We start from the raw sequence: 56,852 nt of genomic DNA, 5'->3' as shown, positions 1-56,852 counted from the left end.
GTCTTGCCTTCGAGTTCGGCGCGGTGGGCCTGTACCGCTGCGGGAAACTGCGTGAAGCGGTCGATGCGCCAATCGATGGCATTGGTGAATGTGCCTTCGTCCACTTCAAACGCATTGCGCGTGTCCAGCATGACCACGGGCCGCCCAGCGTCATCGACACCCTGCTCGAGCCAGCGCGCCAGCGTATGCGCGTCCACGCCCGGTGCGCGGCCAGCCTCGGGGCGGATGGTTGGATGATCCATGCGGATGATCTCGCGCTTGATCTTGACCAGCAGCTTGCGAAACGGCACACCGCCGCTGTGGCTGAATTTCACTTCCAGATCGGCGAAGCGCGGATCGGCACGCAAAGCGTCCAAAAAGGCGTCGATACCCGCGGCCGTACCCGCCAGGAACAGGTTGATGCCTTCTTCGGCCAGCAGGATGGTGCCCTTGAGGGCGGCGTCTGTGGCCAGGGCCAGCACGTGCGTGCGTAGCTCGGGCAGTGAATCCAGCGAAACGAATTTGTAGGCGGCGATATTGACGACAGAAGTCATGGCAAAGCAAAAGAAAACGGACGGCGAAGCCCGTAATAGTAATCGCTGGGCGGGGTGGGCCGCCCGCCGCCGTCTTTGATCCCGCTCAACGATTGACGATTTCCTGCTCGATAACGGCGTCCAGCACCCAGCGCACAGCCGGGGCGTCTGCGGGTGGATTGGGGTCAGTGACCTCGACCACACGCAGGCGATAGCGGATGCCGGGCTGGAAATTAAAGCCGGTGATGTCGCCGTACCAGAACTGCCAGGGTTGGGTAGCGCTATCGCGCACCTGGTAGCACATGGCGCGGCCGGCGCCGGCATTGCACGGCACGCGTTCGGAATTGACATAAACAAGCTTGCTCGCCCCTGCCGTGCCGCCCACGATAGGATCGGTACGGCGGCCGAAATCCAGGGTATCGCCAGAACTGAGCACCCAGGTCATGCGTTGCGGATTGCTGCTGTTGTCGAACGAGGTAGCGGTAATGCGCGTCAGGCCCGCCAGATAGTCTCGTTCCAGCGCCATGCTTTGCGGCGCGCAGGCCATCATCGTCGCCACTGGCTGCGCTTGCACGATCAGCTGACCATTGGCAACGGTGTAGGGCGCGTTGTACTGGTTGCAGCCTGCAAACCCCGCCATGCGCGTTGCGCCCTGGTCGTGAATGAAACTGGCTGTCAATGGACGCGAGTTGGTAGACGGGTGCGGAATGGTGCGCAAACCGCCTCCCGGCTGGGCCCAGCGCGCCAGGTCCCAACTGGTTTGAGCCAGGATGTCCGAGGCTGCGGCGGGGCGGTAGCGGGTGTCCTGCCCATTTGCGGCAAGCGGTGGCGCAGACGAGCAGGCGGCAAGGCCGCCAGCCAACGCGCAGAGCGCCAGCCAGCGCGGGTAAGCGGAATAGGACATGCGGGTCTCCAGGAATCGTGTTCCGCGTTACGGGGTCGGAGGATCTTGGCGGCGTTCGAATTCCAGCACATCGCCGTCACGCAGATTGAACGTCAGGTGCCGGGGGGCGCCACCGCTATCCAGCGTAAAGGTGTCGATCGCGGTCAGGCCGCGCAGGTAGTCAGTTTCAAGACGGGCGCGTTCGGGCGGCACGCAGGCCATGCGAGTCATTGCAGGCGCGTTGATGAAAAGCTTGCCGCCTTCCAGCTTGTACGTACCCATGTAGCGATTGCAGCCCGCAAATCCGTTGACTCGGTATTCCTTGCCTTGCGCCAGGAACGTCAGACGGACGGGTTCGCCGTTGTCGCCGTGGGGGATGTCGCGCAGCGCGCCCCCGTTTTGCGTCCAGCGCACCAACTCCCAGCTTGTCTGGGCCAGGGAATCGGCGCTGGTGACGGCATTGGCGGCCGCGGCGCCTTGCGGACGCGCCCCGCCGGTAGATCCGGCGCAACCAGCCAATGCCACGGTCAGAAGGCTCAGGCAGAGCAGCCGGCAACGCGGCGACAGTAGGGTAAGCATAGAGGGGCTCCTAAAGATTTCACTCCTCAACTGTAACCGCATGGCGCGCGCGCGTCCCCAGGTCTCCGCCCTACAGCCGTATCCAAAAGCTGCACATTCGCGTTGGCCTCTAACGCCGATGGCGCGGGTTCTGCATCGAATGCCGCATGGCGACGCAGGCGGGCGACGCGCAGAATCAGTGCAGACCACGCATCCGGCCATGGGCAGCACAGGCGAAAAGAAGCCGGTCGAAGACGTAACGCAGCCGCAGGTGTCCGGCCGATCGGGCCAAAAATAAGACTATCCGGGAGACACGGCGATGGGCTTTTTAAGAACCTTACTAGCGTTGTCGGTGGTGCTGGACCACCTGGGAGGCAGTTATGCCGATCAGTTGGTCGGCGGCCGCCTGGCGGTACAGCTGTTTTATGTCATTTCCGGCTTCTTGATTTCTTATGTATTGACGGCCACGGACAGCTACCAAGGGGCCACCGGCAAGTTCTACGCCAACCGCTTCCTGCGCCTGTTCCCGATTTATCTGGCCGTGGCCGCGTTGACGCTGGTCGCGCATGTTGTGAGTGGCGGCGAATTCTTCCGTTTCTACGCTGCATTGCCCTTCAGCGCCGAGGTGTTCCTGGTGCTGTCGAACTTGTTCATCCTGGGTCAGGACTGGCTGATGTTCTTTGGCATCGAACACTCCGCCCTGGCCTTCACGGGTAGCTTCGCGCACAGCGAGGTGCCGTTGTATCAGGGGCTGCTCGTGCCGCAAGCGTGGACGCTAGGCGTCGAGATGAGCTTTTATCTGGTGGCGCCCTTCGTGCTGAATTCCCCGCGCCGCCTGCTCACCCTGCTGGCCGCGTCATTGGGCTTGCGCGTGATATTGATCGTGACCGGCGTGGGGTTGACCGACCCCTGGACCTATCGATTCTTTCCGACCGAATTAGCGCTATTTTTGATCGGGTCGTTGTCGCATCAGGTGCTGCTGCCGCGATTCAAAGCCTGGACCCAGCGCGTCAAGCGCCTGCCGGAGCTGGGCACAGGCGTCCTGGTGATCTACAGCTTCTTCCACTTTTCGATCGGCTTTAACCCCACGGCGCGCGACGGATTGGCGGTGCTGCTGTTCGCAATACTGCTGCCGCTGGCCTTTCTGTTCCAGTCACGGCATCGGCTGGACAAGGCAATCGGCGAACTGAGCTATCCGATCTACATCTGCCACTCTCTAGTCATCATGTTCTTCAGCTGGCTGATCAACGAGGTCGAGGTGCATCAGCCCATGCTGTTCGCGGCATTGGTGATCACGGGCTGTATCGGATTCTCTGCCCTGCTCAATGGGCTGATTGCAGACCCGGTAGAGCGCCTGCGTGGCCGCCTGCGCGCCACTGCCAAGGACGATGGCCGGCCGCAAGCTGCGGACGTGCGGCGCCGCCCTGCGGCGGCGTCTGCACAACCGATGGGATCTATTCGCCGCGTGCCTTGATATAAGCGGCCAGCACCAGTTCGATCTGCCGCTTTTCCTGGGAACTCAATCGGGAATAGGTGGCATAGGACACCGATTCGAACGGCCATGCGGGCTGGGCCGGGCATCCGGCGGCGCTGGCCGGGGGCTCGCCGTATCCGGAACTCAGCATCGGCCCTTCGCCGGTGCTGAGCCACATCGGGCTCACACGCAACGCGCGGGTCAGTTTGATGAGCGCATCGCTGGAAGGCTGAAGGCGTTGCCCGCTTTCGTAATTGCCAATGGCGCTTTGCGACAGGTTGCTTGCGACCGCCAAGTCCTTTTGAGTCCATCCCTGAAGCATTCTTGCGTTGCGCAGACGATGGCTAAACGTGTCCAATCGATCAACCTGAGACATTAATATGAATTTATTTATTTGATTAAAACATCTCAATACTGCTGCCAAATAAACGGATTACACCCCAATTTCCAGGCTAATCCGTAAATCGCAGCATTCGTCTGCTGACCCGCCGCTCCCCACGGCCTGGCGTCGCTGAATTGCGCTGACACCATCGCAAAAAAAACCAACGCTGTCATTGACTTACATCCAACGTGCGCTCGATTTTGCCCGAAGCGCCCCATTGCGCCGCACGCGCTCAGGCCGCGAAAAGCCCGCATGAGTTTATGGCCATACGTGCGTCGAAAATAGAAAATAATGTATCGGTAATACTTAATAATCTATTGTCGTAAACGCCGAAACGAACAGTGTTTCAGGTCCTTCCGGCGGTTTTCCCCCTGCTGGACTGTTACCAGCAGAAACTACAGAAACGTATCTTCACAAAAAAACACGCCCGTGTTTAAATGAAACACGGGCGTGACTTCCATGCAGGATCGGGTCATCGGCGGCCAGCGGCAACAACGCTTGGCCACGCGCCGGTCCAACTCCAAACCCGGCTGCTGGCCGGGCGCGAAAACCATGGATACTGGCCATTGATCCAGACCTCTCGCCCATATTCCAACAATATCGCCAGACGGTCTCGTCATGGCGCGCAGCTTAGGAGGTGGGCATGCACGGACTGCTAGCGCCAAGACATTCCCCCTTTAAGCACCGCACCCATGCCGCGCCACCTCATTGGAAGCATCAATGAACAACACGCTGGATGTGATCTTTCTCGGCAACGACGACGCCAGACACGCCCGACTCGTGGAGGCTCTGTCACACCTGGGCTTTAGCGTCCGCCGCTGCCTGGATCTGGTTGATGTCTACGATCGTTATTCCCGCCGTCCCAGCCCATTGATCGTGCTGGAGGCTCCCTTACCTGACATACACAACGCCGCGGTGCGCTTGCGGGCGGTAGACCGGGGCTTGGGCATCGTCGCGATTGCCGCGTTCGCCGACACTGAAAGCCGTATCCGCACCCTGCTCTGCGGCGCAGACGCCTGCCTGCCGCCAGACGTAAGCGGACTGGAACTAGCCGCCGTCCTGCAATCACTGGTGCGGCGCGCAGTAGGCCTCGATGGCATGGACAGCAGCACATCGGATGTGCATGCAGAAGAACCCATCCAGGAAACCTGGCGGCTCGCCAACAAAGGATGGACCCTGATCAGTCCGTCGGGGCGCACGTTGGGTCTGACCACCGGCGAGCGCGACTTCCTGTCGCGTCTGGTCAGTGCACCTGACCGCAAAGTCAGCCGCGATGCGTTCTACGCAGACGGAGCGGACGACGCCGACAGCGGCATCACGCGGCGCCGCTTCGTGGATGTGATGATCAGCCGGTTACGGCGCAAGGCGGCCGCCAATCTGATGACGCTGCCCATCCGCGCGGTGCATGGCTGGGGCTATATGTTCGCCTCGGACATTACGCTGGATCTGGACTTCAGGGATTCGGGAGACGAGAGCCGCTACGAGGCGCTGGATGAATGGCGCCGAGAAACGGCGGACGCTGGCGCGTCAACTCGACGAGCGGTCCAGGTGGCCTGACTGGCCTGGCACAGCGCGATGCTGGCGCTGCGGCGGGACGAAAAAAACGCGGCGCTGCCCCGAGAGGTAAGACGCCGCGCTAAAACAACACGTGTTCCCGGAGTCATCAGCCGGCACTGATGCCTTCTACCTGGATCACGCGATTCCAACATTCGTGCCTCATACTACTCACGCACGGTCCGACCGTGAACCTGTGCAGGGTCTCTAGTCCCCGCGCAAGCTGCAACGTGATCAACGCTTTGCACTCGGCCTGCCCTGGCTGCTGGCAGGCTTACCGCCTGTATCAGCGGCGTTCCTCTTGGATAGCCGCGTGATGAACGAAGTTTAGGACTTCGAACGCGATTCCAGTAATTCTTTGTTGATAGCCTTCTATACATATTAGGCATAGGAGCACGTATGCGCTTCGTCCTAAAATGCCGGCAAAGGATCTAAGACCGTATGCCCCAAACACGCATCCCGCTAAGACACCGTTTCAGGAAAGTGCTGGCGTTCTTCCCGCCCAACTGGTGCCTGGCCATCCTGGTCGCCCTGGATGGATATGCCTTCATGCACCCGGTGCTGCGCGAGGTCCGCGCACGCGAGTATTCATTCTGGCTGGCGCTGGACAATTGGCACGAGGTCATGCGCGTGGTCGGCCTGCTGGAAATTCCGCGGCTGGTGTTGGGCGTTGGCCTTCAGGTCATTGCGATAGGTCTGATCCTGAAAGCCCGCATCGCGTGGGCCTTTTCACTGGTGCTGCTGATAGGCATCGGCACCTTCGCCATTCTGGGCGATGGCGGACGCGCCGGTCTGGGCATCTATACATTGGTGCTGCTGATCGCGCTGATCGCCTACTGGCGCCGCTTTGACCGCGCCAGCGTCACGGCGGGGTCGCTGTTCGCCTTGGTCAGCATTCTGTCGCTGTTGATCTATGCGGTCTTCGGCACGCTGTATCTGGGCAATGAATTCAACCCCCCCATTCTGGACGCGGCCACGGCGCTCTACTTTTCCATCGTGTCGATGTCCACGGTGGGGTATGGCGATATCACGCCGCACAGCACCACGGCGCGGCTGTTCACTGCGTCGATTATCATTCTTGGCATTACCGTATTTGCTACGTCCATCAGCGCGATCGCCGGACCGGTGATCGGCGGCAACTTGAAGCGGCTTGTCAAAGGCAGGTTTTCCACCGCCATGCGTAAAAATCACATCATCATTGCGGGCGCCACACCTCTTGCGCTAAGCGTCTATGACGGCCTGCGCCGCCGCGGCGACGAAGTCACCGTTATCGTGCCCACTGGCATGCCGCAGGAATATCCCGCAGCCACGGATTTGATCGAAGGCGATCCCTCCAGCGTGGAAGTCTTGCGCAATGCCGGGGTGCTGCACGCGCGCTATGTGTTGGCGCTACGCGATGACGACGCCGAAAATGCGTTCATCGTCTTGGCGGCCAAAGAGGCCACGGGCGACCAGGGCGCCAAAACGGTGGCGCTGGTCAACACCAGCAAGCACCTGGAGAAAATCCGGCGCGTACAGCCAGACCTGGTGTTCTCGGTGCAATTGCTGGGCGCTGAATTGCTGGCGCGTGCCATCAACGGCGAACCCATGGACAGCCAGGCCATCACCGATCTGTTCTTTGCCAAGTCTGCCGCACAGGCAAAAACGACGGAAAGCTAGCTGGCCGAGCCCGGCGGCGAGTGCCTGACGTACCACGGCACGAATTCGGCCGAAGGCATCGGCCGCGCAAACAGATACCCCTGGATGAACGCCACGCCGCGCGACGTCAGATAGTCGAACTGGGGCTGCGTCTCGACGCCTTCAGCCACGACTGCCAGATTCAAGCGTTGCGCCAGTGTGATGATCACATCCAGCACCGGCGTCTCGTCGCCCGAGTCTTGAATGGCCTGCACAAATCCCTTGTCGATCTTCAGATAATCCACAGGAAATTTTTGCAGGTACGACAACGAACAATGTCCCGTGCCGAAGTCATCAATGGCCACACGCACACCCTGCGCGCGCAACACGTCGATGTTTTGGCGCGCCTGCCCGCTGTCGGCGATCAGGCTGCGCTCCGTGATTTCAAGCACGATCAGCGGATGGCGCGCGGCGACATTCGCCATGAAGGTCTGGATGTCGGAAACCAGACCGGCGCTGGACAAGTGCTCTGGCGCAATGTTCACGCCAATATGAAAATCGGGTGGCGTAGACCAGGTCTGTAAGTCGCGCTCGATAAGCCTCAGCAAATGCTGAGTCAGAGGAATGATCATTTCCTCGGCCTCGGCCGCAGCGATGAAGATATCCGGACGTACGAAACCCACGCCCGGCCGGTTCCAGCGCATCAGCGCTTCGACCCCTTCGCATTGGCCTGACAGGTGCCCATACACCGGCTGGTAATAGACTTGAAATTCATTAGCGCGCATGGCGCTGCGCAATTGCTCTTTGAACGACAGCCGGTTGACCTGCAAACGGTAGGCGCCGTAGGCCAGCCCGGCGCCAAGCAACAAAGCAACCGGTAGATAACTCAACAACAGTTTCTGCCACGCGCGCACCAGGCTCTCAGGCGGGGCCATGACATTGATGGCCAGCGCCACCCGGCCGTTGACGCGAGTCACTTCTTCGTACACCCGTTGCGCCTGCTGCCCCGACTGCCCCCAGGAATCGCTGCGGATGGGCGCACCCTTGCCCACGGTCAACTCAAGTTTGTAGTCGCCCAATGACGCCACGGCATTCAGCAAATCCAGCACGTACCGGCCATCCACCGCAACGGCGCCGCTATAACCGTCTTTGCCCGGTTCGCCCAGCAAGATCGCGGGCCGATCCGGCGCCAATGGCGTACCGGCCACGGAAAACATCCATTCTGCAGGCGGAGTATCCAGGGGCCAGTGGGTGAAGTCCCCGACGGCGACATCCACCGGGCCCACCACCGACGAACAATAAATGTGATCCTGGTTCGCAAGAATCAGGGCGCGGAAGTAGGGATTCAGCGTGCCCCAGCGCTGCAAGGTGGGCAACACCTCGGCGCAAGGCTTGGGCGTCAATTCCGTCACGCGGCCCAGCACGGACCACGCCTGCGTAAAGATGTGCCCAACCTGAACGCGGACAATACGCGCGGCGGATTCGGCCTCAGCGCGCTGTTCTCGCTGGGCATGCAGCCACGACCACCCCACGCAGACCAGAATGGGCACTATCAGCGCCAGGGCAACCGGCAGGTACCGCCAAGACGGTACGCGAACCGTCATTCCCGATGTCGGCAAAGGCCCCCCGCTTGAGATGTCGTTAATGTGTGCAATGCCGTCTGACTGGATAGAACACCAAGGGCGGCGCAGCGTCAAGATGCTTGAGCCGCGCTAAGTGCGGCAAGGTCCGGCCGGGCAGAACGGCTGTCGGGCGCAAGCAAGTTCAGAATGAGCGCCACGTGAGCCCGCTTGCGTGCGGGCAGACTGATACGCTCTTCGGGCCCCAATAGTGCCGACATGACGATGGTATGCACGATGGGAGCCAGCAGCAGCCAGGGGTGCTCCAGCGCCAGACATTCGCCGCACAGACCGCGCGTGCGCGCACGCTCAAGCAGACGGCCGATATCCGCCTGATGCGCCTCTGCTGTGTCGCGCCGCCAGCGTGCCGCCAGATGCGGCACGCGGCCGCTTTCCGCCAGTAGCAGACGCATGGTGCTGACCATGGCCGGGTTGGCCAGACTGACGTACAGATGATTCACGATGCGATCTGCCAAATGGCGCGGCGATGCTGCGCCATCCACCACGGCTTCCACGTCAAGCCGAGACGGACTCAGATGACGGGCCAACAACGCTTCGAAGACGTCTTCCTTGCTGGCGAAATGGGCGTATAGCCCTCCTTTGGACAGGCCTGCCCGCACCGCAATGTCATCCATCCTGGCGCCCGCATAGCCCGCATGTGAAAACTCCTGCAATGCGGCGTCAAGAATCTGACCGACCCGCACGGCCGGAGGAAGACGGCGGCGTTGCCCACTCATTACTGCTCCCTCTGCAAGTGGATTTATTAGAAACCGACTAGTCAGTCGCTAATTTGATCGCGATCAAGGATTTGAAGGGGACAGGTGGGCACAATATTTACATGACCCGGGGTTCGGGTCCGTCCGGGCGCCGGGCCACAAGCCTGTCCGCAACCGGACGCACCCGACACCCCTCGCGCAGGAGAACGTTGCATGACTTGCCGTCCGAATCGAGCCAAGATTGCTGCGCGCTTTGCGCCTGCAGCCCTGAGCCTGCTGCTAGCGGCAGGCTGCGTGTCCATGGCGCCAACCTACCAGCGCCCCGACCTGCCCGTGCCAGCGGCCTTTCCCGGAGCTACCTCAGCGGATGCGCCGGCAGCAGCCCAGATCAGCTGGCAAACCTATTTTCCGGATGCCACGCTGCAAGGGCTGATCGCCACGGCACTGGACAACAACCGCGATCTTCGTACCGCGCTGCTGCGTGTGGAAGAAGCCCGCGCCCTGTACGGTATTCAGCGCGCGGACCAGTTTCCGACGATTGGCGTGCAGGCTGATGGCTCACGGGCCCGCGTGCCGGGCGACTTGAATTTGACGGGGCAGCCGCAGGTCAGCAGCCAGTATCAGGTCGGCATTGGCATGGCTTCCTGGGAGCTGGACTTCTGGGGCCGCGTTCGCAGCCTGAAGGACGCCGCCTTGCAAAACTATCTGGCGTCCGATGCCGCCGCGCAAGCCGCCACCTTGAGCCTTATTGCACAGGTCGCCGATAGCTATCTATCGCTGCGCGAACTGGACGAGCGGCTGGAGCTGACGCGCCAGACCATCGCGTCGCGTGCGGAATCGCTACGCATATTCCGCCGCCGCTACGAGGTGGGCGCAATTTCCAAGCTGGACCTGACTCAGGTGGAAACCTTGTGGCAGCAGGCCCGGGCGCTTGGCGCGGATCTGGAACAAAGCCGTGCCGCGCAGGCGCATGCGCTGGAGCTGCTGATCGGCGCCCCGCTCGTCCTGCCCGAAAAACAAGAACGGCTGGATGACAACGCGATCATGCGTGAACTGCCGGCAGGGCTGCCATCGGACCTGCTGCTCAACCGTCCCGACATCGTGGCGGCCGAACATCAGCTGCAAGCGTCCAACGCCAATATCGGCGCGGCCCGCGCAGCCTTCCTGCCCAGCATCACCCTGACCGGCGCTTTCGGCACCGCCAGCGCCGAGCTCGATGGCCTGTTCGCAGGCGGCAGCCGGGCCTGGAACTTTGCGCCCAGCATCAGTCTGCCGATCTTTGACGCGGGCCGGCGCCAATCCACGCTGGATCTGGCTGAAGTGCGGCGCGACCAAGCCGTCTCGGCCTACGAAAAAACGATTCAGACCGCATTCAAGGATGTGTCTGACGCCCTCTCTGCCCGCCGCTGGCTGGCGGAGCAGGTCGAGGTGTTGCGGGCCACGGTAGATGCGCAAAGCGAGCGTGCCCGCCTGGCTCAACTGCGCTACGACCATGGTGCATCGCCCTACCTGGAAGTGTTGGATGCGCAGCGCGATCTGCTGACCGCGCAACAGAAACTGGTGCAAACGCGCCGTGCCCTGCTGTCCAGCCGCGTTGGCCTGTACGCAGCGTTGGGCGGAGGCACGCAAGCGTCCGCGCCCGCTTCTGCCAGCGCCAAACCGGCAGCCAGCCCCCAATAAATCAAGGATTCGCCATCATGCGTCTGCCCACTCGAAAACTGATTCCCCTGCTGCTCGTTCTGGCCGTCGCCGCCGCTGGCTACGCCGGTTGGCGCCTGCTGGCCGACACCGGGCCCGGCGATGGATTCATTAGCGGAAACGGCCGTATCGAAGCCACCGAGATCGATGTGGCGACCAAGCTGGCCGGCCGCGTGCAAGACGTATTGGTCACCGAAGGCGACTTCGTTGCCGCAGGACAGCCGCTGGCGCGCATGCAGATCGACACCTTGAACGCACAGCGGGAAGAAGCTCGCGCCCAGCACCAGCAGGCGATCAACAGCGCGGCCAGCGCCGCAGCGCAGGTCGCGCAACGCCAAAGCGACAAACTCGCCGCCGAAGCCGTCGTCGTTCAGCGTGAAAGCGAACTGGATGCCGCGCGCAGGCGGCTGGCCCGTTCTGAAACGCTGTCCAAAGAGGGCGCGTCGTCCATTCAAGAACTGGACGACGACCGCGCCCGTGTGCGCAGTGCGCAAGCCGCCGTGAATGCCGCGCGTGCGCAAGTGACCGCGGCGGGCGCCGCCATCGATGCTGCCCGCGCCGCGCAGGTGGGTGCGCAGTCAGCCGTGACCGCCGCGCTGGCCACCATTGCCCGTATCGACGCCGACATTACCGACAGCGAACTGCGCGCACCGCGCGACGGCCGTGTGCAGTACCGCGTGGCGCAACCCGGCGAGGTGCTGGGCGCCGGCGGAAAAGTACTGAACATGGTAGATCTGGCCGATGTCTACATGACGTTCTTTCTGCCCGAGCAGGCCGCAGGAAAAGTCGCGCTGGGCCAGGACGTACGCATCATCCTGGACGCTGCGCCGCAGTACGTGATTCCGGCCAAGGTGTCGTTCGTAGCGAGTACGGCGCAATTCACGCCCAAGACGGTGGAAACCGCCAGCGAACGCCAAAAGCTCATGTTCCGCGTCAAGGCCCAGATCAGCCCGCAACTACTGCAACAGCATCTACAGCAGGTAAAGACTGGGTTGCCCGGCGTGGCCTGGCTGAAGCTGGATGCCGATGCGAAATGGCCCGCAAATCTTGAAGTCCGGGTGCCCTGATGGACACGCCCGCCGCTGTTGCCCCCGTCGTGAAGCTGGCCGGTGTCAGCCTGCGCTATGGCAAGACCGTGGCGCTGGACGACATTACGCTGGATATTCCCGCAGGCCGCATGGTGGGCTTGATTGGCCCGGACGGCGTAGGCAAGTCCAGCCTGCTCGCATTGATAGCGGGATCGCGCGCTGTGCAGGAAGGCGTGGTCGACGTATTGGATGGCGACATGACCAGCAGCCGGCACCGCGACGACGTGTGCCCGCGCATTGCCTACATGCCGCAAGGCCTGGGCAAGAATCTGTACCCGACCCTGTCGGTAGAAGAGAACCTGCAATTTTTCGGCCGCCTATTTGGCCATGATGAGGCCGAGCGCCGCCGCCGCATCGACAGCCTGACGCGCAGCACCGGCATGTCGGCGTTTCTTTCCCGGCCCGCCGGCAAGCTGTCGGGCGGCATGAAGCAGAAGCTGGGCTTGTGCTGCGCGCTGATTCACGACCCCGACTTGCTGATCCTGGACGAACCCACCACCGGCGTCGATCCGCTGGCGCGCGCTCAGTTCTGGGACTTGATCAACGACATCCGGCAAGAACGTGCTGGCATGAGCGTGATCGTAGCGACGGCCTATATGGACGAGGCCCAGCGTTTTGACTGGCTGATTGCCATGGACGAAGGCAGGGTGCTGGCCACCGGAACCCCAGCCGAGTTGCAACAACGCACCGGCGCGGACTCGCTTGAAGCCGCCTTCATTGCCCTATTGCCCGAAGAGAAACGCCGGGGCCACAAACCGGTAGAGATCGTGCCGCTTGCGGCAGACGACCAGGCCGAAATAGCCATTGAAGCGCGCGACCTGACCATGCGTTTCGGCGATTTTGTGGCCGTGGACCATGTCAATTTCCGTATCCGAAAAGGCGAAATCTTCGGTTTCCTGGGGTCCAACGGCTGCGGCAAATCCACCACCATGAAAATGCTGACGGGACTGCTGCCCGCCAGCGAAGGCAAAGCGTGGCTGTTCGGTCAGGAAGTCGACCCCAAGAACATCGAAACCCGCCGCCGCGTGGGTTATATGTCTCAAGCGTTCTCGCTCTATGGCGAACTGACGGTGCGGCAGAACCTGGTGCTGCACGCGCGCCTGTTCCATGTGCCCGAGGCCAGCATCCCAGCCCGCGTAGACGAAATGGTGACGCGCTTTGATCTGGGAGACGTGCTGGACTCGCTGCCCGACAGCCTGCCCATGGGGGTGCGGCAGCGTTTGTCGCTGGCAGTGGCAATGGTGCATAAACCCGAGCTGCTGATACTGGACGAACCGACGTCTGGCGTGGACCCGGTCGCGCGGGATAACTTCTGGCGGCTGCTGATCGAGTTGGCGCGGCAGGATCAGGTCACGATCTTTATCTCGACGCATTTCATGAACGAAGCCCAGCGCTGCGACCGCATCTCGCTGATGCATGCGGGCAAAGTGCTGGTCAGCGCGCCCCCCGACGAGATCACTCGTATGCGTGGCGCGAAGACGCTGGAAGACGCCTTTATCGCCTATCTGATCGATGCGGGCGCAGGCACGCAAGCCGAGGGCGGTGCAACGCCATCCGCCTCTGAGCCCGAATCCGAGCCTCTGCGGGCGCACCGCGGATTCAGCATCAAGCGCGCGTTGAGTTATATGTGGCGCGAATCGCTGGAACTGCGGCGCGATCCGGTGCGCGCCACGCTGGCCCTGGCGGGGTCGCTGCTGTTGATGTTTGTGATGGGCTACGGCATCAGCCTGGACGTTGAAGACCTGCGCTATGCCGTGATGGACCGCGACCAAACCAGCCTGAGCAATAACTACAGCCTGAACCTGTCGGGGTCGCGCTACTTTATCGAGCAGCCGCCCATCACGAGCTACCAGGACATGGATGCGCGGATGCGCAGTGGCGAACTGTCGTTGGCGATAGAGATTCCACAAGGATTCGCCCGCGATGTGCAGCGCGGCAAGAACGTGCAGATCGGTGTGTGGATCGACGGCGCCATGCCGCAACGCGCCGAAACCATCCGCGGTTATGTGATGGGCATGCATCAAGGCTGGCTGATGCAGCAAGCCCGCGAACGACTTGGCGCAAGCGGCGCGTCGGCCGTCAGCATTAAAACGCGCTTTCGCTACAACCCTGACGTGCGCAGCCTGCCCGCCATGGTCCCGGCCGTGATCCCGTTGCTCTTGCTGATGATGCCCGCCATGCTGACCGCGCTGGCGGTCGTGCGTGAGAAAGAACTGGGTTCGATCATCAATCTGTACGTCACGCCCGTGACACGGCTGGAGTTCCTGCTGGGCAAGCAAGCGCCCTATGTGGCGCTCGCCATGCTGAACTTCTTGTTGATGACGTTGCTTGCCGTGACGCTATTTGGCGTGCCCATTACCGGCAGTTTCCTCACACTGCTTGCCGCCGCGCTGATTTACAACGTGGTGGCCACTGCCATCGGTTTACTTGCATCCACGTTCACGCGCAGCCAGATCGCGGCGCTGTTCTTCACGATGATCGGCACGCTGGTGCCCGCCGTGCAATTCGCGGGGCTGCTGAATCCGGTGTCATCTCTGGAAGGTGCGGGACGCCTGATCGGCCAGATCTATCCCGCTACACACATGCTGACGATCAGCCGGGGCGTGTTCAGCAAGGCGCTGAACTTCTCTGACCTGCAAGGTTCATTCTGGCCGCTGCTGGCCGCGATTCCGATCATCTTGGGCGCCTCGGTGCTCCTGCTGAAGAAACAGGAGACCTGACATGAGACATCTGGCCAACATCTTCCGGCTGGGCGTGAAAGAGCTGTGGAGCCTGGCGCGTGATCCGATGATGCTGATTCTGATCCTGGTGTCGTTCACGCTGATGATTTATACGGCGGCCACCGCCGTGCCGGAGACGCTGCATAACGCGCCTATTGCGGTGGTGGACGAAGATTCCTCACCGCTATCAGCGCGCATTACTTCGGCGTTCTATCCGCCGCATTTCACGCCACCCGAAATGATTACGTCGGCAGAAGCGGACGCGGGCATGGACGCCGGACGCTACACCTTTTCCGTAAACATCCCGCCCAACTTCCAGCGCGACGTGCTGGCGGGAAAACCGGCAGAAATCCAGTTGAACGTGGATGCGACCCGGATGAGCCAGGCGTTCACCGGCAGCAGCTACATTCAGCAGATCATCACCGATGAGATCAACGAATTCGTCAACCGTTACCGGACGCCGGCCGCGCTGCCCGTCGATCTGGCGGTACGCATGCGCTTTAACCCCAACCTGACGCAGGCGTGGTTCGGCGCCATGATGGAGATCATCAATAACGTCACGATGCTGTCCATCATTCTGACCGGCGCCGCCCTGATCCGGGAACGCGAACACGGCACCATCGAACACCTTTTGGTCATGCCGGTGACGCCCACCGAGATCATGCTTGCCAAGGTCTGGTCTATGGGGCTGGTCGTACTGGCGTCAGCTGGGCTATCGTTGACGTTCATTGTGCGTGGCTTGTTGCATGTGCCGATCGAAGGGTCGGTGGCGCTATTTCTTGCGGGAGTAGCGCTGCACCTTTTCGCGACGACCTCAATGGGTATCTTCATGGCCACGCTTGCACGCAGCATGCCGCAGTTCGGGATGCTGCTGGTACTAGTGCTGCTGCCACTTCAAATGCTGTCAGGCGGCACAACGCCGCGAGAAAGCATGCCGGATTTCGTACAAAACATCATGCTGGCCGCTCCCACCACGCACTTCGTGGAACTAGGCCAGGCAATTCTCTATCGCGGCGCAGGCTTGAGCGTCGTGTGGCAGCCGTTTCTAGCTTTGACGCTGATCGGCAGTGTCCTATTCGCGTTCTCTCTGGCGCGTTTTCGCAAGACCTTAAGCCAAATGGCTTAGGAGCTGATTCGTTACCCCTTACCACTCTCTTAAAAGGACGGATGATGAAGAAGACTACTGCCCCTACGCCTCAAGGCATCGTCGGCGCCAATGCCGCCTACTACCAGCGCCTGGCTCAGCTTGCGCAAGAAAGCCAGCAACGCTGGGTCGAATTAGGCCGTCGCCTGGCCAGCGACAACGCGGCCCAATACCTGCCAACACTGGGTCCGCTTCAGCAGTCCGGCAATTGGCAAGACATTGCCCCCGCGCTCGGCGAGATCACGCGCAAACAATGGCAATGCCATCTGGAAGCCACCCAGGCGATCACCCACGCCGCGCTGGAAGAGCAGGCTGCGCTGACTGCGGGGCTGGGCGAAGCCATGAGCGGCTGGTTCAAACATGCGACCGGCGCAGGCATGGAAATCAGCGCATCCCCGATGACGCAAATGTGGTCGGCGATGTCGAACCAGATGGCGGCCGCTTGCGCAGCGATGCGTGACGCCAGTTCACCGGGAGCGAGCCATGAACGCTAAACGCACGGCGCTCGTGACCGGGGGCAACGGCGGCCTGGGACGCGCTATTGCGCTGGCGCTGCACGATGCCGGCCACGATGTCATCATCACTTATCACGCCAGCGAAAGCGCTACCCGGGCTTGGGTCGAAGAGCAGGCAGCAAAGGGATACCACTTTGCGATGTACAAGGTGGACGTGGCCGACTATGCCTCGTGCCAGGCGCTGATGACGCGGCTGGAACATGATGGGCGGCAGATCGACATCCTGATCAACAACGCGGGCATCACCCGGGATGCCCGCTTGCGCAAGATGAGCTTCGAAAACTGGGCCGAGGTCATGCACAGCAACCTGGATTCGATGTTCAACATGACGCAGCCTTTATGCGGCGCCATGGCGGACCGCGGATGGGGCCGCATCGTGAATATCTCGTCCGTCAATGGCAGCAAGGGCGCATTCGGACAAACCAACTACGCCGCGTCAAAGGCGGGCATACACGGCTTCACGAAATCATTGGCACTGGAACTGGCCAGCAAGGGCGTCACGGTCAACACCGTGTCGCCCGGCTATCTGGACACAAGCATGGTCCAGGCCGTACCGGAGGAGGTCATCAGAGAAAAGATATTGCCGCAGATACCGCTAGGCCGGCTGGGTCAACCCGAGGAAGTCGCCGCACTCGTCGCGTTTATCTGCAGCGAGCCGGCGGGCTTCATGACCGGCAGCAATGTGGCCATGAACGGCGGGCAGCACATGTATTGAACGGCTGGCGGGCGCACAGGGTCTAGTCCCGGGACGCCCCCAACTCCTCCACCAGGAAGTCAACAAACGCACGCACTTTTGCCACCATGTGCCGCCGCGACGGATACACCGCATAGACAAAAGTCTGCACAGGCGTCCAGTCTTGCAGCACGGCTTGCAGCGCACCGCCAGCCAGATCTTCCTGCACGTAGACGCGTGGCACCAGACTGACACCGAATCCTGCGCGCAAGGCGTCCCGCACCGCCAGGCTGGAGCTGACCTTGTAGCGGCCACGCACAGGAACCCGCTGCGTTTGCCCCCCGCGTTCGAACGTCCATTCATCCGCATGCCCTGACAACGTGAACTGCACACGCTCCATGCCGAGCAGGTCTTGGGGTGACACCGGCACGCCCTGACGCTTGAAATACGATGGCGCCCCGCAAAGCACGTGGTCCAGCGTCATCAGTTTGCGGGCAACCAGACTGGAATCCTCCAACCGGTCCGTGCCGCGGATGGCCAGATCGAACCCCTCTTTTACGATGTCGATGCGCCGGTCCTCCAGGTTCAGGTCCAGCGACACCTGCGGGTAGCGTTCAAGAAAGCGGGGAATGGCGGGGCAGATTCGAATCAAACTGAGCGACATGGGCGCGCTGACGCGCAAGGTTCCCGTCGGGGCCGATTGCATCGGCCCCAAAGATTGTTCGGCCTCTTGCAGATCGTCCAGAATGCGCGCCACTTGTTCGTAATAGCGTGTGCCGGCTTCAGTCAGGCTCATGCGGCGCGTGGTTCGATTCAGCAGCCGCGCAGCAACGTGCGCTTCCAGTTCAGCGATGTTTTTGCTGACAGCCGCGGCAGACAAGCCGATCTGCCGCGATGCCGCTGCAAACCCGCCCTGCTCTACCACCTGTCTGAAAACCTTTAATGCGGTCAGATGATCCATTGATTATTCACTACTGGTGAATGATATTGCTCTTGTAATGCCTATTATCGTATCTGAGCGATTCAATTAGTCTGCAGGCATGCATCCGGCAACACCTAAAACCGCCGGTCACTGTCTAAAACTGGATGAATCGACATGAACCACGCCCTGACGGACGCCATCGCCGCACGTAATTCCGCCAATTTCTTCAACGCCGAACACACCCTGGAAGACGCGAACATCTTCAGCTTGATCGCGTGGGCGACCCGCGCCCCCACCGCCTTCAATCTGCAGAACTGGCGCTTTATCGCTGTGCGAAGCGCAGACGGCAAACGCCGCCTGCGCGAGCTTGCCTGGAATCAGCCCAAGGTCACGGACGCCGCGGTGACCTTCATCATGGTGGGCGTGCTGCCGCAGGCCTCGTGGATGGCCGAACGCCTCCAGCCATCCGTCGCCACCGGCCTCATGCCGGCAGGCATGGTGCCAGCGTGGGAGTCCGCCGCCAGCCAGCTCTACTCCGGCTCGCCGCAGACACAGCGCGACGAGGCCATCCGCAGCGCCACCTTCGGCGCATCCACACTCATGCTGGCAGGACAGGCCCAGGGGCTGTCCGCCAGTCCCATGACCGGCTTTGATCCCGCTGGCGTTGCCCAGGCGTTTGGCTTACGGCAGGATGAAGTGCCCGTCATGCTGGTGGCAATGGGGCTCGCGCGAGCAGGCAATTGGCCGCAGAAGCCGCGCCGCCCGGTATCGGACGTGCTGGAACTGGCCTGAGCGCACACGGAGCGAACATCATGAGCCGCAGTTCAGATCTTTTGCTAACGGCGCTGGCGCCTGCTATTTGGGGTAGCACCTATGTGGTGACAACCTTGATGCTTCCGCCCGACTACCCGCTGACGGTGGCCATGCTGCGCGCCCTGCCCGCCGGTATTTTGTTGCTGATTGCCGTGCGCCAACTGCCGCATGGCATCTGGTGGGTACGGGCTTTCATTCTGGGCGCATTGAATTTTTCCGTGTTCTGGGCATTGCTGTTCGTGGCCGCCTACCGGCTACCTGGCGGTGTGGCTGCCACGCTGGGCGCCATCCAGCCGTTGATCGTGATTCTGCTTGCGCGGGCGTTGCTGGCCTCGCCGATACGCAGCCTGTCCGTTGTTGCCGCGGTGAGCGGTCTGGCCGGCGTGGCGATGTTGGTACTGACACCCAAGGCCGCGCTGGACCCGGTCGGTATCGCGGCCGGCCTGGCCAGCGCGGCATCCATGGCGCTGGGCACGGTATTGAGCCGGCGCTGGCAGCCCCCGGTGTCGGCGCTGACGTTTACGTCGTGGCAATTGACGGCGGGCGGCATCCTGCTGCTGCCCGCTGCCTTGCTGGCCGAGCCCGCGTTGCCGCCACTGACGCATCTGAATATCCTGGGCCTGGCTTATCTGGGTTTGATCGGCGCCGCCTTGACCTACGTATTGTGGTTCCGGGGCGTCGCGCGGCTGGAGCCCGCAGTTGTGTCGTCGTTGGGTTTTCTCAGTCCGATATCGGCCGTATTGCTGGGCTGGGGCGTGCTGGGCCAGAGCTTGAGCGCCGCGCAACTGGCGGGCATGGGAATCGTCGTGATCAGCGTGTGGCTGAGTCAGCGCGCACAGCGCATGCCGGTGGCGCCAATGGTTTCCGGCGCGGCGCGCTGAGGCGCCTTGGGTGCAGGCGCATGGCTCATGGCCTGAAGGCCCGCCTTGTACGGGGCTTCAGCCGTCTTGCCGCATGCGGTGCATGGCGACCAGGTTTTTCTTCTTTTCAAGAATGTGCGCTTCGACCAGCCGAGCGGCCAGGTCGCCGTCCTGCTGGCGGCAGGCTTCCAGGATTCGGGCGTGCTCGGCTTTCAGGCCCTCTTTGCCATCGGCCAGCGACATCACCTCGTGCGTGTAGCGATGCGTGTTCAAACCGTACTCTTCGATCAGCCGGCGCAAGCGCTGATTGTTTGCAGGCGCGCACAGCGCCAAGTGGAAACGGCGGTTCAGCTCGGCCCATTGCGGCCCGGTATCCGCATCGTCATAAGCGTTGAGCAGGGATTCCAGCGCGTCCAGATCCGCGCGCCCCATGTTCGGCACCGCAGCGCGCACCGCATACCCTTCCAAAGCAATGCGTATATCGAGCAATTCGCAAATCTGTTCGATATCCATGCCGATGACGACAGCGCCGCGATTCAGGCGATAGGCCACGAGGCCTTCGGTTTCCAGCTGGCGCAACGCCTCCCGCACGGGAATACGGCTGGCCTGAAAACGGGCAGCCAACGCATCCTGCTTCAACTGCGTGCCTGCGGGCAAGGCGCCCGTCAGGATTTCAAAGCGCAACTGATCTCGTATGCGGTGCGGCAGGGCCTGGCCTGGATTGGACGCGCCCTGGGATTCGGTAATGCTCATGACTATCAGGTATCTCTGCGACGAAGGACGGCGGCACGCGCCAGTACAGGTTGATCCGACGGGCCTCATCGTAGCCCAGCGGGCAATGACCGCACGCCGCGGTTGGCGCCTGCCTGCAAAGTCAGACCGGATCAGGGGACGCAATGCTTGCTCTGTGCTGCTTTTTTGTAACTTTCGTGGATTCGGAAAAACTGAAATATCGGCGGCTGCCCTATGGCAGGTCGCGTATTCACGAACAACCAGCCAAACTGATCCGCTTTTTTCCACGGTTTCTGAATCTGTACTAATCAACGCCGTCGTCCTACCGTTGTGTGGCAGGTTCAACACCGTCAGCGCCCACCGTCTTGTGACGATTTTCGCGCGCTGGCCACGAAGTCAGGAAGACCGCTATGGATAGCGACGCGCTATTGCTTGCCCGAATCCAGTTCGGATTCACCATCTCATTTCACATCATCTTTCCCGCCATCACCATCGGGCTGGCCAGTTACCTGGCCGTGCTGGAAGGCCTGTGGCTGCGCACCCAAAAAACGGTTTACCGGGATCTGTACCATTTCTGGACCAAGGTGTTTGCCGTCAACTTTGGCATGGGCGTAGTGTCTGGCCTGGTGATGGCTTATCAGTTCGGCACCAATTGGAGCTTCTTTTCCGACTTCGCGGGCAGCGTGACGGGTCCACTGCTGGCCTACGAAGTGCTGACCGCTTTCTTTCTGGAAGCCGGTTTTCTGGGCGTGATGTTGTTTGGCTGGTCACGCGTGGGCCCGGGCCTGCACTTTTTCTCCACCATCATGGTGGCGCTGGGCACACTGGTGTCGGCCACCTGGATTCTGGCGTCCAACAGCTGGATGCAAACGCCCGCCGGCTACGAGATCGTGGATGGCCGCGTTGTGCCCACCGACTGGCTGGCGGTGATCTTCAACCCGTCCTTCCCATACCGTCTGGCGCACATGGGCATTGCCGCTTTCCTGGCCACGGCGCTGTTGGTGGGCGCCTCTGGCGCGTGGCATTTGCTGCGCGGCGACCGCAGTCCTGCCGTCAAGAAGATGTTTGCGATGGCGATGGGCATGCTGCTGCTGGTGGCTCCGCTGCAAGCGGTGGTGGGTGACTTTCATGGTCTGAACACACTGAAGCATCAACCGGCCAAAATCGCTGCCATCGAAGGCCACTGGGAAAACGAACCCGGCGCGGGCGTGCCGCTGACCTTGTTCGGCCTGCCGGATATGGAGCGCGAGGAAACTCGGTTTTCGCTGAACATACCGCGTCTGGGCAGCCTGATCCTGACGCACAGCTGGGACGGCCAGTTCCCAGGCTTGAAGTCGTATCCGCCCGAGGACCGGCCAAATGCCGCCGTGGTGTTCTGGTCGTTCCGCATCATGGCGGGCCTGGGCATGCTGATGATCGCGCTGGCGGGTTGGGCGTTGTGGGTGCGCTGGCGCGGCCGGCTGTACGAGTCGCGCGCATTGCACCGCTTTGCGTTGTGGATGGGACCGTCGGGCGTCGTGGCGATGCTGGCTGGCTGGTACGTGACCGAAATCGGCCGCCAGCCCTGGGTGGTATATGGCGTCATGCGCACCGCAGACGCGGCCACGCCCCACGGGTTGGGTGAGTTGACGCTGACTCTGGCGCTCTTCGTTGTCGTGTATCTGTTGGTGTTTGGCGCCGGCGTGTCTTACATGCTGCGCCTGATCCGCATGGGCCCCAGCCCCGCGCCCGGCCACGCGCCCTTGTCTGGCGGCCCCGGCGAGCCGCGCCAACCGTCGCGCCCGCTTTCGGCCGCGTCCACTCTGGCGGGCGCAGAGCCCGCGCAACGCACGCATTCAGGAGCTTGACGCCATGGGCATCGACCTTGCATTGATTTGGGCCGTCATCATTCTGTTTGGCGTGATGATGTATGTGGTCATGGACGGCTTTGACCTGGGCATCGGCATCCTGTTTCCATTGATCAAGGACCGCGAAGAGCGCGATGTCATGGTCAATACCGTCGCCCCCGTGTGGGACGGCAACGAGACCTGGCTGGTGCTGGGCGGCGCTGGTCTGATGGCGGCGTTTCCGCTGGCCTACTCGGTCATTCTCAGCGCGCTGCACCTGCCCTTGGTGTTCATGTTGCTGGGGCTGATCTTTCGAGGCGTGGCGTTTGAATTCCGCTTCAAAGCGGACGAACATCATCGCGCCTGGTGGGACAAGGCATTCGTATTCGGTTCCGTGTGCGCCACCTTCTTTCAAGGCGTGACGCTGGGCGCGTACATCGAAGGCATCCCCGTCGTTGACCGCGCGTACCAGGGCGGCGCATGGGATTGGATCAGCCCTTTCTCGATGTTCACCGGCCTGGGACTGGTGGCCGGTTATGCGCTGCTGGGCTGCACCTGGCTGATCATGAAAACGGAAGGCCGCCTGCATCGCCACATGTGCAACCTTGCCAAGCCGCTGACGCTGGCACTGCTGGCTGTGATTGCCGTGCTGAGCGTCTGGACACCGCTGGCGCAACCGCAGATCGCGCAACGCTGGTTCACGCTGCCCAATATGTACTGGTTCTTTCCGGTGCCGCTATTGGTTGCCGCAGCCGGTTTTGAACTGATGCGCCGGGTGCGCGGAGTGCCATCGGCGGGTCCCTTCATGTTGTCGCTGGCGCTGGTGTTTTTGGCCTACAGCGGCCTGGGCATCAGCATCTGGCCCGCCATCATTCCGCCGGACATCTCTATCTGGTCCGCATCTGCGCCGCCGCAAAGCCAAGGATTCGCACTGGTGGGAGCCTTGGTCATCATTCCGATCATTCTCATGTACACCGCCTGGTCGTACTACGTATTCCGGGGCAAGGTGCGCCTGGGCGAGGAGTTTCACTGATGAATCACTCACCTTCCTCCGTGCCTTCGTGGCGCAGCCGGCTGCTGTGGCTGGCGTTGATCTGGGCAGGCAGCGTCGCGGCGCTGGGCGTCACGGCGTATGCCTTGCGCCTGATCATGCGAACCATCGGCATGTCGACCTGAATCCGGCAACTTTCAAAAAATCCTTATCGGACCTGCCATGAAACGATATGAACGGCTGACAGAAGAAATCACGGCGTCGATCCTGTCGGGCCTGCTGCAAGTGGGCGACCGCCTGCCCTCCGTACGGCAAACCAGCGCAAGCCGGGGCGTCAGCCCATCTACGGTGTTCAAAGCCTATTACCTGCTTGAGGCGCGCGGACTGATCCGCGCGCGCGACCGCTCCGGCTACTACGTGTTGCGCGCGCCACATGCCGCGCTGCCAGAGCTGGACGGGCTGTCCAGCGCCAGCGCTGGCCGCCATCCGGTGGACGTCAGCGACAACGTGCTGCAAGTGCTCAACGCCACGCTGCGCCGCGACATGGTGCCGTTTGGGTCCGCCTTTCCCAGCCCATCGCTATTGCCTTACGGCCGGCTGGCCAAATTCATGGCGTCCACCGTGCAGCGGCTGGACCCTTGGGGTTCTATCGATGACTTGAGTCCGGGAGACGCCGCATTGCGCCGTGCTATCGCCCTGCGTTATCTGGCCGATGGCCTGTCCGTGCCGGTGGAAGACATCATCATTACCAATGGCGCACTGGATGCGCTGAACCTGAGCCTGGCCGCCGTGACGAATCCGGGCGATGCGGTGATTGTGGAGTCCCCTACGTTTTACGCTGCGCTGCAATCGCTGGAACGCAATCAGCTGCACGCCATTGAAGTTGCGACGCATCCGCGCGAAGGGATTGATCTGCAAGCGCTGGAAGAGGCCATTCTGCGCCACCGCCCGCGCGCCTGCTGGCTGATGACCACCTTCCAGAACCCATTGGGCAGTTTGATGCCCGACGCAAAAAAGGAAGCGCTGGTCAAACTGCTGACCAAACACGACGTGCCGCTGATTGAAGACGATGTCTACGGCGAACTGTATTTTGGCGAGACCCGGCCACGCCCCGCCAAAGCGTTCGACACAGAGGGCATCGTGATGCATTGCTCGTCGTTTTCGAAAACGCTGGCGCCCGGATATCGCGTGGGCTGGGTGGCAGGCGGACGCTATACGCGCAAGATCATGCGCAACAAGCTCACGACCAGCCTGGCCACTGCCGCGCCCACACAAGCGGCCATTGCCGCGTACCTGGAAAAAGGCGGCTTTGACCGGCACCTGCGCCAGTTCCGGCAGGCGCTGGCGTTGCAGCAAGGCGAAATGCTGCAAGCCGTGGCGCGGTACTTTCCAAAAGGCACACGCGCCACGCGGCCGGCGGGAGGCTACTTTGTCTGGGTGGAGCTACCCGCCCATATCGACACGCTGAAAGTGCACCGCGCCGCATTGGGACACGGCATCAGCATCGCGCCCGGCCCTTTATTCTCGTCCTCTGGCGCCTTCGGGAATTTCCTGCGGCTCAATGCCGGGCATCCATGGGGGCCGGAGTTGGATCAAGGAATGGCAACGCTGGGCAAGCTGATGGCAGGCGGATAAGGCCGCGCCCGCTGTCCGCATGCTGCGGGACCCACTGAGCGCTGATGTGACCATCCCGATGGACATGGCCGCCCGGCTTGCGCGATGGAAACGCCGGCCTCGGGCGGACTCGCCCGAGGCACGGAATGCGCCCGCCTCAGTACCGCGCGTCTTTCGGCTTCTTCCCATTCGGGAAGTCTTTTTCCTTGCCGGCAAAATCCGGGCGCGGCATATGCGTGAAGTACTCCGCGACGTCCACCGCATCCTGGTCAGACAGCACGCCGCCCTCGCCCCAGCTGCCATGCGTGTTCACGCCCATGGGCATGCTGTTGCGAATGAACGCTGCCGCCTTGTAGGTACGCGCCAGCCCCGCCCCGATATTGAAGGACTCATCACCCCACAACGGCGGAAACACGATATCGCCAGCACGGTCTTTCTTGCCTTCGCCGTTGGCGCCGTGGCAGGACGCGCATTGCGCGGCGTACAGATTTTTGCCGCGCACGGGGTCGCCCACCAGCTTGGTATCAATAGGCCAGGCATTCTCGATTTGCACCTTGGCCCCATGCGGCACGTCTTGAGCCAGCCACTTCATGTAGGCGATCATCGCCTTCATTTCATCGGAGTCCTTGGCCAAGGGCTTGCCGTTCATCGACCGCATGAAACAGCCGTTGATACGGTCTTCCAGCGACACGACGCGATTGGCGCGCGGATTGAATTGCGGGAATGAGTTGACCGTGTTGATGTACGGCGCGCCCATGGGCTTCTTGCCTTCCTGCACATGACAGCTGTTGCAGTTCATGCTGGCGCCCGTGTTCTGCGGCAACAAACGGCGGGTCTCGTTCAATAGACGCTTGCCATAGTTGATCTGGTCCGCGTTGGGTTCCCGGGCGATCTGCGTGTCCGACGGAATGGTGTAGTCAGGCAGGCGCTTGCCGTCTTTGTCCACCACGGCAAAGGTCTTTTGCATACCGGATTGCGCGGGTTGTGCAGCCGCCGGGGCGTTCGTTTGGCTCGCGCTGTCGGGAGCCGCCGACGCAACCATCCAGCCGCCCGCCGCCAATGCTGCCGCCAGCGCGGCGGCGATTCTGATGTGCTTATTCATGGTTGCCTCCGGCGACGATGTTGGGCTTCTTGCTGGCCAGAAAATCGCGGATCTGAGCGACATCGTTGTCGCCGATTACCGGCGCTTGATTCGTCCACGCCGTGCGGATGAAGTTGATGACATCGGTAACGTCCCGATTGCTCAGATGTTTGAAACCCGGCATCGCGAACGCCATCGCATCGGTATCGTTGGCGGGCATCTTGCCGCCTTCCAGTGTGATCTGAATGATGGACTGCGGATTCTGCGCGTACACCGCCGAGTTACCCGCCAGCGCCGGAAAAATGCGCGGCATGCCCTGGCCATCTGCCCGATGGCACACGACGCACTGCTCCATGTAGATCACCGCGCCGCGCGAGTCGTAGCGGCCGTCGCGCAAGGCGGCAGTGGTGCTGTCCGTCTTGGGCGGAAAGGCTGCGAGTTTGCCATTCACAGCGGGCAGCCGCTTCAGATAGGCCGCGATGCTGGCGATATCGCCGTCCGTGAAATAGCGAGTGCTGTGCTCGACCACATCAGCCATCGCGCCAAACGCCGCGACCTTATCGGTGCGGCCCGTCTTCAAGAACATGCCGATATCTTCAGCGCTCCAGGATTGCAGCCCTTGGGCCTCGCCACGCAGGCTCTTGGCGCGCCAGCCGTCGATGACGGCGCCGGACAGGAATGCGTCGCCGTCGGCCATGGACAGCGCCTGTTCCTGATAGGCCAGGCCGCGCGGTGTGTGGCAAGCGCCGCAATGCCCTGGGCCTTCGACCAGATACGCGCCGCGCACCAGTTTTTCGTCTGCACCAGCGGGAGCGGCGAACTGACGTTTGCCCGCAAACAATTGCTGCCACCAGGCCATCGGCCAGCGCATGTTCAACGGCCACGGAATCGTCGATGCCGCGCTGGCTTGGCTGACCGGTTCAACCTGCGACATGAAATAGGCATACAACGCCTGAACGTCAGCGTCCGGCATGATCGCGTACGACGGATAAGGCATGGCCGGGTACAAAGGCGTCCCGTCCTTGCGGATGCCGTACTGCACGGCATTTTTAAAATCGGCGTAGCTGTAGTTGCCAATGCCCGCCTGTTTGTCCGGCGTGATATTTGACGAATAGATGGTGCCCACCGGCGTTTGCATCGCCAGCCCGCCCGCGAAGGGCTTGCCATTGGGCACGCTGTGACAGGCGACACAGTCGCCAGTGCGAGCGATATAGGCGCCGGCTTCGACCAACCGCCTGTCATGGATATCGACGGATGCCGCCGTATCGGCCTTGCGATTCGCGGTCAACAACTGCGCGCCGCCGATCGCAACTCCGGCTGCCGCCAACAGGCCGACAGCCACCTTGATCCCGAACTTCCTCATACTCATTGCCCTCCGTGGCCGCTGGTTGGCGTGCACGTCGGGGATGTTCGTACAACCTGTCCAGCTTATGGAGGAAGCTTACGCCTTTCAGTAATAAGCATATGACTGAAAAGCATATATTCAGAGAGCTAATTTGATTTGGCGCAAGCCGCTTGCAAAGTGCAAATCCAATGGACTGCGGCCGCCTGCCGGGCGGCCGCAGCAGCCTGTATGCGAGCGTCAGGCGGGGATCGTCAGACCCTTCACCACGGCGGGCCGGGCAACAAATGCCTCAAGCACGCGAGCCACATTTTTGAATTGAGAAAACTCGACCAGGTCGCCCGCGCCATAAAAACCGACCAGATTGCGCACCCACGGCAGAATGGCGATGTCTGCAATGGTGTATTCATCGCCCATCACCCAGTCGCGGCCTTCCAGGCGCTGATCCAGGACACCCAACAGGCGCTTGGATTCGGCCACGTAGCGATCACGCGGGCGCTTGTCTTCGATGTCCTTGCCGGCAAACTTGTGGAAGAAACCCAACTGCCCGAACATCGGCCCGATCCCGCCCATCTGGAACATGACCCATTGCAGCGTCTCGTAGCGTCCCGCGGTATCTGCCGGGATGAACTGGCCCGTCTTGCTTGCCAGATAGATCAGGATGGCGCCGGACTCAAACAGAGGCAACGGCTTGCCGTCGGGACCGTTGGGGTCCAGGATGGCCGGAATCTTGTTATTGGGGCTGAGTGACAGGAATTCGGGCGAAAGCTGGTCCTGCGTGTCAAAGCTGACCCGATGCGGCTCGTAAGGCAGGCCCAGCTCTTCCAGCAGGATCGACACCTTGACGCCATTGGGCGTGGGCAGCGAGTACAGCTGGATACGGTCGGGATGCTGGGCAGGCCACTTCTTGGTGATGGCAAACGAGTCTAGGGAGGTCATGCGGGGATTCTCCAGGGGAGGCGGGATTTGTGGCGACAATCCTAGCGCAAATATCGTGAATTTCCCGAGAAAACCTGGATGCTCGCGGGGCTGACCGGGGCCTGAAGACTATGGTTTTTTGCGGGATGCGAAGTGCCAAAGCCCCATACGCAACACCAGCACCGCAAACGCGATGGGCAGCACCATGTGCATCTGCGCCAGGAACAACTCTCGTGTGGCCTCACCGCGCGCCCACGTGTTGCCAAACACCAGCGGTGCAGGCGGCGCCGTGTATAGCGCCAACAGGGCCGCGGCCAAGGTCGCCACGGCACGCAAGGGCGCTGACCCGCGCACCCTGGGCACGCGTTCGGCCAGCACAAGCACAAGCAAACCCGCCACGCCCGCCAGCACGGCATCCGCATAGAAATCGCGCGGTTCGTACATATAAGGCGCGTCGGGAATGGCCCATCCGTACTCCCCTGTGGTCAGCACCGAGGTCAGGCAGGCGCCAAACACTGCCGCCGCCAAGGCCAACAACAGGAAGTCACAAACACGCAATAGCAGTTTCGGCATTCGGCAGAGACGGATAAGCCGCATTGGCGCGGCGGGCGGGGTGGAATCGGTAGATCGATAAGGCGGCGAGAATAGCACTGCCGGCCATCGCATAGCGGCAGCTGGCAGGCTACATTAATCCGCATTCCGTTTTGCTTCGGACGCTTATGCGCACGCTTGCCCTGCTACTTGCTCTGTTCCTGTCTGCCTTCCTGCCCGGGCCAGTGCCCGCCGCCCCGCCGATGGAGCATTCATATGGGCCGGATGCCGCGCAAGCTGCCGATGTCTATCTACCGGAACGCGCAGCCACCCTGCCGCCCGCCCCCATCCTGGTTGTCGTCCATGGCGGTTCCTGGAAGAACGGCGACAAGGCCGCAGCCGAAGTCGTCGACAACAAGTTGCGCCACTGGCTGCCACGCGGATTTGCCGTTGTGTCAGTCAACACCCGGTTGATGCCGCAAGCCCGCCCCGAAGAACAAGCGGAAGACCTGGGCCGCGCCCTGGCATGGATCGGCCGCGAGGCCGCGAGCTGGCATGCGGACCCCTCCCGCATCGTCGTAATGGGGCATTCCTCTGGCGGCCATCTGCTGGCATTGCTGGCTGCCGACGGACGCATGCAGCAGCGCACCGGAGCCGCCCCCTGGGCGGCCAGCGTCATCCTGGACGGGGCGGGATTCGATTTGCAAAGCGTCATGTCCAAGCCCCATGCGCCGTTCTACGACGAGGCCTTCGGGACTGACCCCGCCGCCTGGGCAGCGGCATCGCCCGCCGCGCAACTGCGCGGAAAAGTCCCGCCCACGCTCTTGGCCTGCTCCACCTTGCGGCCCGACCCGTGCCGCCGGTCGCAGCACTTTGCCGACCTGCTTACGGCGAACGGCAGCCAGGCCGAACTCATAGGCGTGGCCCGCAACCATGCGCAAGTCAACGCGGACGTCGGCGCCGACAACGATGAAACGCGCGCTATCGCTGCATTCATCGATGCGCGTATCGGACGGTAGGCGCAAGCGCCATACGCGCCCCGCCAATGTTTGAGAGAATGCCTGCCTGCCCCATCCGGGCTTTCGCCGAGATCTCAAGCAGTTTCCATGATCCTTACGCAAAACAGGCTCTACCCGCTGCTGCTGGCCACAGCACTCGCTTCCACCGGAATAAGCGCCCCCGCCTTGAGCGCGGAGCCGGTGTACGACCAGAAGCCGGCTACCCACGCTTCCCCCGCGCCTCTCGCGACGCCGCCTGATGGCATGCCCCAATACGGCGTCGGCCTCTATGGCCGCAGCCTGACGCTGACGCTGCATAACAACCGTGATGGCGCGCCAGCGCCCAACACGCCGTACCGCCTGTTCCTGTCGGGCAAGGGCGAAAGCATCCAAGACACCCCCAGCCAGGACGGCATCTTGCACGGCGTCACCGACGACCAAGGCCGCACCGCGTGGGTCTGGACGGACAAGCCGCATGCCGACGAAGACTTCACGTTGCTGCGCCGTATCGGCGACGGCGGGTGGGGCAGCTTTTTCCAGCTGAACTCGAGCCAAGACCGCTCGCCGCTGCCCGCGTGGCCTTACATCATGACCATGAACACCCGCTGGGGCGAGCAATGGGTGGATCTGGGCTATACAACCAACCAGGGCGGCACCGCCTATTTCAGCCACGACATCCCCGCCACCTCGATTTCGCTGTCGGTCGACGCGCCGGTCACAGACAACCGCAAGTGCTTCAATGAACTGGACGCCATCAACCGCAAATTCAGCCAAAGCGACGCAGAAGGCGCCACAGCGCTGATCGGCGCGATGCAATGCGCCGACACGCCGCCACAGCAGCTGGATCTGGCCCACCTGCTGTTCATGAATGGCCGGGCTGAAGAGGCGCGCACGTGGCTGCTGAAATCCCGGCAATGGCGCTTTCCGGAGTCGCTCAAGCGCCCCGAGTCATCGCTGGTAGAGAGCCGTCTGAATCTGGAACGCTTGCTGGGTATGCCGGACCTGGCGCTGGCGGACTCCCTCCTGCTGCAAAACCGGCAGGCCAAACAAGGCCACCGCCGCGACACGGATGACACCGACTGGGCCAACAACACCGCCTACTTCCTGGCCGACTTCCCGGACTATCTGGACGACGCCGAAACCCAAGTGCGCGCGTCCATCAGCAAGGTCGGCCCTCGTCCCTACAACCAAGGCACCCTAGGCTGGATTCTGTTCTTGCAAGGCAAAGCCGAAGAGGGCCTGGGAATGATGCACGAGGCCTATCGCGACCTGCCCCGCGACCAGGAAATGGTGGCCGACTACGGGCTGGCGCTATGGCAGCTTGGCCAGCAGGAAACGGCAACGCGTCTGTGGAATCAAGCGCAGAAGCAATGCGTCTGGGGCCGGCGCATGTATGACGCCATGCGCGAAACCGGCTATCCACATCCCTACTTCCAATCGGTGGAATCCGACGCCGTGAAAGCCTATCGTGCACGCTGCGATCAGCCGTGGACCAAGACAAAAACCCAGCGTACCGTGTGGGGATAAAAAAACCGGCTTTGCGTGCATGGTCTGCACGCAAAGCCGGCTGATCAGCCTGGCGGCGGCACTCTGCCGCCTACGGCTTATTTCTCGTCTTTCATCTTCACGTCGCTGGCAGTGTCGGCCTTCAGGCCGCGCGTATTGATCTTGCCCGGCGGCGGCGCGTCGATCTCGTCCAGGTTGGCGGCATCCGCGGCGGGCGCCGCCACATCATCCAGATTGACCGCGTTGGACGCGGGTGCTGCCGGCTTGGCCGGAGCCGCCTTGGGCGCCTTGGGCTTAGGCTTGGGCGCCACACGCGGCTTGGCGACTTCCAGCGGACGCGTGTACAGATTGCCATCCTGGTACACCAGCATGTAGGGCGTGCCTACAGCGGGTTTCACCGTCTGGCGCGCCGTCCACTGGCCATTGGCCACGTTGAACGACAGCGGGCCTTCGCAACTGCGGTAGCTGTTTTGCCATTTGGAAGATTGCGTCCCCGACACGCGATACACGTGATAGACGTGATTGCAGCCTGCCTCTGGCACATCCAAGGTGATCAGCGTTGCGCCCGGCACTTCGGCGACGTTGGCAACCATCATGGCCGCACCCTTGACCTCAAGTTCCATAACCTTCTTCTGGCCGTAGAGCTTGATGTCATACGAATCGGTGTAATAACGGCGCAGCGCAGCGCGTTCGCCATTGACCGTGAATACCTGCTGCTCTTTGGCAAGCACTTCGCCGAAGTCCAGCCCCATCTTGCCGGAGCCGGTGCTGACGCAACCCGTCAATGCCATCAGCGCCGACAATGACACTATTGCGCCAACTGCGCGGCTGACACCGGACCCACTTGATACCTTCGATGAAACCCATCCGATGCACGCCAACGCCATTCCGTAACCCCTTGATATTACATATTAATTTACCGATCAGTCACAATCCTGACGGTCGTATCATTTATGTCTAAATGATTCGCAATGTTATACTGTAAACCAAAGCGTACAGGGCGAGGCTCGAAGCATGAAGAAGGTTTGCGTAGCGGCAGCAATTGCCGCAAGTGTTGGCAGCCTGCCAGCGCATGCCGAGGCGTATCGCCTGGCATATTCCAAAGCGGAAAACATTGAGATTTTCATTGACCATGCCAACGGCTCTGCCTGGTGCGGTCCCCATCTGGATCTGCGCGCCGTGTACGGCGCCGCGCCCGACGCCGACGCACTGGGCCGTTTGCTGCCAAAAATTGGCGTGCTGTTAAGCAAGCAGTGCCCGCAAGCCGTGGATCTGCGTTGGACCAGCGTCAGCAACACCGGCGCTCGCATCGCGGAAGGCACCAGCACCAAAGCGGCAGGATGGCCGATGCAAACCGCAGCGGCACCGGCGGCAATTGCTGCTGCGCCTGTTGCCGCAGCACCCGTTGCCGTAGCACCCGTTGCCGCAGCACCCGTTGCCGCAGCGCCAGTTGCCGCCGCGCCGGCTGCCGCCGTGCCCCCTGCTTCGGCTGCGGCACCTGCCGAGCTTGCCCCGGTAACCTCCGCCCAACCCGCAGCAGAGCAGGCAGCCGCGCCGGCACAAGTACAAGCCGCTCCCGCGCCCGCAGCAATCGCTACCCCAGCGCCTGTTCCCGTAGCGGAACCGGCCGCGCCGCCCCCTGTTGCAGCCACGCCGCAAGCGCCGACAGCCGAAGCGGCAATTGCTGTCGCGCCCGCACCAGCCGCTGTAGCGCCCGCTCCTGCGCCAGCCGCAGCGGCCGCCGCCCCCGCAGCGCAACCGGTCTTTGCCGTCAACGGCTGGACGCCATCATCCGCCGCAGCCGCCATGGCCGGCACCCAGCAGCTCAAGGTCATGCAAGACCAGAACGGCTGCAAGGTGATTTCGACCTTCCGCCTGGGCGAAGGCGCGCAATACATCACGCTAAAGACCGACGGCCTGTCTTGCGGTCCCGACGGTTATGCGACCGGCAAGGGCAGACTGCGCCTGGAACGCACAGACGGCGCGCGCATCGCACAAAGCAATGACGTCTGGCTGGCATCCGGCATTCCGTTCACCAGCCCCGTCGCCGCCGCCAATCTGGCCTACGTCAGTGAAGCTAACGGCACGCTGTGGTTCCACATGGCCAGCGACCCGGCCAGCCGCTCGCACTACCTGATGCGCGCCGAGCGCATGTCCTACGGCTCTGGCCTGGACGTCTGGCGCTACAACCGCCTCGATGTCGTCACGGAAAACGCGGATGCGTTCCGCAATGCCGCCGACATCAAGGTGGCCGTGGACGCTACCCTGCGTGTGCTGGAACGCACCGCCATGCCGGATGCGGGCAACGCGCGCATGGTGTTTTCGGACAACTTTGAGCTAGGCGCTATTGGCGACAAGCTGGAGCACATGCTCTACGCCATCAATGCCGACAGAACGACTGACTGGCGCACCGGCAAACCCAAGGGCGAATGGCGCTACAACCTGCAATACGCGCAGAACTACGTGTTCAAGCGCGACGAAATGCTGGCCCGCCAAAAGCGCGAAGCGCAGATGCGTTTGGCCAACAAGGAACGCGACAACCTGCGCCAGTATCAAAACCTGGTCGAACAAGCCAAGAGCGATCCCGCCGGCATCCTGGGCCGCATGCAGCACGACGTGCGTTACGACCCGCTGACCGGCGGCAGTTACGGCGGCCTGATGGCCGGCCGCAAGTCTGCTGTGCGTATGGTGGTTCACGTGGATGACCACAAAGACGACGACGCCGTTGCCGACTGGCCCTACGAACTGCGCCTGCCTGGCCAGAAGGCCATGAAGGAAGGCTGGTATCTGGTGCCCGGGGACATCACGCTGGACCCGAAGCGCCAAGACGGCAAGGGCCTGCCCCTGACCCTGCTGACGCTCGGCCAAGCCGCGCCTTATGCCTGCCAAAAGGCCGGCTGCGCCGATCTGAACGATCCCCTGGTGGGCGCCCGCATGATGATGGGCCTGTCCGACTGGACGCCTGAAAAGGCCCAGGCAGTGATCGACCAAGCGAACCAACCTTAAACGCCAGACGAGCAACGCAATGATCAATCAAAAGAACGGCCTGATTGCAGGCGGCGTCGTGGCAGTGCTGGCGTGCGCCTGGTGGGGCATGGGCGCCTATGCGTCCGGCAAAGCGGAAGACGAACTGGTGGCGCTGCTGGACAAAACGGGCCAGCGCAACATGGTCCACTGGCAGAGCATTTCGGCATCGCCGTTCGGCTCGGCCAAGCTGAAACAGGTCACGATCGGATCGCAGGCTTCGCCGATCGCGACGATCGAACTGGTCAAGATCAGCGGCCTGCGCAATACCGCCGACCGCCAAAGCGGCGACGTCACGATCGAAGGCGCCGCGCTGCCCAACGGCAACAGTGTGCTGAGCCAGACAGACCTGATCCGCCAGGCGGGAAAGACAGACCTGCCGCCCGCGAACCTGCGCGTGCGCTGGGATTACCAGCGCGATGACGACAACGCCGAACTCCAATTCAACCTGGAACAGCCAGACGCCCTGAACGCCGAACTGTCGCTGGAACTGGAACGCGTCAACGGCGCAGTCGGCATGATCGAAAACGGCGCGGCCATGGGCGCGCTCGGCATGATGGGTTTGATGGGCATGGGCCGCATCGACCGCACGCTGGCGCCGTTGGCCGAAGTGCGCGTCAAAACGGGCAGCCTGTCTTTGAAGGACGATGGCTACGTCAAGCGCAGCATTGAACTCTACAAGCGCTACAACGTCGCAGCTGTGGCAGGCGAAGGCAATCCTGACAAGCAGCGCGCCAAGCAATTCGAGAAGTTTGTCAGCGACGCTAAAAAACAGTGCATTCAAAAGAAGGCGCTGGCCGGCTTCAAGGACAACGAAGACGCATGCAAGGCCGTCGCCAATTTCGCAAGTGGCGACGACCGCTCAATCACGCTGACCTTGAATCCGCGCAATGGCGTGTCGGTAGCCGAAATGCTGTCGGGTTCCAATGACCCCAACCGGGTGCTTGCCTTGTTTTCCCCCACGCTGAAGAACTAAGCAAACGGCGCAATTCAGCCAAAAACGGGCGGCATCTCTTACCAGATGCCGCCCGTTTTTTATATTGTGCACAGCATCGTGCCCGCGTGGCCCGGGCCTATAATCCGGCTATACGCTGCATGCCACGCGCCTGCTGAGGGGCAGCCGCAGGAGACCCCAGATGAGATTTCCCCTGATACACCTGCTTTCTGTCCTTGCCGCCACACTGCTCCTGGCCGGGTGCGCCCCCGGTAACGGCGGCCCGCCCCACCCCGGCGCGGTCAATCCCTATAGCAGCGGCGGCTTCCACGACGCCGGGCCAGACTATCCTGACACGGGCCGCTGAACCCGGTCATTGAACCCGGGCCATCACTCCGCATCCCGGATCGCCGCGATCACGCTGTTCAGCTCGGCGTCGCGATCCGGCTCATTGGCGCTGACATAGCGCGGCTCAGGATAGGCCGCCAACTGCACCACGACCAACCCCTTGTCACGGTCTATGAAGATGCGTTGGCCTGAGTGGCCCATCGCCATCATCGCGCCGTCTTCGCGCAGCCACCAGCTGTAGCCGTAACCCGTCAGCCCAAGCGACTGCCGGCTGGCGGAATGAAAGGCTTCGGGCACGTTGTGGGCCACCGCCCCCGCCTGGTCGATCCACCCTTCGGGCAAGACGCGCGCGCCGTTGATCACGCCGTCATCCAAGACAAACTGCCCCAAACGGCCCAGATCCCGCAACGCCATCCCTGCACGGCTGCCGCCGATCTCCTGCCCATTTTCGGATTCAAGCGTGTAGAACGCGTCAAACTCCATGCCGTAGGGCTGCCAGATCTTGCGCGACAGATAGTCCGCCAACGTGCTGCCGGTGGCTGCGGAAATCAACGCGCCCAGCAGATACGTGTCGCCCGTGTTGTAGTGCCACACGGCGCCCGGCGCATGCAGGCGGCGGCACTGGCGCAATAGCGCCAACACGCCGCCGGGCACCTTGTCGGCCAGCGATTTGCTGTAGCGGTTTACGTCCGACTGCTTGTCCGTGTAGTCCTCGGTCCACTCCATGCCCGAGCACATGGTCATCAAGTGCCGCACGGTCACCTGTTCGTACGCGCAGCCCTGCATGGCGGGCAGATAGCGAGTGACGGGATCGTCGATGCTGTGTATGGCCCCATCCTGCAATGCAGCGCCCACGAGCAGCGCCGTCATGGATTTGATGGTGGACATCGTGGACCAGCGCTCATGCGGCTGAAACCCCAAGCCGTACCGCTCCAACACCACCCGGCCATCGCGTATGGCCAGCAGACCCGCGACGTTGTTGCGGTCCATGAATTCGGGCAGCTCACGCGACACGCCTTCAGATTGATACTGCACACGGACCTCTGAGCCCCGCGGCAGTTCACGCACGGCGGCGCCACGCGCCACGGTGCGCGTGGCAAACAGCTGGTCGACGATGCGGTAACCGTAGGACTGCAAACACGGCGGCCACAGCAGGAAGTCTTCACTGCGCGGCAAATGCAGCGTGGGCTGCGCCACGGATTGGGCGCTGCGCGTATCGTTGATAGCAACGGAAAGATCAGTCATGGACTAGGCTCAATACAAAACGCGCAGCCTGCATCGGCCGCGCGGACAGGAATGAAAAGGCGTCAGTCGTTTTGAATGCCCAGGCGCTTGATGATCGGCCCCCAGGTGGCCGCCTCGCGCTTCATGGATTGCGCCACGGCCTGCCCGCCAAACGTGGTCGGCGGCACCATGTAGATCTGCGCCATCTGCGCACGCGCATCGGGGTCAGCCCAGAATTTCTGGGTGGCGTCCGTCAGGCTGGCCAGCACGCTGGCTGGCGTGCCTTTGGGCGCCATCAGGCCGTACCACGCGTCGCTGGGAAAATCCTTGGCGCCCACTTCGTAAATGGTCGGCACATCGGGAATTTCGGCCACACGCTTGCTGCCGAACACCACCAGCGGCACTGCCTTGCCCGTCTTGATCTGCGGTATCGCGCCCGACAAGGCATCTGCCGTCAGATCGATCTGCCCGCCCACCAGATCCATCATGGCGGGCGCGGCCCCTTTGTAGGGCACATGGGACATCTGAATGCCAAAATGTTCGGCCAGGAACGCCACGTTCAAATGCGTGGAATTGCCGATACCGGCGGAGCCGTAGTTCAACACCCCAGGCTTGGACTTGGCCACCTTGACCAGATCTTCCACCGACTTGATGCCGGTGGCCGGATTGGTCACCAGCACTTGCGACGTATCGGCAATCATCGTCACCGGATCAAAGTCGCGCTCCGGGTTGTAGGCCAGCGACTTGTACGAGAAAGGGTTCAAAGACATGTTCGACGTGCTGCCGAACAATAGTGAATAGCCGTCGGCCGGCTGCTTGGCCACAAAGCTTGCGGCAATACTGCCATTGGCGCCCGGCTTGTTTTCCACGATGACGGTACCGCCGATGGCTTTGGACACATAGCTCGCCCACGCGCGAGCCAGCGCATCGGCCGCACCGCCCGCTGACACCGGCACCACCACAGAGATCGGCTTGGCAGGATAAGGCGTCTGCGCGGCTGCGGGAGACGCCAGAGCGCCCGCCACGCCGAGTCCGGCCAGAAGGCGCAGCAACGTCCGCGGATGGCAAACGGAAACAAGCGTGGCGGCAATGCGGAAAGACGGGGTCGGGACCATATCGGCTCACTGAAGGGCGGGTGTCGGAAAGCTGCAAACGAGCACCGATCTTAGGATCGGCACTAATTGCCGTCCAATGCATAATCGGCTTACTTTCCATAATTAAAATGAATACTTCGAGCGCGACGCATGAACCTTCAGCAGCTGGACCATTTTCTGGCCCTGGTGGAAACCCAGTCATTCAGCCGTGCCGCCGACAAGCTGCACCTGACCCAACCCGCGCTCAGCCGCAGTATTTCCGCGCTGGAAGAAGAGTTGGGCGGCGCGCTGATGGATCGCGGCAAGAACAAGAAGCTGACTGCCCTGGGCGAACTGGCGCTGGTTCGCGCCCGGCGCGTCCGCGTGGAATTAGCTGAACTGCGGCGCAGCGCCCGCATCCTGGCGGATGTCGAAGGCGGCACGATCCGCCTGGGGCTGGGCCCTGCCCCCACCGCCATGCTGTCCGTGCAGCTGCTGCAAACCATGATGCAGCGCTATCCAGCCATCAAGGTGCAGTTAAGCGGCGGCACCGCAGACATGCAGTTGCAAGAGCTGCGCGAAGGCGCAGTCGACGCGTTGATTCTGCACCGCAGCCAGGTACCGCCGGACGACGACCTGAACCTGGAACTGTTCCCGCCCACACCGCTGGGATTCGTGTGCCGGGCCGGACACCCGCTGGAACATCTGCACGAACTGAGCTTTGCCGAATTGCGCAAGTATCCGCTGGCCGCCAGCGGCCGCGCGATGAGCAACCAGGTTATCCACACGCTGAACGAATACTTCGGCAACCGTACGCATTTCTACGACGCCATCCAGTATCAATCGAACGACGTGAACGCGCTGGTTGAACTTGTGCGCAGCACCGACGCCGTGTTCTTTGGCGTGCTGCAAGTGGCGCGCGCGCTACTGGAAAAAGGGGAGCTTTCGCGCCTGCACCTGTCGCCACCGTTGGAATTGAGTTCGGAGTTTTTGTTCGTGACACTGGAGGGTAAGACGATGCCGGCAGCGCTGGAAAAAATCCGCGACTGGTGTGCCGGGCAAATGGGCGGCGAACCCGGTTGACCCGCCCACACTCGTCGCGCCGGATAGTGCGATTCGCCCGCCGCGCAATCAAGGCGTGTCTGACAGCGCGCCTGACTTCAACAACGGCGCCAGAATGCCGGCCGTGTAAACCCGCGCCACGTTTTGCAAAAATGCCGTGAAGTCCGCCTTTGCTGCATGATCAGCACGGTCCGAGATAACGCGCATCACCGCAAACGGAACGCCGAACTCGTAGCAAATCTGCGCCATCGCGGCGCCTTCCATTTCGACGCACAACGCATCAGGCAAACTTGCGCGCAGCGTCTGGGCGTAGTCGTTGTGGTTCACGAACACATCGCCCGTTGCGATCAGGCCGTGATGCGCCTTCGCTGCCTTCGAAGCAGAGCCGGCGGGCGATTGCCGCAAGAACTGCTCGGCGCTGGCCTGCAACATCGCGCTTAACGCCACATCCGCGTCGAACCGCACACGCCCCAGCAACGGGATCTCGTGCAGGCCGAACAGCGGGCGTGCATCCATGTCGTGCTGCATCAGCTCGCTTGCCACCACCACATCCCCCACCTCTACGCCCGGCTGCAAACCGCCGGCCAGCCCGGTGAAGATCATGCGCGACACCTGAAACTCCTGAATGACAATGGACGCCGTCGCGGCGGCGGCCACCTTGCCGATGCGGCTTAGCGCAATGACGCAAGGCGTGCCCCACAACGTGCCCACATGAAAGTCGCGCATCGCGATGCGATGAACCACCGCGCCGGGTTCCATAGCGGCAAGCAGATCCGCAATTTCTTCGTGCAGCGCGCCCAGGATGGCAAGACGTCCCATGGTGTCCTTCTTCTTGATATGACAGAGGCGGCGGATTGCCGCGCTGGGCGCAACATACCCCAAAAAGCGTGCGCCCAGCCTGATTTCCATGGATACCATCCGACAAGTTCAGGATTGCTACTGTTGATGTATCCGGGCAGCGGCGGCACAGGCATCTCGCCTGCACTCTACGGCACGCGCAGGCAAGATGACGACCGATTAGCTAGTCAAAAAGATGGTGTACGTCTTGTCAGCAGGGAAACCACGCAGGCGAAAATCGCCCGGCTGCGTGATAGCGTGCGACTCGCAGTCGCGTGATCCCAGTGAGCAGCAGAGCCAAGGAAAGACTCAATCTGTGGAGAGACGATCATGGTGAAGAATCTTGCCGTATTCTTCGACGGAACGTGGAACGAGCCCAACGACCGCACCAACGCGTACGAGCTATACAAAGCCGCGCCAGAAACCAGCACGCAGGAAACGCTCTACATCGAAGGCGTCGGCACACAAGGCCAAGGCCTATGGGCCGCCATCGACAAATTCATGGGCGGAGCCTTTGGCGCAGGGCTGTCGGCCAACATCCGCATGGGCTACCGCTGGTTATGCCAACGCCATGAATCCGGCGACCGCATCTTTCTGCTGGGATTCAGCCGCGGCGCCTATTCCGCACGCAGCCTAGCTGGCATGGTCCGCAAATGCGGATTGCTAAAAGACCCCACCGACAGCAACGTCGCAGAAGCCTACGCGCTGTACCGCGACGATTGCAAACCCGCATCGATAGAAGCCCAAACCTTCCGCGCCAAGTTCTCGCGCGAAACGGATCTGCATTTCGTGGGCGTCTGGGACACCGTAGGCAGCTTGGGGATTCCCGTCGGCGGCATCTCGTTCCCCGGCTTTTCCAAGTTCTATAACTTCCACGATACCGAACTGAGCAATCACGTACACAACGCCTATCACGCCATCGCCACCAACGAATACCGAGAACCCTACTTCCCAACCCTATGGACACGCCTGGGCAATTCAGAACCGCGCCCGCCGGACAGGCCAGTGGAACAGCGCTGGTTCATCGGCGCGCACTCAGACATCGGCGGCGGATATCGCGACGGAAGCCTGCAAACGCTGCCCGCTGCCTGGTTGCAAGAGAAGGCGCGGCAGGTGGGACTGGAAGCGGGAACGGAACAGCGGATTTCCACCGACTACGAGCAATGCGAGCCGCATGACTCGTACAAGGAATTCACGGAGAAGGTGCTGATCCACGTGAAGAAAAGGCCGCGGCTATGGGATGGGTCGACGGTGTTGAATCTGACCGTGGATGACCGGCTGATGAAGCGGTTTACGGTGAATGCGGAATTCTTGAAGGAATATCCGGATTTCAAGGATGCGTTGGGGAAGCTGCCGGTGGCGCGGCCTTGACGGCACCGCAACTCAATCCGCCACATACCCCAGCGCCGCGCTTACCGCCTGCGCTTCTTTCTTCACCGCTGCCACCACTCTTCCTCCTGGCGACACATCAAACCCGCCCGTCGCGCCTAAAGCCGTCAGCACGGCGCACGGCCGGCCGGTGTGGTCGTACAACGGCGCAGAGACCGCGCTGATGCCGCGCAGGTTGGTGTCCTTAACCGTCGCGCAACCCGCCTTGCGCACGTCGCGGCGCAGCGCGCCGATGGGGTCGGTTTCGTCCAGCAAGGCCCGCATGTCCGGCGTTGCCGCGGCCAGTTCCGCCAGCGCCATCTCTTGGACCGGGGCTTCGTCCAGCGCACCTAGAAACGCACGTCCGGTGGCGGACCAGAGCATCGACAGTACGGAGCCCACGCGCACGTTCACGGTAATCGGCAGGCCCGGCTCTTCAAACCGGACGATGGTTGGTCCTTTGTTGCCCATGACCGCGATAAAGCAGGTGACCGCCAGGCTTTCGCGCAGGCGGATCAATGCGGGTTCGCTGATACGCAACGGATCTGCCTGACGCATGGCGGCGACGCCTACGAACAGGGCTTCAAGACCCAGGTGGTACTGCTGCGTCGCCACTTCCTGATCGACCAGGCCTTCCGCAATCAGGCTCATCAGATAGCGATGCACCTTGGCCGGGCTTTCGTCTACGTGCGCGGCCAGCGCAGTCAGGCTGGCGCGTCCGCCTAAACGGGCCAAACCCTTTAACACCGTCATGCCCGTTTCCGCAGATTGCACGCGCTGGCGGCGTTCAAGCGGGCGAGAGCTCGAATCCGCAGAAGATTTCGCACGGGCAGAAGGTTTGGCCGCGGCGGACTTTGCGGGGGCAGCTGCGGATGCAGCCTTGGTTTTGGCCGTGCCGGACTTCACTGCGGGAGCTTTGCTCATAGGGGAATTGCACTTCCTGATGGACGCCAATGCTGACCGGCGGTGACCGCAGCCAGGGACAGATCTAGGTTAACCCGGCTTGAATTATTACGCATTGCGTATATGATTTACGCAAAAGAAGGGATGCCAACTGGCAATCCCAAAAAGGAGACAGCCTATGCGCACCTTGAAGCAACACGTTCTGACCGGGCTGCTGGCCCTGCCCCTGCTGGCCTGTGCCAGCGCTTTCGCCCAGCAAGCGCCGTCCGCCTATCCGGCCAAGCCGGTGCGCTGGATCGTGCCGTATGCCGCAGGCGGCGGGTCTGATTTTTTGGCGCGCAGCATCGGTCAGGGTTTGACCGGCCGCCTGGGCCAGCCAGTTGTGATCGAAAACAAGCCGGGCGGCAACACCGCCATTGCCGCGTCCGAAACGGCGCGTGCACCGGCCGACGGCTACACCATGCTGTCTGCCGACAACGGCACGCTGGTGTTCAATCCCGCGCTGTACAAGAAGCTGTCGTATGACCCCGCGAAGGATCTGGCGCCCGTCACCTTGATGGGACGTTTTCCGATGATTCTGGTGGTGGGTCCCGCCATGAAGGTCAACACCGTGCAGGAATTCCTGGCCGAGGCCAAATCTCGCAAGGACGGTCTGGACTATGGATCGGCCGGCGCGGGCAGCCCGCATCATCTGGCGATGGAATTGTTGAAGGTAGAGGGCGGCCTGACCATGACGCACGTGCCGTACCGGGGCGCATCACCCGCGCTGGCGGATGTTGCGGGTGGCCAGATTCCCGCGATGATGGTGGATCTGGCGGCGGGCGCCGGCTTCATCAATGGCGGCAAGGTCAAAGCCTTGGCAGTTGCCAACCCAACCCGTCTGGCGCAGTTGCCGGACGTGCCCACCTTTGCCGAGATCGGTCTGAAGAATGTGGAAGCCGCCGCGCAGGTTGGCGTGGTGGTGCCCGCAGGCACTCCGCAACCCGTCATCGACGCGCTGAACAAACAAGTGGTGGCCACCATCAATGATCCCCCCACACGCCAGCGCCTGATCGAATTCGGCATCGAGCCCGTGGGCAACACCCCCGCGCAGTACGCTGACATGCTGGTGGGCGAACGCGCACGCTGGCAAAAGCTGATCACCGATCTGCACATCACGCTGGACTAAGGTAATCCGGCCTGCCCGGCGCCGGGGCAACCCGCAAGCCCGGCAGGCCCGCAGGACGAACACACGGAACGATCTCATGAGCCAATCCCCTACCCCCTCGCGCCCGTCGGGCTGTCCCATCGATCACACGGCGCTGGCCGCCACGCAAAACTTGCCGAGCCAGGGCCCCACCGGCTGTCCGGTAAGCGCGCGCGCCGCCGAGTTTGACCCGTTTGGCGACGGCTACCAGCAGGACCCGCCCGAATACGTGCGCTGGGCACGCGATCAGGAGCCGGTGTTCTATAGCCCCAAGCTGGGCTACTGGGTGGTGACGCGATACGAGGATATCAAGGCGATCTTCCGCGACAACCTGACCTTCAGCCCGTCCATCGCGCTAGAGAAAATCACGCCGACCGGGCCTGAAGCCAACGCGGTACTGGCCACCTATGGCTACGCCATGAACCGTACCTTGGTGAACGAGGACGAACCCGCCCACATGCCGCGCCGCCGCGTGCTGATGGACCCATTCACGCCCGAAGAACTGAAACACCACGAACCCATGGTGCGCAGGCTGACGCGCGAATACGTCGATCGTTTCATCAACGATGGCCGTGCCGACCTGGTAGATCAGATGCTGTGGGAGGTGCCGCTGACGGTCGCCCTGCACTTTCTGGGCGTGCCGGAAGAAGACATGGATCTGTTGCGCCAGTATTCCATCGCGCACACCGTCAATACCTGGGGCCGCCCCAAGCCCGAGGAACAGGTTGCCGTGGCCCATGCGGTGGGCAACTTCTGGCAACTGGCCGGCAAGATTCTGGACAAGATGCGGCAAGATCCATCGGGCCCGGGCTGGATGCAGTACGGCCTGCGCAAGCAACAGACGCACCCGGAAGTCGTCACGGATTCCTACCTGCACTCAATGATGATGGCGGGCATTGTCGCCGCTCATGAAACCACGGCCAATGCGTCCGCCAATGCGTTCAAACTGCTGTTGCAGCACCCGGACGCGTGGCGCGAGATCTGCGAAGACCCTGACCTGATTCCCAACGCGGTAGAAGAATGTCTGCGCCACAATGGCTCGGTTGCCGCATGGCGCAGGCTGGCCACGCGCGATGTGGAAATTGCCGGCATCGCCATTCCGGCCGGCTCCAAGCTGCTGATCGTAACCTCGTCCGCCAACCATGACGAAGGGCAGTTCGCCGATGCCGACCTGTTCGACATCCGCCGCGAAAACGCCAGCGACCAGCTGACCTTCGGCTACGGCTCGCACCAGTGCATGGGCAAGAATCTGGCACGCATGGAAATGCAGATCTTCCTGGAAGAGCTGACGCGCCGCCTGCCGCACTTAAAGCTGTCCGAGCAGTCGTTCACCTACGTGCCCAACACCTCGTTCCGCGGACCTGAGCACCTGTGGGTGGAATGGGACGCGGAGCGCAATCCCGAACGTTCGGCGCCAGACCTGCTGGACCACGCGCATCCGGTCCGTATCGGCGAGCCGTCATCGCATGCCATTACGCGTCCGGTGGTCGTGCAGAGCGCCGTCCACGCCGCCGATGGCATCCTGCGTCTGCGGCTGGCCTCGCCGGACGGCAAGCCCTTGCCGCGCTGGACGCCGGGCTCGCACATCGACGTCGAATGCGGCGACACCGGCCTGTCGCGCCAATACTCGTTATGCGGAGACCCTGCCGAGACCGGCGTGTTCGAAATCGCCGTACTGAAGGAACCCGATGGACGCGGCGGCTCCGCCTGGATGCATGACCACGCCGTGCCTGGCGCGCGGCTGCGCATTCGCGGCCCGCGCAATCACTTCCGCATGAACGAGTCCGCCGAAAAGTTGATCCTGATCGCCGGCGGCATCGGTATCACGCCCATCAGCGCGATGGCGCGGCGCGCGCGTGAATTGGGTCTTGATTATCAGCTGCACTACAGCGGCCGTTCGCGGCGCTGCATGGCCATGCTGGACGAACTGGCCGCGCTGCATGGCGACAAGCTGCATGTGCATGCCAAGGACGAAGGGCTGCGCGCGGATTACGCCGAACTGTTGGCCGCGCCCCATGCGGGCACGCAGATCTACGCTTGCGGTCCGCAGAATCTGCTGGATGCGCTGGCGGGCTGTTGCGCTGTGTGGCCGGAAGATGCGCTGCGTGTCGAGCACTTCCATTCCACGCTGGGCACCTTGGATCCTTCCAAGGAGCAGTCTTTCGAGGCCGTGCTGAAAGACTCGGGCATCTCCATCACGGTGCCAGCGGATCAAACGCTGCTTGCCGCGCTGCGCAGCGCCAACATCGACGTGCAGAGCGATTGCGAAGAAGGCTTGTGCGGGTCGTGCGAAGTGCGCGTACTGGAAGGCGATATTGACCACCGCGACGTAGTGCTGACGCGCACCGAACGCGACGCGAACAACAAGATGATGGCCTGCTGCTCACGCGCCTGCGGCGGCAAGAAGATCGTTCTGGAACTCTAGTCTGCGCCAAAGGCGCCTTGGCCCAGCGCAAAAAAAACCCCGGCGATTGCTCGCCGGGGCATCCCTGCACACAACACCGCTTGCTCAGTTCGCGTACACCTTGATCTGATCGCTCTTCAACACATCCGGCGTCAGGCTCTTGTCGATCCATTCCATCGACGTATCCGACACGCCCGGGGTGACCAGCTCTGCCGGAATGATGGTGATGTCAGCCAGCACCTTGAACGGATACTTGTCGCTCTTCTTCGTAATGCCAAACAGCTGCGCTTCCAGGCCCTGACCGTCAGCGCGGTGCATCTTGACCTCGCGGCCATAACCCTTGAAGCTCACGTCATGCATTGCGGCCGCCACTTGTTCCGGAGAAGGCCACGCGCCGCCGTTGTCCTTGATCGCCTTTTCGTAGCCAGCCTTCAGACCCTGGATGGCTTGCACCATGTGATAGACCGAGTAGATCGGATAGGCGCCCGTCTTGTCGTGGAACTTCTTCACGAAAGCCTGGTGCTGCGGATCATCCTTGGTTTCAGGGTGCAGGAAGTAGTGGTCGCCCCGGGCGCCAACCAGCACGCCTTCAGGCAAGGCCGTGCCCAAGCGCTCCAAGGAGCTTTCGGCCAGCGACAACACAAAGGTGGAGTTCTTGAACAGGTTGCGTTGCGAAGCCTGGCGCACGAAGTTGTCCAGATCGCCGCCCCATGAGGTCGACACAATCACGTCCGGGCGCAGCGCTTGCAAACGGCTGATTTCGGTCGAGAAGTCGGCAGCGCCAAACTTCGGGAACATCTCGGCCACCACCTTCACGTCTGGCTTGAATTTCTTCAGCGCAGCCATGAAGATATCGCGCGAATCCCGGCCCCAAGCGTAGTCCTGGTTGACGATGGCAATCGTCTTGAAGTCAGGTTTGACCTTCATCAGGTACAGCACCTGCGCGACCATCTCCGTGGTGGCGTTGGCCTGCGTGCGCACCACATACTTGTACTTCTTGCCTTCCAGCGCTTTCTCGGTGCCGCAGTCCCACAGCACATTCAGCACTTTCAGGTCTTCGGCCACGGGCGCGACGATATTGCAGTGGCCGCTGGAAATGGCAGACAGCATGACGCGCGTGCCGCCTTCGGCCAACCGGCGGTACTCGGACAGCAGCTTTTCGCCGCCGCCGCCTTCGTCGATGTAGCTGGGCACGATTTTCACGCCATCGATGCCGCCGTTGGCGTTGATGTCCTGAATCAGGATATCCGCCGCGTCGCGCGCTGGCACGCCGAATACGGACGCCGACCCCGACAGGAAGGTCGAGATGCCGATGTTCAGTTCCTTGGGTTTGTCAGCGGCGCCTGCCAGCGCCGTAAATCCTGACAACAGGGTGGCGCCCAGCAGGGCAGCCAGTCTTGAGGTTTTCATGGTCTTGTCTCCAGTGTTGTAGTCGGGTCTATGCCCTTAGAAAACGATGGCGTCGCGCAGGCTGCCGCCGGTGGCGAGGTGATCGAACCCCTCGTTGATCTGGTCCAGCGAAAAGGATTTACCCATCATCCGGTCGACCGGCAATTGGCCGGCCTTGTACAGATCGATGTAGCGACTGATGTCAATGGCGGGCACGCCTGAGCCCAGGTAGCTGCCGCGGATGTCGCGCTCTTCGCCCACCATCTGCGACAGCGACAACGGAAAGCTGAACTTCGGATTGGGCAAACCAGACGTGACAGTCGCCCCGCCTCGGCGGGTCAGCTTGTAGGCGGTTTCAAACGCGGGCACGGCGCCCGCCATGTCAAACCCGTAGTCCACCCGGCCGCCAGCCAGATCGAACAGATCGTCATCGGTTTTGATTTGCTTGGGGTTCACGACATGCGTGGCGCCCAGTTCCTTGGCCAGCGCCAGCTTCTCGTCGCTGAGGTCCACCGCCACAACACGGCGCGCGCCCGCGGCCACCGCCGCCAGCAAAGCGCTAAGCCCGACCCCGCCCAAACCGACGATGGCTGCCGTATCACCCGCTTTGATGCGCGCCCGGTTGAGCACCGCGCCAGCGCCCGTCAACACCGCGCAGCCGAACAAGGCGGCTTCGCGATGGCTGAGTTCGACATTGACCTTGACGCAAGACCGGCGCGAGACCACCGCGTACTCGGCAAAGCACGAGACGCCGGTATGGTGATTGATGTATTCGTCGCCGATATGCAGGCGGCGGTCTCCGCCCAGCAAGGTGCCCTGAGTGTTGGCCGCGGCACCCGGTTCGCACAAGGCCGGACGGCCTTCCATGCACGGGTTGCAGCAACCGCAGCTGGGTACAAACACCATGGCAATGTGATCACCCGGTTTCAGGTCCGTCACCCCTGGCCCGGTTTCCACCACTTCGCCAGATGATTCATGCCCCAACACGATGGGCACGCCGCGCGGACGGTCGCCGTTGATGACCGACAGATCCGAATGACACAGCCCCGCCGCATGAATCTTGACCAGCACCTCGCCCGTACCCGGCGGGTCCAGTTCGATTTCCGTGATGGTCAATGGCCGGGTTTGTGCGTAGGGGCCTTCAACCCCTACGTTCCGTAGCAACGCCGCTCTGATTTTCATGCGTCTGACACCCACTGAAGAGAGAGGAAAGCGCCCGAATAGCCGGGCGCACTCGCAAACGGCTTAGACGGTGCGGCCGCCATCCACGGGGAATTCCACACCCGTGATGAATTCCGCGGCGTCGCTCGCCAGGAACAACGCGGCCGCCGCCACGTCCGACGGCTGGCAGAAGCGGCCAAGCGGAATCGTGGACACAAACTTGGCGCGGTTCTCTGGCGTGTCGGGCAGGCCCATGAAAAGCTCAAACATGCCGGTAATACCCATGACCGGGCAGATGGCGTTGACGCGGATGCCGTCCGGGCCCAGTTCCACAGCCATCGACTTGGACAGCACGTTGACCGCGCCTTTGGACGCGTTGTACCAGCTGAGTCCCGGACGCGGACGAATGCCTGCCGTCGATCCCACATTCAGAATCACGCCGCGCTTTTGCTTGCGCATCACCGGCACCACGGCCTGCGCCATGTGATAGATGGACTTCACGTTGATGTCGAACATGCGGTCGAACATGGCCTCGTCCACATCCAGCATCGGCTGGTTCTTGTGGGTAATGGCGGCGTTGTTGACCACGATGTCGACCGACCCGAATTTTTCCAGGCAGACGCGCACCGCGTTATCGATATCCGCCCGGCTGGACACATCGGCCTTGACCGCCAGTGCGGCCGCGCCGATTTCGGCGGCAACGCGATCAGCGGCTTCTTTGTTGATATCGGCGATAACGACCTTGGCGCCTTCCTTGGCATACAGCTTGACGATGCCTTCGCCAAACCCATTACCCCCGCCTGTAACGATCGCGACCTTACCTTGCAACTGGCTCATTTATTGTCTCCGTCTGATGCTTGGCGATCATTCGCCATAGAATTGGATTAGCGTCTTGGTGGTGCTCATTTCTTCCAGGGCGATGAATCCCTTTTCGCGCCCGTGACCGCTTTTCTTCACCCCGCCAAACGGCAGTTCCACGCCGCCGCCCGCGCCAAATCCATTGATGTAGACCTGACCGCACTTGATGCCGCGCGCCACGCGCTGCTGGCGTCCGCCGTTCTCGGTCCAGACCGCGCCCAGCAAGCCGTAGTCGGTGGCGTTGGCCAATCGGATGGCGTCGGCCTCGGTCTCGAAAGGCAGCGCTACCAGAACGGGGCCAAAGATCTCTTCCGTCAGCAGGACGCTGCCATGGTCTGGCGCGCTGAACAGCGTCGGTTTGACGAAGTAGCCGCCGGCCGGCACGCCGTCAGCAATGCCGCCTTCGGCTGCCACCTTCAAGCCGTCGGCCAGGCCTTTGGCGATGTAGCGGTTGACGCGTTCGAACTGCGCTTTATTGACGACAGGGCCGCAAGTCAGGTCCATATCGGGCGTGCCTGCGCGCACCTTGGAAAACTCCGCCGCCAGCGCCTTCATGAAATCGGCGTAGATGCCCTTCTGTACCAGCAGCCGGCTGCCAGCCGTACACGTCTGGCCGGTGTTGTGAACGATGCCTTTCACGATGGCGGGAATGGCCAGCTTGTAGTTGGCGTCGTCAAAAACGATGTGCGCCGACTTGCCGCCCAGTTCCAGCACACACTTGACCGCATTGACGGCGGCCGCCTGCTGGATCAATACGCCGACTTCGTTGGAGCCCGTAAACGTAATGAAATTGATGTCAGGGTGGCGCGACAGGCTGGCGCCCGCCTCTTCGCCCAGCCCGGTCACCACATTCAGAGCGCCGGCCGGAAACCCGACTTCCAGCGCCAGCTCGGCGACGCGAATAATGGACAGGCACGCGTCTTCGGCGGGCTTGACCACACTGGCATTGCCCATGGCCAAGGCCGGGGCCACGCTGCGGCCAAACATCTGCGCCGGGTAGTTCCAGGGAATGATGTGAGCGGTGACGCCCAGCGGTTCGCGTATCAGTTGTACGGAATAGTCCTTCTGGAACGGAATCGTCTGGCCATGCACCTTATCTGCCGCGCCGCCGTAGAACTCGAAGTAGCGCGCCAGCACCGTGATGTCGCCACGCGCCGTCGACATAGGTTTGCCGGTATCGCGCGACTCCAGTTGCGCGAGTTCTTCATGGTGCGCCAGCACGGACTCGCCCAGGCGCAGCATCAAACGGCCCCGCTCCAACGCGGTCATCCGGCCCCAATCGCCATCCAGCGCGGCGCGAGCGGCTTTCACCGCCGCATCCACATCGGCCTGCTGGCCCCGTGGAATGGTGGTGAACACGGCGCCGTCTACGGGCGACACCACATCAATGGTGCGCCCGTCGCGGGCATCGGCCTGCTGGCCGTTGATAATCATTTGCGTCATGGAATGCTCCGTGGAATTCAGTTCAAGGTGATCGAGCCGCGCTCAATCGTCCATATCTGGTCGGGGATATCGCCAAGCAACTTCACGTTGGACTCGGTGATCACCACGCATAACTCGGGTTGCAGCTCTTTCAGCCGCGCCAATGCTTCGGTGTAGTCACGCGCGAGCTTCGGCGCCAACCCTTGGAAAGGTTCGTCCAGCATCAATAAGCGCGTGCCAACCATGATGGCGCGCGCAAGCGCCACCATCTTTCCTTGCCCGCCCGACAGCGCGGAACCCGAACGCTTGAGCATCGGTTCTACCTGTGGCACCACTTTCAGCACCGTTTCGATACGGGCCGCGATCTCCGCTTTGGACTGCCCCTGCACTTCGCACGGCAGGTTCAAGTTTTCTTCGACCGTCATGGTCGGGAATATCACGCGGTCTTCGGGCGCGTAGCCCACTTTCAACGCAGCTCGCTTGTGCCCCGGCATTGCCGTCAGATCGGTGCCTTCAAACGCGATCGTTCCAGACTTGATGCGCGTCAGGCCCATGATGGTGCGCAGCAGCGTGGTCTTGCCCGCGCCGTTGCGGCCCACGATGCCTATGGTTTTTCCGGGTTCAAAGCTGGCACTGACGTCGCGCAGGATGCGGTTGCCTGCCAGGTCGACATTGATGGCCGATAGATTCAACATGGTTCAGGCCCCCAGCACTTCGCTTTTGATCTGCGGGTTATTCAAGACCTCGGCGGGAGACCCGTCGGCGGCCACCTTGCCCGCGATCCAGGCCGCGACACGCGTGGCGTAGCGCGACACAATGTCCACATCGTGTTCGACAAACCAACTGGTCACGCGGCGTTCATCCAGCGCGTGCATCACGGTTTCCATCAAGGCGAATTTGTCTTCGGAAGCCACGCCGCTGGTCGGCTCGTCCATGATCAGGAGTTTGGGCCGCAGCGCCAGCGCCATCGCCACATCCAGCAGCTTGCGCTTGCCTTCGGGCAATTCAATGGAGGCTTCATCGGCTTCCGCAAGCAGTCCCACCAGGTCCAGCGTGGCGTCCACTTCCTTCTCGTCAATCGTGCTTTCCAACGAGCGGAACCAGCTCAGTTCCTTGTTGCGGCGCGCAGCGGCAATTTGCACGCATTGGCGTACGGTGTGCTCGGTGAACAACTGCGGAAGCTGAAACGAGCGGCCCAGCCCCATCCGCACGATCTTGCGCGGCGCCATGGCCGTCACGTCGCGCCCGTCGAAATACACCTTGCCTTTGGATGGCGCCAGATAACCCGTGCAGATATTGATAAAGGTGGTCTTGCCTGCGCCGTTTTGCCCGATGACCGCCAGGCGTTCGCCTTCGTGCAGTTCAAAGTTGATGTTGTCGGCGGCAACCACACCGCCAAAGGACAGCGTCAGTCCGGTGGTTTGAATAAGAGGTTTCATCTTCAATTCCTTGCCGGCGATTGCACGCGGGCCTGGGCAGGCGTCTGCGTCCGCGTTTGGGCGCGCATTTGGGCACGCTTTTGCGCCGCGACGCGCTTCATGATCTGGCCGACAAAACCCGTGGGGAACATGAAGATCACCAGAATCAAGGTCAGGCCCAGCAGGAATTGCCACAGGCCCGGGAAATAGGCAGCCGACACCAGCTTGACCGTTTCGAATCCAACAGCCCCCAAGAACGCGCCCGCCGCATGCCCTGCCCCGCCCAGAATCGTGATGAACACGAACTCACCCGAACGCAGCCATGAACCGATTTCCGGCGTCACAAGCCCCTGCATCAAGGCCAGGATCGCGCCCGAGAATCCAACCACCACGGCCGACAGCAAATACCCCTTCCACATAATGAAATAGGCAGAAAACCCCAGATATTCAATGCGCGTTTCGTTCGTCTTGATGGCAGACAACGCTTGGCCGCTACCCGATCGGAAGTAGCGCTGCACCCACCAGGCCAACACCAGCGACAGCACCAACGTCACGACCAGCAGCGCGCGCTCAAACGACTCGCGCTCCATCACAATGCCGGCCATGGCGGGACGCACGATACGCAGCCCATCGGAGCCGCCCGTCAGGGTGTAGAGCTTGCCCAGCAGCGCGAACAACACCATGCTCAGGGCCAGGTTCAACATGCCAAAGAAGATGCCGCGATAGCGCACCACGAACAGGCCAATCACGATGGCCGACACAAAGCTGGCTGCAACGCCCGCCAGAATCAGCACCAGCGCATCAGTGCCCGGCATGGCGCGGGCCAGAAACGCGACGGTATAGGCGGAGATGCAGGAATACATGGCGTGGCCGAACGAGATCTGGCCGGCGCGGGCCATCACCGAAACGCCCAGCGCTGCAATGGCGTAGGTCAGGCCGATGACGATCGGCGTGATGGTCCAGGAAAGGTTGTAGCCAAGAAATAGCGTGGCCAGCGCGGCCGCGAGGCTGAGTACGGCGACTTTCATCAGATCCTCCGGGCTTGGGCGACAGTGAACAAACCATGCGGCCGGATAATCAGCACCAGCACCATGATGATGTAGGGAACTGCCACTTCCAGCTCGGGTGCGGCATACACGGCGATGGCGCGGATGACGCCGATCAAAAGCGCCGCAATCAGCGCGCCGGTGATCTGGCCCAGGCCCGCGGTAGCCACAACAGCGAACGACAGCACTGTCATGTCGGTTCCCGCGCCCGGCACCAGCGATGTGGTGGGTGCCGCCAGCGCGCCGCCCAGTGCGCCCAGAATGGTCGCGATCACAAAAGTCACGTAGCCAATCTTCTTGGCGTTGATACCGAGCGAGGTCGCGACTTCACGGTTGTGCGTGGTCGCCACCGTTTGCTTGCCCAGCTTGGTGTGGCGCAGGAAAAATTCCAGGCACACGTAGGCCAGTACAGCCGTGACCGGCACCACTACCAGTTGATATGTCGTGTAAGTGATGTCGCCTATTTCGATATTGCCCAGGCGGTTCACGACTTCGCTTGCGCTGTAGGGCTGCGCGCCCCACAACAGGCGTTGAATGTCTTCAAGCATCAGGAAGCCGCCAAACGTAATCAGCAGCTTCAGGATGGGATCGTAATTCTGGGCGCGCCGGATCAGCACGAATTCCATGATGCTGCCCAGGGCCAGGCCCACGGCAATGGCGGCCACGAACAGCGCGGCAAACAGCAGGAAAGGCGAATCGGTTTTGGGCGCCAGGAACATAACCAGGCTGGCTGCGGCGTAACCGCCAAAGGCGTAGAAGGCGCCATGAGCAACATTCAAAATGCCCATCACACCGAACACCAGGGTTAACCCCATTGATACCAAGAACAGCAGACTGGCGTATGCCACGCCATCCACCAAGGCGAGAGGCAGTAGATCCAAGGTCAAGCGTCTTCTCCCAATACGCTAAGCGCCAGCTGCGCGGGCGATGCGTTGCCGCGGCAACGTAAATCCCCTGCACGGCGGCGCGGGCTTGTGGCCCGGGGCGCGCACCGCGCGCCCTTGTCTCGTGATGAACCTTGCCCAGCGTGCTCGTGAATCAACGCGAAACCAGTGGGAAGGCGCTATTTTTTGACAGTTCGCCGGCCGCTCAGGGGCCGTTTCGAACCTGTCTGTTAGTGGGATCAAAGTATAGGTACGCGTATAGGACAGCGCCTATTTATCTTTGCGCAAGGCTGGTTTCATAAGCATTAGAGTGACCGTCGACGGAGGGCTTTCGGCATTCGGGTTTACCTGTATCACCGCTGCCAGCGCCGCCCGCGTCTGGTAGTTGGGGATGATCCGTATCTGCGTCTCGCCAGGCAATTGCACATAACGGCCTAGTCCATCCGGCGCCAACGCGCCTACATCCATTTGCGCCAGGCGCCCGCCCGAGGCGTCGCTGATGGCTATACGCAGTTGGGGAGGACGCAGCCCATATGACTCATCGGCATGCGGGGTCAGCACGCGGTCGCTGCGGGCTTGTGAAAACAGCGACACGAAGTCCGCCGCATCGAAACCGCTACCCTGTCCCGGAGGCATCGCGCTCCACCCTTGTTCCCCACGGGTCAACACCAAAGCCATCTCAGGAGTAGTCAACACGATTCGCGCCGCCTGACCTGCGTCCCATGCGTACAGGCGCGCGGGCTTGCCGCTGTCGTCATGCAGATGGGAGTGTCCGTCGCTGGAGGCCGGCGCGTGACGGCTCTCATGCCATTGCCAGACCGATAGCAACACGCCTGCCGACAACGCGAGCGGCCAGAAGATTCGCGCCGCGTTCACCGGCGCCTCCACCACAGCAACAAGCCAGCCATCAAAGCAAGCAGCGGCAAAGCGACTGTGCTGGTCCAGAACACGGTACGCATCTGGCGGTTGCTCAGTTCGACGCGGCGGTTCTCGTAGTGGCGCGGCCGGATCGTCAACAACGCGTCTTCGCCTGCCAGCAACGTCACCGCGCTGGTAAACAAGGCGCCATTGCCCAAGGTTGCGAAATGGCGGTTGGTGGCAAAGTCGCTATCGCCCGCCACCAACAGCGTCGGGCGCGCCGACCCGTCGTCACTGGACGCCTGCGCGTTGCGCGTGGCCAGCGCCATCAAGGTGTAGCGCGAGGCGGGTTGGCCCGGCAGGTGCGCCTGATCCGATGTCTGCGCAAGCGGCGTCACAACCACACCTTTCGGCAGGCTGTCCCCGGCGGGTTCCAATCCTGCCACTCCGGGAAAAAAGCTGAGTGGCAGGCCGCGCGTCATCTTGTGGCGGGTGTAATCGCTGACGGCAGGGCTGCCCGGGTCATTGCGATAGTGACTGCCCGGATCAACTAGCGCGCCAGCAGGACGCGCGATGCCGAAGTCGCCCAGCAGCGCGTCCAGCCCATGCTGGGTATCGGGCTCCAGCAGCAGCAACGTCTTGCCGCCCGCCGCAGTCCACCGGCGCAGGGCATCCGCATCGTCAGCGCCAAACGGAGTGCGCGGCCCGGCAGCCACCACCACAGCGCAGCGCGGCAGCGCTTGCGATAGACCGCCTGCGTTGACCGCCCGAGTGGCAAAGCCCAGGGTCTGCAAGGCATTGCGCGCCATTGCCATGCCGTGCTGCTCGTGCACTTCAACGCGCGCCACCAGGTTCTCGTCGTCGCCGTGGTCTTCCAGATCGTCCAGCGACGTCAGGCTATCCAGCATGGCCTCGCGGTGACCTTGCGTGAAACACACCGTTTGCGCACCGCGCTGGCTGATGCGGATCAACGCATTGGTGAAATCGGTTTCGGTGCCGCCATTGATCGTCATCTTGCGCGCATCCGACGCCAGCACCGCGCTGCCCGCGAACTGAATGCCGGCTTCGCGGGCTTCGGCTGGACGCAGCGCAGGGTCCACGCCACGCACGCGTATCAACGGGTTGGCGTGCGAGTACTGCCGCAGCAGTTCCAACGCGTCGACCATGCTTTTATTGCGCAGGTCATAAAACCAGGTCACCTCAACGGGCTGTTTGATCTGCCGCGCCACTTCCAGACTTTCCGGCGACAGGCTGTAGAGACGCTGCGCGGTCAGGTCGATGCGGCCCAAGTTGCGCGACGACCATAGGTTAAATGCCAGAAGCAGCGCGGCTACGGCCACCACGGGCAGCCACAGCAGCACGCGCTGACCCGCCCGGCGCAAACGAGGGTGGCGGCTCATCGCAACCTCCAGCGCTTCAGATTCACGGCAGCGACCATCAACGCCAGCACCGCCACGCTGGCCAGGGTGACGGTGGCGGGTCCCGGCAACACCCCACGGATAAAGTCCACGTGCTGGGCGGACAATGACAGCGCTTGAAAGAACGGCGACAAGGCCGGAAAGGCGTCCAGCGCCGCCGGGTAGTCAATGAACCACAGCAACACCAGAATGCCCCAGGTCACGCTGGCTGCCACGATTTGATTGGTACATGCGCTGGACACCGCGATGCCAATGGCCAGAAATAATGCCCCGTACAGGAACACGCCGATATATCCGCCGATGATCGGCCCGTAGTCCGGTTGTCCATACCAAGCCAGCGGCAGCACCGCCGACGTGGTGCCCGCCAGCATCAGGGCCAGCATCGTCAGGCCTGCGGCGTACTTGGCCGCCACCAAGGTAAAGTCCGACAGCGGCAAGGTCAGCAGCAGCTCCAGCGTGCCTTGCCGCGCCTCTTCGGCAAACGCCCGCATGCTGACCAGCGGCATCACCAGGATCAGCAGAATGGTCATGTTGTGGAATGCCGTCACCATCTGCCCCGTGCTGACAAAGAACAGATTGAAGCTGAACAGGTAGCCCGACAATGCCCAGAACACCGCCACGACAACCAGTGCCACCGGCGACCCGAAGTCCGTGCGCAATTCTTTCCGGTACAAGGCGCTAAAACCGCTCATGCGCGTCTCCGCATTGGGGGATCGTTCGGCGCCAGCGCAGCCAGCAACCGGGTTTC

General features: G+C 62.2%; 53 protein-coding genes (2 of these 53 only partly in view). 24 read left to right on the top strand and 29 right to left on the bottom strand.

Annotation, left to right across the window (positions count from 1 at the left end):
- The 3 genes from RAS12_RS26205 to RAS12_RS26195 form a co-directional block, all read right to left on the bottom strand.
- Nucleotides 1-533, bottom strand: the 5' portion of a protein-coding gene (locus tag RAS12_RS26205) for a sulfurtransferase (protein WP_306942874.1). 202 nt of this gene lie to the left of the window's left edge; 533 of the gene's 735 nt are visible here — the first part of the coding sequence; it begins with the start codon at nt 531-533; its stop codon lies off the left edge, out of view.
- Between the two features lie 85 nt (nt 534-618).
- Nucleotides 619-1,416, bottom strand: a complete 798-nt coding sequence (locus RAS12_RS26200; RefSeq protein ID WP_306942872.1) for an META and DUF4377 domain-containing protein — start codon at nt 1,414-1,416, stop codon at nt 619-621.
- A 27-nt stretch (nt 1,417-1,443) separates the two neighbouring features.
- The gene (locus RAS12_RS26195) at nt 1,444-1,974 is read right to left on the bottom strand and encodes an META domain-containing protein (protein ID WP_306942871.1); all 531 of its coding nucleotides are present in this window, start codon (nt 1,972-1,974) and stop codon (nt 1,444-1,446) included.
- Between the two features lie 298 nt (nt 1,975-2,272).
- Between RAS12_RS26195 and RAS12_RS26190 the strand changes: the two genes are divergently transcribed.
- The gene (locus RAS12_RS26190; protein WP_306942869.1) at nt 2,273-3,427 is read left to right on the top strand and encodes an acyltransferase family protein; all 1,155 of its coding nucleotides are present in this window, start codon (nt 2,273-2,275) and stop codon (nt 3,425-3,427) included.
- Here the strand turns inward: RAS12_RS26190 and RAS12_RS26185 are convergent.
- Nucleotides 3,408-3,803 carry a helix-turn-helix domain-containing protein gene (locus tag RAS12_RS26185; RefSeq protein ID WP_306951624.1) on the bottom strand — a complete coding sequence of 132 codons (396 nt, stop codon included), beginning with the start codon at nt 3,801-3,803 and terminating at the stop codon, nt 3,408-3,410. The two genes, RAS12_RS26190 and RAS12_RS26185, sit on opposite strands and share 20 nt — an antisense overlap.
- A gap of 726 nt (nt 3,804-4,529) precedes the next feature.
- On the opposite strand from RAS12_RS26185, the gene RAS12_RS26180 reads away from it, so the two are divergent.
- Together RAS12_RS26180 and kch are read left to right on the top strand one after the other, a co-directional pair.
- The gene (locus RAS12_RS26180; protein ID WP_306942868.1) at nt 4,530-5,366 is read left to right on the top strand and encodes a response regulator transcription factor; all 837 of its coding nucleotides are present in this window, start codon (nt 4,530-4,532) and stop codon (nt 5,364-5,366) included.
- 438 nt (nt 5,367-5,804) lie between these two features.
- Nucleotides 5,805-7,022, top strand: a complete 1,218-nt coding sequence (gene kch / locus RAS12_RS26175; protein WP_306942866.1) for a voltage-gated potassium channel protein — start codon at nt 5,805-5,807, stop codon at nt 7,020-7,022.
- Here kch and RAS12_RS26170 read toward each other — a convergent pair.
- A complete protein-coding gene (locus RAS12_RS26170; protein WP_306942864.1) occupies nt 7,019-8,584 on the bottom strand; it encodes an EAL domain-containing protein in 1,566 nt (521 codons plus the stop codon). The genes kch and RAS12_RS26170 overlap by 4 nt on opposite strands.
- An 89-nt stretch (nt 8,585-8,673) precedes the next feature.
- Nucleotides 8,674-9,336, bottom strand: coding sequence for a TetR/AcrR family transcriptional regulator (locus RAS12_RS26165; RefSeq protein WP_306942862.1), 663 nt, complete (start codon nt 9,334-9,336; stop codon nt 8,674-8,676).
- Between the two features lie 192 nt (nt 9,337-9,528).
- Here RAS12_RS26165 and RAS12_RS26160 point away from each other — a divergent pair, with 192 nt between their 5' ends.
- From RAS12_RS26160 to phbB, 6 genes are read left to right on the top strand one after another with little or no spacing between them, the layout of a single operon-like run.
- A complete protein-coding gene (locus RAS12_RS26160) occupies nt 9,529-10,995 on the top strand; it encodes an efflux transporter outer membrane subunit (RefSeq protein WP_306942860.1) in 1,467 nt (488 codons plus the stop codon).
- 17 nt (nt 10,996-11,012) lie between these two features.
- Nucleotides 11,013-12,080: an HlyD family secretion protein gene (locus RAS12_RS26155; RefSeq protein WP_306942858.1), complete on the top strand. Its 1,068-nt coding sequence runs from the start codon at nt 11,013-11,015 to the stop codon at nt 12,078-12,080.
- Complete coding sequence (rbbA, locus tag RAS12_RS26150) at nt 12,080-14,821, top strand: ribosome-associated ATPase/putative transporter RbbA (RefSeq protein WP_306942854.1); 2,742 nt, start codon at nt 12,080-12,082, stop codon at nt 14,819-14,821. The genes RAS12_RS26155 and rbbA overlap by 1 nt, the downstream gene beginning before the upstream one ends.
- Nucleotide 14,822: 1 nt before the next feature.
- Nucleotides 14,823-15,947, top strand: coding sequence for an ABC transporter permease (locus RAS12_RS26145; protein WP_306942852.1), 1,125 nt, complete (start codon nt 14,823-14,825; stop codon nt 15,945-15,947).
- A 44-nt stretch (nt 15,948-15,991) separates the two neighbouring features.
- Nucleotides 15,992-16,459 (top strand): hypothetical protein, encoded by a 468-nt coding sequence (locus RAS12_RS26140; protein ID WP_306942850.1) that lies wholly within the window; start codon nt 15,992-15,994, stop codon nt 16,457-16,459.
- The gene (gene phbB / locus RAS12_RS26135) at nt 16,449-17,195 is read left to right on the top strand and encodes an acetoacetyl-CoA reductase (RefSeq protein ID WP_306942849.1); all 747 of its coding nucleotides are present in this window, start codon (nt 16,449-16,451) and stop codon (nt 17,193-17,195) included. Before RAS12_RS26140 ends, phbB begins: the two co-directional genes overlap by 11 nt.
- 22 nt (nt 17,196-17,217) lie before the next feature.
- Here phbB and RAS12_RS26130 read toward each other — a convergent pair whose 3' ends face one another.
- Complete coding sequence (locus RAS12_RS26130) at nt 17,218-18,114, bottom strand: LysR family transcriptional regulator (protein ID WP_306942848.1); 897 nt, start codon at nt 18,112-18,114, stop codon at nt 17,218-17,220.
- A 135-nt stretch (nt 18,115-18,249) separates the two neighbouring features.
- Here RAS12_RS26130 and RAS12_RS26125 point away from each other — a divergent pair, with 135 nt between their 5' ends.
- Together RAS12_RS26125 and RAS12_RS26120 are read left to right on the top strand one after the other, a co-directional pair.
- Entirely contained in the window at nt 18,250-18,867 is a 618-nt protein-coding gene (locus RAS12_RS26125) for a nitroreductase family protein (protein ID WP_306942846.1), read from the top strand.
- Between the two features lie 20 nt (nt 18,868-18,887).
- Nucleotides 18,888-19,769, top strand: coding sequence for an EamA family transporter (locus tag RAS12_RS26120; RefSeq protein WP_371321221.1), 882 nt, complete (start codon nt 18,888-18,890; stop codon nt 19,767-19,769).
- A 57-nt stretch (nt 19,770-19,826) separates the two neighbouring features.
- On the opposite strand, the gene RAS12_RS26115 is transcribed toward RAS12_RS26120, so the two are convergent.
- A complete protein-coding gene (locus RAS12_RS26115) occupies nt 19,827-20,501 on the bottom strand; it encodes a GntR family transcriptional regulator (RefSeq protein WP_306942844.1) in 675 nt (224 codons plus the stop codon).
- A gap of 389 nt (nt 20,502-20,890) precedes the next feature.
- On the opposite strand from RAS12_RS26115, the gene RAS12_RS26110 reads away from it, so the two are divergent.
- The 4 genes from RAS12_RS26110 to RAS12_RS26095 are packed head-to-tail and all read left to right on the top strand — an operon-like array spanning nt 20,891 to nt 24,932.
- Nucleotides 20,891-22,327 (top strand): cytochrome ubiquinol oxidase subunit I, encoded by a 1,437-nt coding sequence (locus tag RAS12_RS26110; protein WP_306942842.1) that lies wholly within the window; start codon nt 20,891-20,893, stop codon nt 22,325-22,327.
- Nucleotides 22,328-22,331: 4 nt separating this feature from the next.
- Complete coding sequence (gene cydB / locus RAS12_RS26105; RefSeq protein WP_306942840.1) at nt 22,332-23,339, top strand: cytochrome d ubiquinol oxidase subunit II; 1,008 nt, start codon at nt 22,332-22,334, stop codon at nt 23,337-23,339.
- A complete protein-coding gene (locus RAS12_RS26100) occupies nt 23,339-23,482 on the top strand; it encodes a DUF2474 domain-containing protein (protein WP_306942838.1) in 144 nt (47 codons plus the stop codon). The genes cydB and RAS12_RS26100 overlap by 1 nt, the downstream gene beginning before the upstream one ends.
- Before the next feature lie 37 nt (nt 23,483-23,519).
- Complete coding sequence (locus RAS12_RS26095) at nt 23,520-24,932, top strand: aminotransferase-like domain-containing protein (protein WP_306942836.1); 1,413 nt, start codon at nt 23,520-23,522, stop codon at nt 24,930-24,932.
- A gap of 136 nt (nt 24,933-25,068) precedes the next feature.
- On the opposite strand, the gene RAS12_RS26090 is transcribed toward RAS12_RS26095, so the two are convergent.
- From RAS12_RS26090 to RAS12_RS26075, 4 genes are all read right to left on the bottom strand, one after another.
- Nucleotides 25,069-26,013, bottom strand: coding sequence for a c-type cytochrome (locus RAS12_RS26090; protein ID WP_306942834.1), 945 nt, complete (start codon nt 26,011-26,013; stop codon nt 25,069-25,071).
- A complete protein-coding gene (locus tag RAS12_RS26085) occupies nt 26,006-27,355 on the bottom strand; it encodes a c-type cytochrome (RefSeq protein ID WP_371321316.1) in 1,350 nt (449 codons plus the stop codon). Before RAS12_RS26085 ends, RAS12_RS26090 begins: the two co-directional genes overlap by 8 nt.
- 219 nt (nt 27,356-27,574) lie before the next feature.
- A complete protein-coding gene (locus RAS12_RS26080; protein ID WP_306942830.1) occupies nt 27,575-28,273 on the bottom strand; it encodes a glutathione S-transferase N-terminal domain-containing protein in 699 nt (232 codons plus the stop codon).
- A 108-nt stretch (nt 28,274-28,381) separates the two neighbouring features.
- Nucleotides 28,382-28,825, bottom strand: a complete 444-nt coding sequence (locus tag RAS12_RS26075; protein ID WP_306942827.1) for a hypothetical protein — start codon at nt 28,823-28,825, stop codon at nt 28,382-28,384.
- A 146-nt stretch (nt 28,826-28,971) separates the two neighbouring features.
- Here RAS12_RS26075 and RAS12_RS26070 point away from each other — a divergent pair, with 146 nt between their 5' ends.
- On the top strand, nt 28,972-29,802 hold the full coding sequence (locus tag RAS12_RS26070) for an alpha/beta hydrolase (RefSeq protein WP_306942826.1): 831 nt from the start codon (nt 28,972-28,974) through the stop codon (nt 29,800-29,802).
- Between the two features lie 87 nt (nt 29,803-29,889).
- A complete protein-coding gene (locus RAS12_RS26065; RefSeq protein WP_306942825.1) occupies nt 29,890-31,308 on the top strand; it encodes a tetratricopeptide repeat protein in 1,419 nt (472 codons plus the stop codon).
- A gap of 77 nt (nt 31,309-31,385) precedes the next feature.
- Here the strand turns inward: RAS12_RS26065 and RAS12_RS26060 are convergent, their stop codons facing one another.
- A complete protein-coding gene (locus RAS12_RS26060) occupies nt 31,386-32,096 on the bottom strand; it encodes a hypothetical protein (protein ID WP_306942823.1) in 711 nt (236 codons plus the stop codon).
- Nucleotides 32,097-32,301: 205 nt separating this feature from the next.
- On the opposite strand from RAS12_RS26060, the gene RAS12_RS26055 reads away from it, so the two are divergent.
- From RAS12_RS26055 to RAS12_RS26045, 3 genes are all read left to right on the top strand, one after another.
- Nucleotides 32,302-34,293, top strand: coding sequence for a hypothetical protein (locus RAS12_RS26055; RefSeq protein ID WP_306942821.1), 1,992 nt, complete (start codon nt 32,302-32,304; stop codon nt 34,291-34,293).
- A gap of 19 nt (nt 34,294-34,312) precedes the next feature.
- Nucleotides 34,313-35,287, top strand: a complete 975-nt coding sequence (locus RAS12_RS26050; protein ID WP_306942820.1) for a hypothetical protein — start codon at nt 34,313-34,315, stop codon at nt 35,285-35,287.
- A 160-nt stretch (nt 35,288-35,447) separates the two neighbouring features.
- Nucleotides 35,448-35,612, top strand: a complete 165-nt coding sequence (locus RAS12_RS26045; protein ID WP_306942819.1) for a hypothetical protein — start codon at nt 35,448-35,450, stop codon at nt 35,610-35,612.
- A gap of 23 nt (nt 35,613-35,635) precedes the next feature.
- Here RAS12_RS26045 and RAS12_RS26040 read toward each other — a convergent pair whose 3' ends face one another.
- Together RAS12_RS26040 and RAS12_RS26035 are read right to left on the bottom strand one after the other, a co-directional pair.
- Nucleotides 35,636-36,838: a serine hydrolase domain-containing protein gene (locus RAS12_RS26040; protein WP_306942817.1), complete on the bottom strand. Its 1,203-nt coding sequence runs from the start codon at nt 36,836-36,838 to the stop codon at nt 35,636-35,638.
- Nucleotides 36,839-36,900: 62 nt separating this feature from the next.
- Nucleotides 36,901-37,932 (bottom strand): Bug family tripartite tricarboxylate transporter substrate binding protein, encoded by a 1,032-nt coding sequence (locus RAS12_RS26035; protein ID WP_306942815.1) that lies wholly within the window; start codon nt 37,930-37,932, stop codon nt 36,901-36,903.
- Nucleotides 37,933-38,061: 129 nt separating this feature from the next.
- Between RAS12_RS26035 and RAS12_RS26030 the strand changes: the two genes are divergently transcribed.
- Nucleotides 38,062-38,973 carry a LysR family transcriptional regulator gene (locus RAS12_RS26030; RefSeq protein WP_306942814.1) on the top strand — a complete coding sequence of 304 codons (912 nt, stop codon included), beginning with the start codon at nt 38,062-38,064 and terminating at the stop codon, nt 38,971-38,973.
- 48 nt (nt 38,974-39,021) lie between these two features.
- Here the strand turns inward: RAS12_RS26030 and RAS12_RS26025 are convergent, their stop codons facing one another.
- The gene (locus RAS12_RS26025; RefSeq protein ID WP_306951621.1) at nt 39,022-39,771 is read right to left on the bottom strand and encodes a 5'-methylthioadenosine/adenosylhomocysteine nucleosidase; all 750 of its coding nucleotides are present in this window, start codon (nt 39,769-39,771) and stop codon (nt 39,022-39,024) included.
- Between the two features lie 348 nt (nt 39,772-40,119).
- Between RAS12_RS26025 and RAS12_RS26020 the strand changes: the two genes are divergently transcribed.
- Nucleotides 40,120-41,160: a T6SS phospholipase effector Tle1-like catalytic domain-containing protein gene (locus tag RAS12_RS26020; RefSeq protein ID WP_306942812.1), complete on the top strand. Its 1,041-nt coding sequence runs from the start codon at nt 40,120-40,122 to the stop codon at nt 41,158-41,160.
- Nucleotides 41,161-41,172: 12 nt separating this feature from the next.
- Here the strand turns inward: RAS12_RS26020 and RAS12_RS26015 are convergent, their stop codons facing one another.
- A complete protein-coding gene (locus tag RAS12_RS26015) occupies nt 41,173-42,081 on the bottom strand; it encodes an IclR family transcriptional regulator (protein WP_306942810.1) in 909 nt (302 codons plus the stop codon).
- Between the two features lie 157 nt (nt 42,082-42,238).
- Here RAS12_RS26015 and RAS12_RS26010 point away from each other — a divergent pair, with 157 nt between their 5' ends.
- Together RAS12_RS26010 and RAS12_RS26005 are read left to right on the top strand one after the other, a co-directional pair.
- Nucleotides 42,239-43,228, top strand: a complete 990-nt coding sequence (locus tag RAS12_RS26010; protein ID WP_306942808.1) for a Bug family tripartite tricarboxylate transporter substrate binding protein — start codon at nt 42,239-42,241, stop codon at nt 43,226-43,228.
- A gap of 76 nt (nt 43,229-43,304) precedes the next feature.
- The gene (locus RAS12_RS26005) at nt 43,305-45,671 is read left to right on the top strand and encodes a cytochrome P450/oxidoreductase (protein ID WP_306942806.1); all 2,367 of its coding nucleotides are present in this window, start codon (nt 43,305-43,307) and stop codon (nt 45,669-45,671) included.
- An 84-nt stretch (nt 45,672-45,755) separates the two neighbouring features.
- Here RAS12_RS26005 and RAS12_RS26000 read toward each other — a convergent pair whose 3' ends face one another.
- From RAS12_RS26000 to RAS12_RS25945, 12 genes are all read right to left on the bottom strand, one after another.
- Entirely contained in the window at nt 45,756-47,060 is a 1,305-nt protein-coding gene (locus RAS12_RS26000; RefSeq protein ID WP_306942805.1) for an ABC transporter substrate-binding protein, read from the bottom strand.
- Nucleotides 47,061-47,096: 36 nt separating this feature from the next.
- On the bottom strand, nt 47,097-48,221 hold the full coding sequence (locus RAS12_RS25995) for a zinc-dependent alcohol dehydrogenase family protein (RefSeq protein ID WP_306942803.1): 1,125 nt from the start codon (nt 48,219-48,221) through the stop codon (nt 47,097-47,099).
- Nucleotides 48,222-48,284: 63 nt separating this feature from the next.
- Entirely contained in the window at nt 48,285-49,037 is a 753-nt protein-coding gene (locus tag RAS12_RS25990) for a glucose 1-dehydrogenase (RefSeq protein WP_306942801.1), read from the bottom strand.
- Between the two features lie 27 nt (nt 49,038-49,064).
- Nucleotides 49,065-50,501: an aldehyde dehydrogenase family protein gene (locus RAS12_RS25985; RefSeq protein ID WP_306942799.1), complete on the bottom strand. Its 1,437-nt coding sequence runs from the start codon at nt 50,499-50,501 to the stop codon at nt 49,065-49,067.
- Between the two features lie 17 nt (nt 50,502-50,518).
- Complete coding sequence (locus RAS12_RS25980) at nt 50,519-51,175, bottom strand: ABC transporter ATP-binding protein (protein ID WP_306942797.1); 657 nt, start codon at nt 51,173-51,175, stop codon at nt 50,519-50,521.
- Nucleotides 51,176-51,178: 3 nt separating this feature from the next.
- On the bottom strand, nt 51,179-51,919 hold the full coding sequence (locus RAS12_RS25975; protein WP_306942795.1) for an ABC transporter ATP-binding protein: 741 nt from the start codon (nt 51,917-51,919) through the stop codon (nt 51,179-51,181).
- Nucleotides 51,920-51,921: 2 nt separating this feature from the next.
- Nucleotides 51,922-52,926, bottom strand: a complete 1,005-nt coding sequence (locus tag RAS12_RS25970) for a branched-chain amino acid ABC transporter permease (RefSeq protein ID WP_306942793.1) — start codon at nt 52,924-52,926, stop codon at nt 51,922-51,924.
- Nucleotides 52,926-53,831 (bottom strand): branched-chain amino acid ABC transporter permease, encoded by a 906-nt coding sequence (locus tag RAS12_RS25965; protein ID WP_306942791.1) that lies wholly within the window; start codon nt 53,829-53,831, stop codon nt 52,926-52,928. Before RAS12_RS25965 ends, RAS12_RS25970 begins: the two co-directional genes overlap by 1 nt.
- A 267-nt stretch (nt 53,832-54,098) precedes the next feature.
- Nucleotides 54,099-54,704 carry an electron transporter SenC gene (locus tag RAS12_RS25960; protein ID WP_306942789.1) on the bottom strand — a complete coding sequence of 202 codons (606 nt, stop codon included), beginning with the start codon at nt 54,702-54,704 and terminating at the stop codon, nt 54,099-54,101.
- The gene (locus RAS12_RS25955; protein ID WP_306942787.1) at nt 54,701-56,086 is read right to left on the bottom strand and encodes a GldG family protein; all 1,386 of its coding nucleotides are present in this window, start codon (nt 56,084-56,086) and stop codon (nt 54,701-54,703) included. Before RAS12_RS25955 ends, RAS12_RS25960 begins: the two co-directional genes overlap by 4 nt.
- Nucleotides 56,083-56,796 carry an ABC transporter permease gene (locus tag RAS12_RS25950; RefSeq protein WP_306942785.1) on the bottom strand — a complete coding sequence of 238 codons (714 nt, stop codon included), beginning with the start codon at nt 56,794-56,796 and terminating at the stop codon, nt 56,083-56,085. The genes RAS12_RS25955 and RAS12_RS25950 overlap by 4 nt, the downstream gene beginning before the upstream one ends.
- A protein-coding gene (locus tag RAS12_RS25945) for an ABC transporter ATP-binding protein (RefSeq protein WP_306942783.1) crosses the window boundary here: on the bottom strand, nt 56,793-56,852 show its 3' end. It continues 906 nt past the right edge of the window; the window shows 60 of its 966 coding nt (coding positions 907-966); the start codon falls outside the window, past its right edge — the gene reads right to left on this strand; it ends in the stop codon at nt 56,793-56,795. The genes RAS12_RS25950 and RAS12_RS25945 overlap by 4 nt, the downstream gene beginning before the upstream one ends.

The organism is Achromobacter seleniivolatilans (genome assembly GCF_030864005.1).
Classification (GTDB): Bacteria; Pseudomonadota; Gammaproteobacteria; order Burkholderiales; family Burkholderiaceae_B; genus Achromobacter; species Achromobacter seleniivolatilans.
This window is presented reverse-complemented; position numbering and strand designations above follow the sequence as displayed.

Coding starts and splice junctions, on each gene's coding strand:
- RAS12_RS26200 (WP_306942872.1), bottom strand. CDS start 1,416: ATGTCCTATTCCGCTTACCCGCGCTGGCTGGCGCTCTGCGCGTTGGCT.
- RAS12_RS26195 (WP_306942871.1), bottom strand. CDS start 1,974: ATGCTTACCCTACTGTCGCCGCGTTGCCGGCTGCTCTGCCTGAGCCTT.
- RAS12_RS26190 (WP_306942869.1), top strand. CDS start 2,273: ATGGGCTTTTTAAGAACCTTACTAGCGTTGTCGGTGGTGCTGGACCAC.
- RAS12_RS26185 (WP_306951624.1), bottom strand. CDS start 3,803: ATGTCTCAGGTTGATCGATTGGACACGTTTAGCCATCGTCTGCGCAAC.
- RAS12_RS26180 (WP_306942868.1), top strand. CDS start 4,530: ATGAACAACACGCTGGATGTGATCTTTCTCGGCAACGACGACGCCAGA.
- kch (WP_306942866.1), top strand. CDS start 5,805: ATGCCCCAAACACGCATCCCGCTAAGACACCGTTTCAGGAAAGTGCTG.
- RAS12_RS26170 (WP_306942864.1), bottom strand. CDS start 8,584: ATGACGGTTCGCGTACCGTCTTGGCGGTACCTGCCGGTTGCCCTGGCG.
- RAS12_RS26165 (WP_306942862.1), bottom strand. CDS start 9,336: ATGAGTGGGCAACGCCGCCGTCTTCCTCCGGCCGTGCGGGTCGGTCAG.
- RAS12_RS26160 (WP_306942860.1), top strand. CDS start 9,529: ATGACTTGCCGTCCGAATCGAGCCAAGATTGCTGCGCGCTTTGCGCCT.
- RAS12_RS26155 (WP_306942858.1), top strand. CDS start 11,013: ATGCGTCTGCCCACTCGAAAACTGATTCCCCTGCTGCTCGTTCTGGCC.
- rbbA (WP_306942854.1), top strand. CDS start 12,080: ATGGACACGCCCGCCGCTGTTGCCCCCGTCGTGAAGCTGGCCGGTGTC.
- RAS12_RS26145 (WP_306942852.1), top strand. CDS start 14,823: ATGAGACATCTGGCCAACATCTTCCGGCTGGGCGTGAAAGAGCTGTGG.
- RAS12_RS26140 (WP_306942850.1), top strand. CDS start 15,992: ATGAAGAAGACTACTGCCCCTACGCCTCAAGGCATCGTCGGCGCCAAT.
- phbB (WP_306942849.1), top strand. CDS start 16,449: ATGAACGCTAAACGCACGGCGCTCGTGACCGGGGGCAACGGCGGCCTG.
- RAS12_RS26130 (WP_306942848.1), bottom strand. CDS start 18,114: ATGGATCATCTGACCGCATTAAAGGTTTTCAGACAGGTGGTAGAGCAG.
- RAS12_RS26125 (WP_306942846.1), top strand. CDS start 18,250: ATGAACCACGCCCTGACGGACGCCATCGCCGCACGTAATTCCGCCAAT.
- RAS12_RS26120 (WP_371321221.1), top strand. CDS start 18,888: ATGAGCCGCAGTTCAGATCTTTTGCTAACGGCGCTGGCGCCTGCTATT.
- RAS12_RS26115 (WP_306942844.1), bottom strand. CDS start 20,501: ATGAGCATTACCGAATCCCAGGGCGCGTCCAATCCAGGCCAGGCCCTG.
- RAS12_RS26110 (WP_306942842.1), top strand. CDS start 20,891: ATGGATAGCGACGCGCTATTGCTTGCCCGAATCCAGTTCGGATTCACC.
- cydB (WP_306942840.1), top strand. CDS start 22,332: ATGGGCATCGACCTTGCATTGATTTGGGCCGTCATCATTCTGTTTGGC.
- RAS12_RS26100 (WP_306942838.1), top strand. CDS start 23,339: ATGAATCACTCACCTTCCTCCGTGCCTTCGTGGCGCAGCCGGCTGCTG.
- RAS12_RS26095 (WP_306942836.1), top strand. CDS start 23,520: ATGAAACGATATGAACGGCTGACAGAAGAAATCACGGCGTCGATCCTG.
- RAS12_RS26090 (WP_306942834.1), bottom strand. CDS start 26,013: ATGAATAAGCACATCAGAATCGCCGCCGCGCTGGCGGCAGCATTGGCG.
- RAS12_RS26085 (WP_371321316.1), bottom strand. CDS start 27,355: ATGAGGAAGTTCGGGATCAAGGTGGCTGTCGGCCTGTTGGCGGCAGCC.
- RAS12_RS26080 (WP_306942830.1), bottom strand. CDS start 28,273: ATGACCTCCCTAGACTCGTTTGCCATCACCAAGAAGTGGCCTGCCCAG.
- RAS12_RS26075 (WP_306942827.1), bottom strand. CDS start 28,825: ATGCCGAAACTGCTATTGCGTGTTTGTGACTTCCTGTTGTTGGCCTTG.
- RAS12_RS26070 (WP_306942826.1), top strand. CDS start 28,972: ATGCGCACGCTTGCCCTGCTACTTGCTCTGTTCCTGTCTGCCTTCCTG.
- RAS12_RS26065 (WP_306942825.1), top strand. CDS start 29,890: ATGATCCTTACGCAAAACAGGCTCTACCCGCTGCTGCTGGCCACAGCA.
- RAS12_RS26055 (WP_306942821.1), top strand. CDS start 32,302: ATGAAGAAGGTTTGCGTAGCGGCAGCAATTGCCGCAAGTGTTGGCAGC.
- RAS12_RS26050 (WP_306942820.1), top strand. CDS start 34,313: ATGATCAATCAAAAGAACGGCCTGATTGCAGGCGGCGTCGTGGCAGTG.
- RAS12_RS26045 (WP_306942819.1), top strand. CDS start 35,448: ATGAGATTTCCCCTGATACACCTGCTTTCTGTCCTTGCCGCCACACTG.
- RAS12_RS26040 (WP_306942817.1), bottom strand. CDS start 36,838: ATGACTGATCTTTCCGTTGCTATCAACGATACGCGCAGCGCCCAATCC.
- RAS12_RS26035 (WP_306942815.1), bottom strand. CDS start 37,932: ATGGTCCCGACCCCGTCTTTCCGCATTGCCGCCACGCTTGTTTCCGTT.
- RAS12_RS26030 (WP_306942814.1), top strand. CDS start 38,062: ATGAACCTTCAGCAGCTGGACCATTTTCTGGCCCTGGTGGAAACCCAG.
- RAS12_RS26025 (WP_306951621.1), bottom strand. CDS start 39,771: ATGGGACGTCTTGCCATCCTGGGCGCGCTGCACGAAGAAATTGCGGAT.
- RAS12_RS26020 (WP_306942812.1), top strand. CDS start 40,120: ATGGTGAAGAATCTTGCCGTATTCTTCGACGGAACGTGGAACGAGCCC.
- RAS12_RS26015 (WP_306942810.1), bottom strand. CDS start 42,081: ATGAGCAAAGCTCCCGCAGTGAAGTCCGGCACGGCCAAAACCAAGGCT.
- RAS12_RS26010 (WP_306942808.1), top strand. CDS start 42,239: ATGCGCACCTTGAAGCAACACGTTCTGACCGGGCTGCTGGCCCTGCCC.
- RAS12_RS26005 (WP_306942806.1), top strand. CDS start 43,305: ATGAGCCAATCCCCTACCCCCTCGCGCCCGTCGGGCTGTCCCATCGAT.
- RAS12_RS26000 (WP_306942805.1), bottom strand. CDS start 47,060: ATGAAAACCTCAAGACTGGCTGCCCTGCTGGGCGCCACCCTGTTGTCA.
- RAS12_RS25995 (WP_306942803.1), bottom strand. CDS start 48,221: ATGAAAATCAGAGCGGCGTTGCTACGGAACGTAGGGGTTGAAGGCCCC.
- RAS12_RS25990 (WP_306942801.1), bottom strand. CDS start 49,037: ATGAGCCAGTTGCAAGGTAAGGTCGCGATCGTTACAGGCGGGGGTAAT.
- RAS12_RS25985 (WP_306942799.1), bottom strand. CDS start 50,501: ATGACGCAAATGATTATCAACGGCCAGCAGGCCGATGCCCGCGACGGG.
- RAS12_RS25980 (WP_306942797.1), bottom strand. CDS start 51,175: ATGTTGAATCTATCGGCCATCAATGTCGACCTGGCAGGCAACCGCATC.
- RAS12_RS25975 (WP_306942795.1), bottom strand. CDS start 51,919: ATGAAACCTCTTATTCAAACCACCGGACTGACGCTGTCCTTTGGCGGT.
- RAS12_RS25970 (WP_306942793.1), bottom strand. CDS start 52,926: ATGAAAGTCGCCGTACTCAGCCTCGCGGCCGCGCTGGCCACGCTATTT.
- RAS12_RS25955 (WP_306942787.1), bottom strand. CDS start 56,086: ATGAGCCGCCACCCTCGTTTGCGCCGGGCGGGTCAGCGCGTGCTGCTG.
- RAS12_RS25950 (WP_306942785.1), bottom strand. CDS start 56,796: ATGAGCGGTTTTAGCGCCTTGTACCGGAAAGAATTGCGCACGGACTTC.